This window comes from Wolbachia endosymbiont of Litomosoides brasiliensis, assembly GCF_013366805.1.
GTDB lineage: Bacteria > Pseudomonadota > Alphaproteobacteria > Rickettsiales > Anaplasmataceae > Wolbachia.
Map to the genome: position 1 here is coordinate 1 of NZ_WQMO01000010.1, position 40856 is coordinate 40856.

Consider the following 40856-nt stretch of genomic DNA (forward strand, 5'->3'; position numbering starts at 1 on the left):
TCTTTTACTGATTCCACGACTTTTTCATCTAATGATTTCGATTTCAACGCTATTTAAACTCGCTATTTTACTTACTTCAGCATGGCCCTTTCCATTGTTGTTTACCTGTTTCTTATACAATGGAAATTGGTATTAATTGCTCTTCGTTTCTTATGTTAGTTTTACTATAGATTAATTATTTGATTATAGTGTCATCTTAATTAAGCCTATGCCTGGAGTATTTATGAGAAGTGTTTCGTACTTTATACTATTATTTATTGTGTTTGGATCACTAAACCTATTTGCTGTGGAGCAAGTTGAAAGAAAAAAACTGATGCAGATGAGTCAGTTGGTTCTGTACATGAAAATGTATGTGTAAAGAAAGGTCTAAAACAAGATTTGCTAGCTAAAGAAAAAGAAGTTGATATAGATAAGTCAGTTGGTTCTGTGCATTAAGATGTTAGGTATAAGAGCGAATCTGAAGCGAGATTTACTAAAAAATACAATCCGGCAAGGAAACGAGCTAGAATCTTTCAAAAGTGATTCTACAAACGTAGATAAGTTGAATGCTAAAGGAACACAAGGTGCCAAGACCCAAGGAATGACCAATAAAAAAATTGCAACACGGTGGGAGCGAAATCCTTGTGGTTAAGGAAATTATGGTAGAAATGAAAAAATTGATAAAGGTTTACCAAGCCTTGGTAATAACCTGCCGGAAAGAGTACGGACGGATCTGCTCAATATTTACCGGATGTGGCCAGTGAGGAAGTGAAAGGAGATGTAAAAACAAAGTCTTTAAGTGTTAATTTCAGTAAAGATATAACTAACCAACAGAAGAATATACAGGTTAATAAAAAGGTTGATGTAGAGGAAAGTGAGCCTTCGGAAAGTAATGTAAGTCAATCGTTGAAGAAGAAAAAAGAAAATGGGGAAGGTCAGGTAATGAAGAGAAAAAGTAAAAAAGGTAACTGGGGACCACAATGGAAAAAATCGAGAAAGACCTATCACTAAGAAATACGGAGAAAGCAAACAAGAGGAAAAGGAGAGTTTACAAAAATGGATAAAGCTAGGTAAAGAACCAATAAAGGAATGGTATCATAGAAATGCACAAAGTAAGTCAATATATAGGCGACAATGTGATAACCTTAATGAGCATCTTCCGGCAACTATGTTTATTGATGACCATAGTAAACAGCTTTTTTTTGTGTTAAAAAGAATAACTTAGTTTGTTTAAGAGGAACAATAAATAAGTTGGAAAAGTTTGGGTTGGCAGTTCAAGAAATATTAAAATTTAGAGATAAACTTGGGGATACTCCTCTAATTTATGTAGTTAAACAAGGTGAGATAGATATAATGCGCTTTCTCTTATTACGGGGTGCTAATCCTAAAGTGGTTAATAATAATTTTCAATCTCCTATTGATATAGCAATTGAGAGAGGACAAGTTGATATAATAAATGCAATTGCTGAAATACTGCCATATCTTTTAGAACATAAGGAGAAGATAATGATGAAAGCCAAATGTATGATTAGGCCGTGAGGATAAAAAGATAATGAATTACAGTGCAATAAAGACTAAGCAAATGATTAGATTTTTGATATTAATTTTAGTTGGTTATTTGTGTTACGGAAATGAAGCAAATGATGCAAAAAATTCAGTTGGTGATTTTTTAGATACTTTACATAAGATAAAGTATGTGTCTTACAGTAAAAAAGACTTTGCTAAATTTCTAGTGCAGTGCCACAAGGAAGGTATTCAAGAGGATTTTAGAAAAGGTTTTGGCTCTAATTTAAATGGAGCGGATTTCAGTAAATTGTACCTCAATGGATCTATTTTTAATGGAGTAAGTCTAATTGGTGCTGATTTTTCCCATACTGATTTATCAGGTGTATCCTTTATTAATTCTGATTTGCGTGGGGCTAATTTTTCTAATGCTAATTTGCGAGGTATAAAAATAAAAGATACGAATTTAGGTTTTGCAAAATTTGTTTCTGCAAATTTGATAGATATTATATTTGATCAGTCTGATGTTAGTTGTGCTGAGTTTGTCAGCTCTGACCTCAAAAACGTGAGAATGCACAGTATGACCGGTTTGCATACTAATTTTTCAGATGTGAAAATGAGTTTTTCCAGCTTATTAGATTCAAATATGGGCTATGTAAATTTTAGTGATAGTGAAATAAACAATACTGTTGTGCAAAGAAGCAATCTTGATAATGCGAATTTTTTTGGAGTGGATTCATATAAACTGAAAATACAATTTTCCTCATTAGAAAATGCTAATGTATATGGCACTGAAATAAAAGAATCAGCCTTTACAGGCAGCAATCTTTCTAATGTTTGCCTTAATTCTTCTACTATAATTGATAGCAATTTTGATGGAACTAATTTAAGCAAAACTCAAATTTCTTATGTAAATAGTGATAATTCAAGTTTTGTTCAATCTATATTGAATGGTTCCAAAATAAAACATTCATATGCTTCTGAAGTCAGTTTTCAAGATGCTGATTTATCTAATATTGATTTTAGTTTTAGTGAGCTACATCAGGTTGATGTTTCTGATTCTGACGTTCGCCATGGAGAGTTTCGTGATGCTAGAGTTGCACATTCTAACATGAATGGTTCGTTTTTTGACCATTCATTATTTATCTCTGCGAAGATAGAAGGTACAGACCTTTCCTCAACTTCGATGTATAGGGTAAAAATAAGAGACTCTCAAGTTTATAATAGTAGACTTTTTTACAATAGCATCGATTCTAGTGAGATAGAAAACTCAACGTTTTTTAATTTAATAGCGAGTAATTCAAGCTGGTCTAATTTAAAAGTAACTAGTTCAAATTTTGTTGAAAATGACTTTGAATCTTCTTTATTTCGTGATAGTGCCTTTAAGAAAACCAGTTTTTTTCTTAGCAATTTCAGTAGTTCAACGATCAGTGGTACATCTTTTCATTCTTCCAGCATATACAAAGGCTCAGTTGTTGATGCTCATTTAGTAGATTGTAAGTTTGATCATTCGATTTTGATTGATAATGAAGGACAAGAGAAACTTGCTGGCTTGGAAGGTGCTATAACTTCAATTGAGAAGTTGCAAGAAAAGATATTGCAGGGTAAAAAGTTTAATGTAAATTATTCTTATTTTGAGTTTAAGGATATGAATCTAGGAAATGTGGATTTTTCTAATTCGATATTGAGTAGAGCGAAGTTTATAAATGTTAATTTAGATAAAGCGAACCTTGGAAAATCAGATTTACGTTATGCTATTTTTAATAATTCTTCTCTTATTGGTACCAATTTATCTGGTTCTAATTTAGATCATTCTAGCTTTTTAAAATCTGATTTAAAAAGTGCCATATTAGAAAATGTGAAGTCCTAATTAAATGAAGAACTTTGTAGTGTGCTTGTTAACTTGTACTTAGAAGAGGAAAATGACTATAGAGAATGAAGGTGTGTTATTGGTTTTGTCTTCTCCTTCTGGAGCTGGCAAAACTACCATATTAGAGAGATTACTTGGGCGATCGACTAACCTAGTTAGATCGGTTTCTATGACTACACGCAAACCTCGTTCCGGTGAAATAAATGGAAAAGATTATTTTTTTGTTGCTAAGAAAGAATTTCATGCATTATGCAAAGCTGGTCAAATGCTTGAATACGCCAGAGTTTTTGAAAATTTTTATGGCGTACCGAGAAGTTTTATAGAACAGAATCTGAGCAATGGAATGAGCGTTTTGCTAAGTATAGATTGGCAAGGAGCATTTCATTTGTTTGAGCTTATGAGGGAAAAAGTTGTAAGTATTTTTATACTTCCTCCTTCAATGGAGGAGCTTAGGTTGCGTTTGCGAAAACGTAATAGTGACAGTGCAAGTGAAATAGAACGTAGATTAGCTGAAGCTCAAAAAGAGGTGAGCAAGTGCGATAAATATGATTATGTAGTAATCAATGATGATATTGATAAGAGTGTAGAAGAGATAGGCTCTATATTAGATAAAGAAAGACTTAAAAGATCGGGAGTTTAGATAACTATATGCAGTTAGTCATCAGTGTTATATACGTTCTTTTCCTTTTCTAATCTCTCTTGCTCTTCAATGCAATATACAGCAAGCGGATTGGCTTTAAGTCTTGCGACTCCTATTTCTTCCCCTGTTCTATTACAGTAGCCATAGGTGCCTAGTTTTATTTTTTCTAACGCCTCCTTGATTTTTTCTTTTTTATCTTTTCTGCGCTTGATTAATTTTTCATTTCCACCGTCTTCGTCAGAATAGTATGCACTATCTTCTAGTTCCTGCTTTTCTAGCTCAGCAAGCATTGATTCTAACTTTAAGTTGAAGTATTCCAACTGTTTTATGCTCATGTATTCTTCATCTTCTGAAGGAGTGTAACTTTTTGGTAATTTTGTTTTTGATGACTCTTTCATAATTACATTATTAATTAATTAATAAATTATGTATAATTTGTGAGTAAAGAAATTATGCTATCTAAAATTAGACATTATAATTTATAATAAACATTTAAAAGACTAGTATGATTGGCTCAATAGGAAGACTAGCGGTAAATAGTAAGAATTTTGTCTATACGATATGTATTTTTATTATAATGTTAAGTCTATCTTCATTTGCACTTGAAAGCAACAGTAAGCAAGAAGTCATGTTAACGTTAATATGGATATGCGTTACGCTTATCTTGCAAGCCTCTACAAGTAATTTATTTATCTCTGATTATCATGACGGAATATTAGAGCAAATCTTTATACAGCCATTTTCTTCTAGGCTTATAATTGCTTATAAAATTTTTATCCACTGGTTATTGTTCGGGCTGCCAATCTCAGTGATTTCTTCCATATTTAGTCTTATAGTTCTAGGTGATAGCATTGAACGCTCAATAGCAGTAGGCTTATCTTTATTACTTAATGCACTGATAATAGTTAGTATCTCAGCTACTGGAAATGCATTAATGGTTGGTCGAAATGACTTAACATTAGGAATATCACAAATTCTTGTTTTGCCGACTATAATGCCAACATTTATATACTTCAAGTTACTAGTTCATTTTGAAAGTTTATTCTTAAGTATTCATATGTTATTTATTACTGCTTTAATCTTTGCCATTCTAATGGTTAATAGCACTATAGCTACTCATATGGCATTGAAATTTGCTGTAGAGCAGGATTAAAAAGTTTTGCCATTGCTCTTATATAGGGGATTGTTACTAATGAAATCTAAACCTACCAAATACATTTCTGTAGATTCAGATCTACTTGATTTTGGTTTAAAGTATTTTACTGTTTTGAACATTTTTTTTAATTCGTTATAAAAGTTTTTGTCAGATTCTCCTTGAAAGATTTTTATTACAAACTTACCACCATGATTTAGAAAATGTTTTGCAAAGTTCAATGCTGCTTCGCATAAAAGCATAATTCTAATATGGTCCAGAGATTTTAACCCGCAAGATTCTGGTGCCATATCAGATAAAATTACGTCAAATTTTTGATCTTTAAATCTTTCCCTTAAGGTTTCAAGTTCATTGATATCACATTGTATATGTTCCACTCCATTAATTGAGTTTACTGGCTTTATATCAATAGCAACTACTTTTGCACCTTTCTGAGATGCAACTTGTGACCATCCACCAGGAGAAACACCAAGGTCAATAATTTTTTGTCCTGCTTGGAGTAATTTGAATTTATCATCTATTTCTATCAACTTATATGCCGAGCGTGATCTATAACCATCTTTATTAGTTTTTTGTACATACTGGTCATTTAAATAACGGTGCAACCACCTTGTTGAGGATAGTTTTCTGCCTTTAGCTGTTTTTACTCTAGTTTTTATTGCTAACACCTTGTAAAAATCACTTATTATTGATGATATCTTTGAGCCCTTTTTCGACTACTTCTTTTACCAATGTATGGAGGTACTTATTTAGCCGCTCTGATAACTGAGATTTTAAAAGAGATGTAACTAATTCTTTAATAGTGAGGTTTGATTTTTTTTGTTGTTTATGCTGTAATTCGTTTTGCATTTTTTTAAGCAGCTCTTTAATCTCTGCCATGTTCTCTTTTAAAATTAGGTGATCACTATTTTGCGTTTGTAAATCACTGTTATTCACTTTGTTGTTACCTATTTGAGTATTGTTATACAAACGGACGTTCTTTTCTTCCTGTGGGCTATAGTTGTGGTTATTAAATTGAGTATTATTAGGAACTATTTTTTCGCTCTGCTGATCATTGTTGATATCTTGTTTTTCGTTATTCTGCTCCTTGCTATCTTCTCCTGAATCTTCTAAATACTCCTCCTCAGGGCATAGAATATCGTCCTCTTCCTTCTCATTTACTATTTCTACTGCATCTTCTGTTTTCATTGCATCGTCCCTTGGGCTTTTACCAGATATAGCTTTTTTTATATCTTCTAGGATATCTTTATATAGATTAATTGCTTTGTTCATTATTCATGATATTAATACCATTAAATTTAGAGATTTATACTATTTATTATAAAAAGTAAATTATAAACACTAATCACATAATTGCTTTGCGCTTTAACTAAGTCTGAACGCGCTTTAAATAACGTGTCTTCAGTATATAAAAGGTCAGTTGTACTCTTTAAGTTTAAACTTACTTCTTGTTCAACCCCTTCCAATGCTAGGGATGCTGCTTTTTCAGCCTCTTGACTTGCTTTAATGATAGCCTTTGCTGTTAACACATCATTCCAAGCGTTTACAACCATTTGCTCTATGTTTTTCACTGTCTCATAATAATCGTAAGTGGATTTTTTTGCATCCATTCTAGCTTTACTGATGCCAAAAGCATTTGTTCCTCTTTTAAAAATTGGAATATCGAGAGTGAGAGCAAGACTAGCACCTTCTAAGGGCTTTTTGATGTTGATATTTTTTATGTCAAGAATTTTATTTATGCTAAGGTGCAGAGAAGGTAGCCACTTAGAAGCTTCGGCAAATACTCCCATTCCTGCTGCTTTTTTTTGGTAAACTGCTGTTTTCAAAGATAGATTGTTGGTTCTTGCTAACTGTAAACATTCATTTAATTCTGGAACAGAAGGTAATTTATCACTAGCTTCAGAAAGCTCATCGGGGTCTTCCCCAATTAAGTGAAAGTAAGCAGTGTTTGCCGATTTTAATTTGCCTTCGGCATCTACTCTTTCTGACACTGAAGATGAAAATTTTGCTTTTGCCAGCGAAACTTCAGCGTTTGTCACTTCCCCAAGAGAAAAACGTTTTTTTGCATCTGACAAATTTTCCAAGGAGACACGTTCTTTGTGCTCTTTAAGCTGTAATATTGCTCTACTTCGTAGAACGTCAACGTATACCTTCACGGCATTAAGTGCAAGCTCTTGCTTTGACTTTTGAAATTGAATTTTTGCTGCTTTGAGAAGGTGGCTTGATTGACTGAATGTAGCAAAAGCACCGCCTCCATCTATTATTCTCTGACTTAATGCAAGGAGTTCTTGGGGGTTTTGTGTACTGTTGATAATATTAAAATTGCTAACAAAGTTGTATCGCAAATTAATATCTGGTAGAAACCCAGCTAATCCTAAAGATTTATAGTGTTTTTCAGCGCTTTTATATTGGTAAAATTGAGATTTGAGTCTTGAACTATTTTTAATGGCTTTATTTACAGCTTCTTCAAGGTCAATTGCATAGCAACTTACAGTACTAAAAATGGCTGCAAGTGCAATAATCAAACGAGACATTACTACTCCTATGTATATTGGCTGTGTAGCTAAGTTACTAGCATGAATTGCTTTAATAATCAATAACTAATGTTATTGACTGCTTAGAAATTAAGTGTATCATAGCTTGTATTGTTCAGTTGGAGTAATGAAGACTTTTTTCCTAAAAGAGAGACAAATTAATAAAAAATGGTTTGTTATAGATGCAGAGGGATTAGTGGTAGGAAGACTTGCGGCATTTGTAGCAACGCTATTGCGTGGAAAGCATAAACCTGAATATACGCCTCATATGGATTGTGGCGATAATGTAATTATCATCAACGCAGAGAAGGTGCATTTTACCGGGAAAAAATTTAAAGAGAAAGTTTACTACAAGCATACAGGTTACCCTGGTGGTTTAAAAAAAACCACCCCAGCTAATATTCTAAATGGTAAGTTTCCTGAGAGTGTAATAAAAATGGCGGTGAAAAGGATGCTTGATGATGGTCCTATGGCACGTAAACGCTTTGGGAATTTATATGTTTATTCTGGCCCAGAGCATAAGCATCAAGGACAACAGCCTGAAAAGATAGATTTTGCTTCTTTAAATCGTAAAAATAAAAAATAATGGAGTGAGAATGGAAAGTTCTGTAGTAAATCAATCAAAAAAGGTAGCTAAACCAGCAATTGATTTGTTTTGTCGTTTGTATGCTACAGGCCGAAGAAAAGAATCTACGGCAAGAGTATGGATAAAACCAGGAAGTGGAAAATTTAGTGTTAATCAGAAAGACAAGCTGCTCTCTTACTTTAAGAGAGAATCAGTGTGCCAAGTAGTGAAAATGCCACTTATTGTAACGTCTATGCTAGGTAGATGTGATGTGTTTGCAACTGTAAAAGGTGGAGGGCTATCTGGTCAAGCAGGTGCATTAGCTCATGGAATAAGCAGAGCTTTAAGTAAAATAAGCCAAGATTTATATTCTGTCTTGCGTAAGAGTGGTTACTTAACACGAAACTCGTGTGTTAAAGAGCGTAAGAAGTATGGCCAACGTGGAGCTCGGGCAAAATATCAATTTTCTAAGAGATAATTATTTTGTAGTGATATTTTTTTTGTGTATATTGTACGAATGTTAAAAAAAATGTATAGTATATTCTTTTCGTGATAAATTTAGTTGACTATCGGTATGAACATAATATGCTGTTTGTGTAATTTTTTTCAATATTAAGGTAATTTATGAGTAAAGAAGACATAATAAATAAGTTAAAGCTAGCTTGTTCTAGTCAAGATGTAGAAATAACAAAGTCTGATTTGAGCAAGGTTTTTGATGCGCTTATGAAAATAATAAAGGGTAAATTAGATGAGGAAGGTGAAATACGCCTGCATGGAATAGGCACATTTTCTACTGCTATAAGCCAGGAAAAACAATGTCGCAATCCTCAGAATGGTGAAATCATGACTGTTCCTCAAAAGACAAGAGTGAAGTTTAAGGCAAGCCAGACTCTTTTAAGTATTTTAAATAAGGAGAAAGAAGAAGTAGTTAGTTAGATATTATCATCTTCATTGTTTTTACTACGCTGTATAACCTGTCAAGTATAGCTTTGCTGATTAAAGAAGTGGCTTATGTTAAGAGCTGAAATGTGAGGTATTTTTTCGTCTTTTGAGCGTGTTTATAAGTTGTGCTGTATTTTGCATGGCATTCTATTCCTAGTTTATTCATATAGTCTGTAGCATTGGTAATTAATTTTAGTTTTTCTTCTAATGGATTATTGCAGTAATCTCCTGTGTAGATTTCTGCTATACCAGGCTTTGTTTCTAACTTTTTAAGATATTTTAGTTGATTAATATTTGGATTAACAAACAATGGAACCTTTATGCATAAAGCTATGCGTCTCTTCTACACTAGAAAGTTTGTTGTGCATGTTAATTATGTCCAGACTACCTTAGATTATTAATCCTTCTCTTTGTTTCTGGCGCTATGTTAATCGAATAGGTTTTATCTCTTTTGCTATTTCAAATATTTTTTCCATGGCTGCAATTTTAAGGCTTGGCTCAGTTAGTGCTTTTTTAGATTGAACATACCTTCGCCTCTGATATGCCTTCTATCTTCTCGTAAGTGTACGATGTAAAGTCTGCTCCTGCGTTAATGACTCTGCAGCTTTCAATGAAAGCTAGATAAGGAGTTCCATGTGCGTTGTGAGGGGTTACAACATGGTCGGTATTAACGCCTAGTTTTATGATTTACTACATAAGTTACTTAATAAATATACATGTTATGTCAACCCACTGTATAAGGAACTGATAGACAATAATGGAAAAGAAGCCATAGTGAAGTAAGTAAAATAGCTGGTTTAAATGGCATTTAAAGTCAAAATTGTTGATGAAAAAGTCGTAGAATCAGCAAAAGAAATGCTGAAAATAGTGCGAAATAGCGCATATGTTGCAAAAAAACTAAGGCTGTAATTGTAGCAAAAAAGCACGGTATGACGGCTATAGCAAAAATATATTGCATTTCAAGAACGGAACTAACTGCATGAATAAAGTACCTAAAATTTGGACAAAAAGAAAAATTGTTTGCTCCTTATCAACGTCGTAGAAAAACTAAATTGAATCAGAGTCAATTTGAACAAGTTGAAGTATAAGTACAAGAAAACCTTAATGTTACCATTAAAGAAATGAGAATAAGAATCCAGGAAAAATTTGGCTTGAGTGTTAGCAGGTCTACAGTACACGATAATATGCAAAAATGAAGTTTTTGTATACTGCGCCAAGACTAATTCGCAATGAGCAGGATAAAGGTAGATGGGAAGTAGTTTAAAAAACTTAATGAGGCTATTGGTAAGCATCCTGGACAAGAGTTATTTATCTTTGATGAATCGCAGTTTAGTATACATTTGAAAGTTAGACACAGGTGATTTAAAAAGGGCGTTAGAACGCAAATTAAAGTGAAATTAGGTAAAAAAAATTTTTATCTCTACAGTGCAGTTAATCCTAGAAAGAGAGGGAATTCTAGCTTGTTTGTACCTGATGTCAACACCGATTGTATGGATGTATTTCTTGAACAGATGTTACAATATTTAAGAACACAAAAAGCCTTTTTTGTCATGGATTGTACTAGTTAGTATAAGTCAAAAAGGTTAAAGGTGAAAAATATTGAGATTATATGTCTGCCACCAACTCACCTGACCTCTCCTATTGAGAGACTTTGGTTATATATAAAACAGAACATTTTGCGTAATAAAGTCTATAATACACAGTTGCTTTGCTTAAGAGCGCTTTGTGCAAATTTATTACCTCTCTTCTCACCACGCAATTAAACAATTCTGTAATGTCACTTATTTGACCTACTAACAATGAGAGTTAGTATAAGTATTTAAAACATAAAAAAATGCCTATGTTTTTAGATAGATATTAACCATGCTTCTTTTGCCTTTTTCCTGTTAAGTAAATTTCTTGATGCTTGTAAATTTGAGTCCACCGGGGATAGTAGCGCGTAACGCTAAGGTAACATCATAGGAGCGTTGCCGCATGAAGTTTGGATGATGAGAGAGGAGCAAAATTACCTCTTTACGAATATTTTATCAATAACACGCATATCAATTATACTCCAATCGCTAAAAGTAAAATTGGTTGTATTTTGTAAGTGATTTAAATAATCCCATGCGCTATGAGGATTATCTTCAGGCAGTTTTACTATGGAGACGTTATCAAGTATAATGTTCCATCTTCTATTTTTTACATAAACACAAGAAGAAATGTAATCACTTAACTGAGTTTTGCTTTCTAGTATATCTCTAATAAATTTTAAGTTTGATAGTGCATTTTGTCCTGTAATTACGATAAAGTTATCTGTAGGGTAATCGTCTACAATCACTTTACCTTCGGAATCAATTACTGAAGTTTTGTTGTTATCTTTCCATAGGGCAAACGGTTTATGTTCATCTACATTAATGTATAGAATATTAGGCAAAATTCTGTGAATTCTTACGTGTTTTATCCATTTGCTTGCGGATTGTATTCTATCAGCAAGTTTTGAAAGTGATATATATATAATTGGTTGAGTTTTGTTTACTAAATTTAAAATGTCCTTCTCATTTGTAAGTTTATTGCCAGTTATAACTACTTTATCGATTGACAATCCACTGCTGAATAGTAGACTAGATAAACAGTCATTACACCAAGTGAGATAATGCTTAAATCGACTTATGATTTTATCAAGTGAGCTATAGAATAGCAACGTAAGAAAGAGTGCTATTATGATAACTAAAGCACACTTACGCAAGAAACTCCTTTGGCTTCTAGTAACACTGTCCAACATTTACTTAATCTCTAATATTTTTGTGCTGTTGACTATCTTTAATGATAATCTTGACTAATTCATTAAAATTAATTCCTTTTGTTAATTTTGCAATTTCTGGCACTAACGATAATTCAGTAAAGCCAGGGTGTGTATTAATCTCAAGCATTTTCAGAGTATTATCTTTAGGACAATAACGAAAATCTGAGCGAGAGATAGTTTTACATCCTAGAAATCGATGAACTTTCAATGCATGTTCCAAGGTCATGTCATATATATTGTCAGGAACTTCAGCGGGGAATATGTGCTCTGCAAACCCGTTTGTGTATTTTGCTTCATAGTCATAAAATTTGTTTTTTGGTCTTATTTCCATAGTGCCAATTGCTTCATCTAGCAACACAGCAGTGTGTAACTCTATGCCTGGTATATATTCTTCTATGGTTATAGAATGTTTTGTTGTCCAAATTGGTTCTTCTTTCTGAATTCCAGTGTCATGCGCTGGAATAACATTAAGTATGTTTTTTAATTTTAAATAATCCTCATGCGAGAAAATTATATGAACTCCAATGCTTGAACCTTCATTAGTGGGTTTCAAAACATACGGATAATCAATTTTAATATTGTTTTTTAGTATGTCTCCTCGACTAATTATGTACCCTTTTGGGGTATCAATACCGAGAGATCGGAATATATGCTTAGACATTGCTTTATTCATAGCAATAGCCGAAGCCATAACCCCGGAGTGTGTATATTTTATACCTAAAATCTCCAATAAACCTTGGATGCAGCCATCTTCGCCATAAGGCCCATGTAGAGCAATAAAAGCAAGGTCAGGATTAATTTTTTTAAGCTTTTCAGCAGTGTTGCTGTCAACGTCTATTTCTATTGCATTATATGAAAGGCTATCAAGCGCTTTTTTTACTGCTTTCCCGCTCATCAGTGATATTTCTCTTTCATGAGAAAATCCACCACTTAAAATTGCTATAGTTGGGGCCATGAGCACTTTTAGAAGAACTTTATTAATTATAACTACATATACGAACTTTGTAAACAGAAGAGAAATTATCTTGAAGATTTATGGTTTAGTGCTATTGTCCTTGCAACTTTATCATGAAAAAACTGCTTGCGTCGGTTAAATATTGTGCATATAAAAGTTAGTATTATAATCGTAAAGATTAAGCCTGATGAGGAGTCAACCTAACTATTCAGAGGTGTACTCATACCAGACTCTCACTGTGCAAGGGACAGATAGACAGTAATGGAAAAGAAGCCACACTAAAGTAAGTAAAATGGCGAGGTTTAAACGGCATTAAGATTAAAATTATTGGATCAAAAAGTCGTAGAATCAGCAAGAGAAATGCTGAAGGAAGTGCGAAATAACGTATATGTTGCAAAAAAACTAAATGCTGTAGTTGCAGAAAAAAAGCATAGTATAACAGCCATAGCAAAAAATATGTTGCTTTCAAAAACAGCACTAACTGCATGGATAAAGCACTAAAACTTGGAAGAGAAGGAAAAATTGTTTACTCTCCCTTAACGTTATAGAAAAACTAGGTTGAATCAGGTTCAATTTGAACAAGTTGAAGTATGGATACAAGAAAACCCTAATATTGCCATTAAAGAAATGAGAATAAAAATCCAGGAAAAATTTGGCTTGAGTGTCAGCAAGTCTAAGTACATGTAATATGTAAAAAATAAGGTTTTCATATATTGCGCTAAGACAATTCACAATGAACAAGATAAAGATAGACAGGAAGAGTTTAAAAAATTTAATGGGACTATTGGTAAGTATCCTGAACAAGCATTATTCATCTTTGATGAACCGTGGTTTGGTGCACATTCAAGAATTGGACAAGGGTAGTTAAAAAGGTGTTAGAATACAGGTTAAAGTAAAATTAGGTAGACCGAATTCTTATCTCTACAGTGCATGTTAATTCTAGGACTGAAAAGAGTTCTAGCTTATTTGCACCGAATGCCAACACTGATTGTATGAGTATATTTCTTGAACAAAGGTTGCAATGTTTAAGAACACAAGAAGCCTTTCTTATCGTAAGTTGTGCTAGTTGGCATAAGTTAAAGAACTTAAAGGTACCCCAAAATATCTAGATTATATACCTGCCACCATACTCACCTGAGCTCAATCCTGTTGAGAGATTTTGGCTGTATATAAAACAGAATATTTTGCACGATAAAGTCTATAATATAATTGCTTTGCTTGAAAACGCTTTGTGCAAATTTATTACCTTTTTTCTTTCTCACTTTGCAATTAAACAGCCCTGTAATGTTGCTTATTTAATCCACTAACGATGAGAATTGGTATAAGGATCTTTTCCAAATTAGCTGCCTCTCTGCCTAAAATACACTTAAGCTAATAATAGGCGATCAGGTATATTGCCAACCACATTGATCTGACTTAATATCCTGTTAGTGGGGTAAAAATAGTTTTTTATAAATTCCCTATATATAGCTGTTAATTTGTGTATATCGCTTACTAATACACACTCGTTTGCCTGATGCGAGGTTTTATTAATCATCCCAAATTCAATCACTGGACAAACATCTTTAATAAATGCAGCGTCAGATGTGCCACCACTTGTGGTCAGCACAGCATCGATATTGGTAACTCTATTTATTGCATCAAGCATAATATCAGTATTTCTATCGGGAGTAGAAAGAAAAGCGCCCCTGCTGCTATGCATAGAGAGTTTATAATCGTTAGTCACACTGGAGCATATTTCATCAATCAACTTATATAAACTATCAGGTGTTTGCATATTATTGTATCGAATGTTGAAACTTGCAGTTATTGAATCAGGTATTACATTGTCAGCATTATTTCCAACATCGATAGTAGTAATTTCGCAATTTGAAGGCTGAAAATATTTATTACCACTGTCAAAGGTAGTATCTTTTACTCTATTCAATATTGATATCATCTTATATATTGGATTGTCCGCTAGATCCGGATAAGCAACGTGTCCTTGTTTCCCATGGCAAATTAACTCAAATGTTGCAGAACCTCTTCTGCCTATTTTTATAGTATCGCCTAACTTTTCACTACTGGTTGGTTCGGCGACTACACAATAATCTATCTTCTTGTGCTTACTCTCCATCCATTTCAAAACCGCCTTTGTTCCGTATTCTTCTGTGCTTTCTTCAGCACTGGTAATTAATGCACTTATCGAACCGTTGAACCGAAACTTTTCTGCAACTAAATCTACCATAGCAGTAATAAATGCAGCTACCCCGCTTTTCATGTCAGTTGCTCCTCTTCCATACAACACTCCATTCCTAACTTCTGGAATAAACGGATCGGATGTCCAACCTTTTAATTGACCTGGTGATACAACATCAACATGACCTGCAAAACACAAGTTTTGCACCCCGTTTACATACTTTGCATAAAGATTTCTAACTTTAGTTTTATTGTCACCAAACTCTAAAATCTCACAGTTAAAACCACTTTTCTTGAGGATTGCTGCTATATGCTCTATTGCTCCATCGTCTCTTGGTGTTATACTCTTAAGGGAGATTAATTCTTTAGTTAGCTCTACAGGGTCAATTTTCATGTCATCTTAAAATACTGATATTACTATGTTGTAAATATTTTATGTATTATTTGAAACAAATATTACATTAAACTAGACAAACCTCTATAGTAATAACAGATCATTGTCTTGCAGACAATATCTATAAAACATGCACATAATAAAGAAATGGTATTTTTCTAGTTGCAGATAAAAATACAACAGATCTTTTAAATAAAAACGTACTCAATAAAACTCCCAATTTAATCATTCCTTGCAACTCTACCGCCTTCTCTGATATCACAAATTCAGTCATAAATAAAGCAGAAGATAGTAGTCGCATTCGATAGTGGCACTGTTAATGATATCTGTAAGTGCGCAAGCCACCTAGAGGGTAAAGCCTATATATTTTTTTCAATAGCTACCTCTATGAATGGGTATCTTCTATAAGTATTTCAATATTAGTAGATGGATATAAAGAACTGTTTAAAGCACATCTTTTCAAGGCAGTGTACATCGACATCGATATAATCATCAATGTACCATCGCGTCTTACATTAAGTAAATTTGCAGATTTCATCTGTCGTTCCAACAGTGCAAACTAAGTGTTACTATTTCACCTGTTACTTGGCACATAATGAATTACCTTTTACATTCGTCCGTGATCTGGAGCAAAATTTTGCTAAGAGAGTATCTAGTGTTTGCTAAAAGAGGAAAAAAGTGGTCCTATTACTTATGGAAGACTTAGGGTTCAGGCCTTGAAATGGCAATGTCAAAAAGTAGCTATTCTGCGAGTCAAGGAGAGCATGTGATAGCTCACGTAATGGGGAAATTGGTAATGAAAGACTACTTCTCACTCCGTGGCAAAAATTGCCGTTGCAACGATTGCCATGGCTAATTTACAGGGGAAAATATTATCAATACAAAATCCCGTCAGTCAAGCCAACTACTCTAGATATAGAACGTATAGTTAAATGTTTTGGTAATACTGAATTTACAAAAATTCTAGAACAAAAAAAATTTTTGCAGCAGAAAATCAAAGAGAGCTATTATAAGGAGTTAGAGTAATGTTTCCAGTTTAATCAAACAAAATTTATTACTTGCAAAATGTCCGTAGAAAATATTTGAAGATCTGTAAATTACATATTTACCAGAGCACCTCAATTAGAACAAAGAAGCAATATTGCAAAGTAGTAGATCTTGCATTTGCAACAAGAGATAGATTTACCTTATCTTGACTTAGCTAACTACTTAAAAGAAAGTAAAGTGTTATAGCTAAAACAATTAAAAAAATCATTGATACTTTGTTCCCTATTGATCGCTTTATTTTGCTTTTTAACTCCAGCTCTAAGAGAGCGATTAGAGTCAAATTGGTGGATAGCCCACTTGTTAAGATGAGCTTATCTATATCGATGGGGACAGAGTTAATATTATTAACTATAACAGATCTTGTTTGTTGTAATTTTTCTTGTTTTTAGTTAATAGGACAATGTTCAATATTAAACAGGCTTTTTGCCAAGGAAGTAAATTAAACCTTGCCCTCTCTATTATGTCATCAGCGGATTCGATAAGTTTAGCACCGTCCTTAATTGGATAATTGCTACTACTAGACCACAAATCTAGAGGAAAACCATGAACCGTAAATACTTTCCTTTCCTGATCCAAAGCAAAATTTGCTGTTACTATAGAACCAGAACTTTTCAATACTTCAATTACCGTTACACTTAGTGATAGGCCAGATATAATCCAGTTCTTCTGTGAAAAAATTAAGGTTTTAGTCTAATAGCAAACGGAAGCTCAGTAATTACTAATCCGCCATTTTCAGTGATTTTCTTGTGTAGATTAAAAATTTTCTCTTGGATACAAGACTACATCAGTTCCGCTCGTTGTGACAGCAATGGTTGGGTGATTTTTGTATATTACGCTGTTCGCCGCAGTGTGTATTTCTCTTGCAACTCCAGATACAATAACAAAACTAGCTTCGCTTAAATCAAGTGCCGACTTACTAACGAAATTTCTTCCATTTACTAAGGAGTTACGTCCACCAATTATTGTAATCATCTCGCGGCTTAATAATGGCACGTCACCAAGCGCAGTTGTTACATGGGAACAACCTGGTATATTTCTTAAAATGTCAGGTAATTTGGATCACATGCAGGCATGATTTTGTAGCCCAATTTTTTCCGTACCATTTGATTTCTTTTTGCGTATCCTGGATGCTATATACCTTTTTATCATTGTGCGCCCATTAAAACATTTTAACGCTTCGTCCAATGACTTATGCATTTTTAGCATGCCAAAAACTTTGTCAGTTCCGAAGTTCTAGCTAGGCTTGGCCATATTTCCAACTCCTCATTATCCAATTTGCTTATCTTTAATGAAAGGATGCTCTTCCAATTACTTAAAAAATACCCAATACTTATCGGCATTTAAATTATAATATAACCAAAAGACTTGAATTTCTTATTAGTTTAGTATACCCAAGATTATAAATATGTAGTGCTTTATGACACATTTTGTTACAGATAAATGCATAAGATGCAAATATACGGATTGTGTGGAAGTGTGTCCTGTTGATTGTTTCTATGAAGGTAAAAACATGCTCGTAATCAATCCTGATGAATGTATTGATTGTGGAGTGTGCATACCTGAATGTCCAGTAGATGCAATCGTAGCCGACGATTCTATAAAAGATATTTTAGGACTAGATGAAGAGTTATTGAGCAACGAACAAAAAACCCTCAAATTATTTTACAACATAAATATAGAATATTCACAAAAATGGTCAAATATCACAGCTAAAAAGCAACCTTTCCATGCTGCAGAAGAGTATAAAGAAAAAAAAGACAAAATAGCCTACTTTGATGAAAATCTAGAATAATGTTACTGAAGGAGAAAAAACTTCTTGCACCTTAATGGTTTGGTTGCTGATGGTAATTATGTTATTTCTGCTCTTGACAGAATACAAATATTAACTTGAGAACAGGTTGAGTGATATAGAAATTTTACTGCTATTTAACTTGTTAATAAATATATTAGGAGATCATATGGGGGATAAAATGAATTGTTAAAGTACAAACTACGCAAAAGTCACTAAACGTGTTGCAACGCATATAGTTGACCACTTAATATTCCTAGTCTTTTGTTTATCATTTTTTTATTAGTTTCATTTATATTATCAGAAGAACCCCCTGCCACTTTTTTAATTATGTCTTTCTTGACACTGATACTGACCTTATATCAGAACAACATGAAATATTATAAAATTCTATACTAGTTCTCATTGTTAGCAGGTCTAGTAACATTGCAGAGTTGTTTAATTGTGGAGTGAGAAAGAGAGATAATAAATTTGCACAAAGCGTTTTTAAGCAAAGCAATTGTATTATTGCCTTTATTGCGCAAAATGTTCTATAATATACAACCGAAATCCCTCAATAGGATTGAGCTTAGGTAAATATGGGGGTAGGTATATAACCTCGGTATTTTTGGGTACCTCTAAATTTTTGACTTATGCTGACTAGCACAATCCACGATAAGAAAGGCTTTATTTCTAGAATTAACTGCACTATAGAGATAAAAATTTTTTACCTAATTTTACTTTAACCCGTGTTCTAACACCTTTTTTTAATCATCCATGTCTAACTTTCGAATGTGTGCCAAACCGTGATTTATTAAAGAAAAATGACTCTTGTCCGGGATACTTACCGATAGTTTCATTGAGTTTTTTTAAACTCTTCTTGTCTACCTTTGTCTTGTTTATTGTGAATTGGTCTTGGCGTAATATACGAAAACTTCATTTTTTGTCTATTATTAGACTTGCTGACGTTCAAGCCAAATTTTTCCTGGATTCTTGTTCTTATTTTTTTAATAGTAATATTATGGTTTTCTTGTATTTATGCTTCAACTTATTTAAATTGACTCTGATTCAATCTAGTTTTTCTATAACGTTGGGGAGAGTAAACAATTTTTCTTCTCTTTCAAGTTTTAGTGCTTTATCCATGCAGTTAGTGCTGTTTTTGAAAGCAACATATTTTTTGCTGTGGCTGTTATACTATGCTTTTTTTTCTGCAATTACAGCATTTAGTTCTTTTGCAACATATGCGTTATTTTGCACTTCCTTCAGAATTTCTTTTGCTGATTCTACGACTTTTTGATCCAATGATTTTGATCTTAATACCGTTTAAACCTCGCTATTTTACTTACTTTAGTGTGGCTTCTTTTCCATTACTGCCTATCCGTTCCTTATACAGTGGGAATCGGTATGAGTCGAGTTATTTGAGCTCGTTGATCCACCATTTCTCGTTTTAAGCCTCTCTCTAATTGTGAAATTCTGCTGGTTTTAATCACTCCTTCATGCAACAACCTCAGCTCTTGCTCTTTTTCTTTAGATTGAGCTTTTATGTTTTTAAGTTCATCTGCAAACTCTCACACAAAACTGTTCAAAACCTATCGTTATATCATTTGTACTTGCCAAATGTTACGCTGCACTTGTAGGAAATTCTGCACTAGAGAGTTTGTAGTAGATCCTATTGGATCATCAACATTACTCAATAAAGCGGTAACAATTGCATGGTTCATGAAACAATTACCTTCTACTAATTTTTTACATCATCTAAATTTTTTCTACTAATAGCATCGGTTAATCGTTCTGTAATAGCTCGTTCAATTATTTGCTTCAATTGTATATTACGCTATATTGCAGGTATTGACTTTATTTGACTAAAGTCTAGATCTTTATGCTTTATAGTTTTATCAATACTTCTTGCTTATCTTGTGTTATGCCCTCTAAACAAGATTTGATGACTGAACCAAGTGGTATTTCTATTTCTCCATTTGAGGCTTTTCTTCAGCAATTATGGTTAAGTTTTGCGTCCAATAGAGTTTTCACTAGATAAATGCTTCTGCTATATAGAGCATTCAATAATCGTTTCCTTCTTGGCTTTTTCAAATTTTAATCTTATTGTGTTCTTAAATCCTCTTGCAGTACGGCCTAGAGGGCCCTGTATTCATAATTTCTAATATCAGTTTTATATCTTGGTGCGTAAATAACATTTTTACTATGTCCTTAGCTCCAGGCTAGCAAGTAATATGCAAGGCTGTATTTTTTTCATATTAAAAGTTTTAATAGACTCCACTATACCATCGTATAAGTGACTTAAGTATACATGCTCACCTTGATCGTTCACACTATTTACAACTTGGTCATTATTACAGTATCTGTAATAACCTGGCCGTACCTCTGCTACTTCTTGATCACAAAATAAATATATCAGACACCCAAATTGGTCTCTCCTCTGTCTTTGCTTATAATAAAAATTGCTTACTTTGAGTGTTAATATCGATATTTCTGTTTTGTATAAGCAATTTAGTCATTTCTTTTAGTGTGGACTATTATTGCTAGCTATAGGGTGTTGGCAACAGACATCAAAGATGTCACACCTTCTTTATCAAATGCATTAACGCTAGCGCCTTCTGCTATAGCCCGTTTAAAATCTTCTAAATTTTCATTATCAATAGCCTGAAATAGCTTTTATAACCAGTAGTACCTGTCCTATTGCTGTGCATATCAAACCTACTGCAACAATCTACATATCACCATATAACAATAAAGAGAAAATAGCGATGAATCTCCCCTTCTTCTTTAAAAAGTGATCTTGTACATTTCCTATTTTTTAACTCTTTACTCACTTGCGCATTCTAGAAACTTCTCTGCATCAAGTGCAGCCATGCACCCTGTGCCTGCTGCAACCACTGCTTGGCGATATACCTTATCTTGAACATCACCTGCAGCAAATACCCCTGCTCTACTAGTTAAAGTTGTTCCAGGTTTTGTAATTATATAGCCTTGCTCATCCATTTCAACAAAACCTTTGAAAACACCTGTATTTGGTGTGTACCCAATTGCAATGAATACCCCATCCACTTTCAATTCTTGGATTTTATCAGTTTCCGTTGATCTAATTATAACATCAGTAACTTTCTTTGGATTCTCTTCTCCAAGAATTTGTTCTATGGCATGATTCCATATGACTTTTATTTTTTTATTCGCAAAGATCCTGTCTTGCATTATCTTTTCCGCTCTCAATTTATTGCGCCTGTGTATTAATGTAACTTCTTTAGCAAATCTAGTTAAGAATATTGCCTCTTCAACGGCGGTGTTTCCGCCGCCAACCACAGCTACAATCTTGTTCCTAAAAAATGCACCATCACAAGTTGCACATGCTGAAATTCCGTAACCTTGAAATTTCTTTTCACTCTCCAAATCAAGCCACTTTGCTTGTGCACCAACTGCAATTATAACTGCATTGGAATAGTAGTTATTGATATTACCAGAAGACCTAAATCTATACTCATTATTTTCAAGCTGCTCAACACTCTTCATTTCGTCGTCTACTATTTTTGCTCCCATCTTTTCTGCATGCAACCTCATTTGTTCCATTAATTCTGGACCTTGTATTGAAACAAAACCAGGATAATTCTCAACATCCGTAGTAATCGCAAGCTGACCACCAGGCTGCATCCCTGTTACTAGAATTGGTTCTAAATTTGCACGTGCTGCATATATAGCAGCAGCGTAACCAGCTGCTCCAGACCCAATAATAAGAACTTTTGTACCAAACTTATAATTCTTCACTGTATGAGTTTAGATAATCAGCCACTCCTTCATCACTTGCCTGCATTGCTGGTTTGCCTTTCTTCCACCCAGCTGGACACACTTCACCATACTCTTCGTTATGTTTAATTGCATCAACAATTCTAATAAATTCATCTATATTACGCCCTAAAGGCAAATCGTTTGTTGATTGATGACGCACAATAAACTTATCATCAATAACAAAAGTTGCCCTCAGTGCAACTGAGTCATCATATAATACTCCATAGTTTCTTGATATAGATTTTTTGATATCAGACACTAAAGTATAGCTAATTTCTCCGATACCGCCATCACTAACTGAAGTTTTTCGCCATTGGTAATGTGAGAATTTTGAATCTACACTTATTCCCATTACTTCAATATCACGCTTTGCAAACTCACTTATTCTATTATTTAATGATATCAATTCAGTTGGACAAACAAAAGTAAAATCAAGTGGGTAGAAAAGAAGGACAGCATATTTACCTTTTATGTGCTCACTCAGACAGAAGTTATCAACTATTTCTCCGTCAGGAAGAACAGCTGGAGCAGTAAAATCGATAGCAGATTTTGTTACAAGATTCATAATTAACCTAGTTCATTTTAAAATATCTTTAATTTTACTCTTTGAGAAGTTTGCATGCAAGTTTTCTTTAGCTTTGCCCGTCTAATACCAATTCCCACTGTATTAAGGAGCGAATAGATAATAATGGAAAAGGTTGAAATGACGCTGAAATCAAAATTGTTGGATGAAAAGGCTGTGTAGTCAGCAAAAGAAATATTGAAGGAGTGCAAAATAACGCATATGTTGCAAAAAAACTAAATGCTGTAATTGCAGTAAAAAAGCACAGTATAATAGGACGTAGTAAAAATATGTTGCATTTTAATAACAGTGCTAACTGCATGAATAAAGCACTTAAAATTTGGAAGAGAAGAAAATGTTTACTCCCTCTCAAGGTTGTAGAGAAACTAGATTAAATCAGAGTTAATTTGAACAAGTTGAAATATGGATACAAGAAAACCTTAATATTACCATTAAAGAAATGATATCAATTCTCATTATTAATAGGTCGAATAAGTGACATTGCAGAGTTGTTTAATTGTGGAGTGAGAAAGAGAGGTAATAAATTTGCACAAAGTGCTCTTAAGCAAGGCAATTATATTATAGACTTTATTATGTAAAATATTCTGTCTTGTATACAACCAAAGTCTCTCAATAGGATTGAGCTCGGGTGAGTATGGTGGTAGGTATATGATCTCGATATTTTTAGGTAATTTAAAATTTTTTTACTTATGCTAATTAGCGCATACATGATAGGAAGGGCTTCTTGTGTTCTTAAATATTGCGGCATTTGTTCAAGAGATATATTCATACAATCAGTGTTGACATTCGGTGCAAACAAGCTGGGCTTTCCATTTCTAGGGTTAACTTTACCGCAGGGGTAAAAGTTTTGTCTACATAATTTTACTTTCAACCTGTATTCTAACGCCCTTTTTAAACCGCCTGCGTCCAACTTTCGAATGTGTGCCAATCTGTGATTCATCGAATAAAAATAATTCCTGTTCAGGATGCTTATCAATAGTCTCAATTAAGTTTTTTAAAAAACTCTTTCTGTCTACCTTTGTCTTATTTATTGCGAGTTGGTCTTGACGTAATATACGAAAATTTCATTTTTGCATATTACGATATACTGTGAATTTGATGACATTCAAGCCAAGTTTTTCCTGAATTCTTATCTCATTTCTTAATAGTAATATTGGGGTTTTCTTGTATCTATACTTCAACTTGTTCAAATTAACTCTGATTTAATCTAGTTTTCCCACAACATTGAGAGGGAGCAAACGTTTTTTTCTCTTCCAAATTTTAAGTACTTTATTCATACAGTTAGTGCTGTTATTAAAATGCAACATATTTTTACTACGTCCTGTTATACTGTACTTTTTTGCTGCAATTACAGCATTTAGTTTTTTTGCAACGTATGCGTTATTTTGTACTTTCTTCAGTACTTCCTTTGCTGATTCCACAACTTTTTCATGTAATGATTTTGATTTCAATGTCATTGTCATTTAAACCTCGCTATTTTGCTTGCTTCAATATGGCTTCTTTTTCATTGTTGTCTATACGTTACTTGTACAGTAGGAATTGATTGAACAGCTCTACAATGTCACTTATTTGACTTGCCAACAGTAAGAATTGGTATAAATTGCAGCATTTAGCGCTTAAAAAAGTTCCAATACAGAAAATAAATATTAAACGGAGATCTTTTGCCCTTTCCTTGCTTTAATAAATTTCTTGAGTATTTATGGCTAACATGAAGCCAATTTGTTAAACACAACAAATGGTGTCAGTTACTCGTATGACATTCTGGCGATTTGGAAATCTTTATTTCCGCAAAGAATGCAACTGATTTCTTGCACAAAAAAACCTACATTTTTAACATGCAATGAGAACATTTTCGTTGTGATTAAGATTTCTGATGTGTATATTAATAAATCTTATTTTCAATAAGCAGTGAAAGTAATTATTGTTATGGTAGTGTTATTGTGTAGCAGCTACACAATGGCAAGTGAACGAATCAGTCTAGTGGATAAAAGATTATCCCAAGGGTATGTAGCCCCAGTGCTCACAGAGAATAGTGTTATTCTGGCAGATAAGCATGGTACCTTGTATTCCTTTGATATTGACAACTCAAGGGTTATGAACTGGAAATTACACCTTCCATACAGAAAAAAGATTGGTAACATGAGCCTATCGCGTTATGGAAGAAATATTTTCTTTGTAGTAGATAACGTTCTGCACGCAATAGATGCAAAAACTGGTGAGATCCAATGGGAAAAAGAGCTGAGAGCTCCTGCGAGGGGAAAAGTAGTAGTAATAGATAATAAATTGATAACTTTGACTATTGATAACTATCTGCATGCATTTGATGTAAAAGATGGCAGTGCTACTTGGATTTACCAAAATGGTATTAATGAGATTCGAGGTTTATACTCCATATCGCCAGCAATTTCCAATAATAAAATAATAGCGCCGTTTTCAAACGGTGAACTAATAGCCTTTAATGAAGATGGTAAAAAATTGTGGAGCCAAAAATTGTCTACGAACCTTTTGGATACACCATTCACAGATATAACTACCACACCAAGAGTGTGTGAAAATGTTTTAATAGCTACAAATAACTCTTATATTTATGGTATTGATGTAGAATCAGGAAATATTTTATGGTCCAAGCCACTAGAGGTGAAAAGTATATCAGACATTGAGTCATGTTATAGTCCGCTTGTCCCTGTAAAGGAACAAAAAGCCGGTGGTAGAATTTTTGTAGTGACTAAAGACAACAAAATAATCTGTATTGATATACAGAGTGGAGAAGTAATCTGGACGTCTGATTTAATAGAGAATACGCAATTATTTGCTCCAACTATGTATGCTCATACGCTATGGGTTACAAGTAATAAAGGGTCAGTGTTTGCTTTTCTTAAATCTGGAAGTATAGAAGAAACTATTAAAATACCGGGCAATGTGTTTCATACTCCAGTGTTTGCCCATGGTAAGGTATACGTAACAACTGAAGGAAATGGCGTTTATTCTTTAGAAAATAGGTTTGTTTTTTATGATTGATTATGATTTGATTGTTATAGGTGGTGGTCCAAGTGGCTATAAGTGTGCTATTACTGCTGCAAAACTTGGATTAAAAGTTGCTTGCATAGATAGAAATAGTATTTTTGGTGGCACGTGTTTGCGAGTTGGATGTATACCCTCTAAAGCATTACTTTATTCCTCCTATCAGTATGTTCGTACGAAAAATAGCCTACTGGAGCTTGGCATAAAAACCAAAGATGTAAGTTTTAACCTAAAAGAAATGCTAGAATACAAGGATGCCAGAGTTCAAGAGCTTGGAAAAGGTATAGATTACCTGTTTAATCTTCATAAAATCGCTAAAATAAACGGTCTTGGAAAAATTACTTCTTTTGATCGAAATAACCTTGAAGTTTCAGTTGAGGACAAGGTATTGAAGACAAAAAACATAGTGATTGCAACCGGTTCAGACGTCAGTTCTTTACCAGAAATTAACATAGATGAGAAAAATATTATTTCGTCTACTGGTATATTATTCTTAACTAAAGTGCCAAAAAGGCTTGTTGTAATTGGAGCTGGGGCAATAGGGCTTGAAATGTCTTCCGTATGGAGCAGGCTAGGGTCTGAAGTTACTGTAGTGGAATTTCTTGATAGGATTGCTGCAACAATGGATAGAGAATTAAGTAAGTCTTTGCTTTCTAGTCTACAAAAACAAGGAATAAAATTTTTGCTTAGCACTAAAGTTGAGGAAGTAAAGCAAAATAGTAATTCTTTGAGTGTGAAAGTTTGCTCTGTTAAAGATGATCAAACAAGCACTATAGAGACTGATAAGGTGCTCATTGCAGTAGGACGTAAGCCATACACTGAAGGTCTTGGTATCGACGAAAAAATAGAGAAAGATAACTATGGTTTTATTCAAGTCAACAATAGATATGAAACTAACATGGAAGGGATATTTGCTGTTGGTGATGTGATTAATGGAACAATGCTTGCTCATAAAGCAGAAGAAGAAGGAGTGGCAATTGCAGAGATAATAGCTGGGCAATCCCCTTGCGTTAATTATGAAATCATACCTTTGGTCATTTATACTTACCCTGCAGTTTCTTCAATTGGCAAGACCGAAGAGGAACTGAAAAGTGCTGGTCGAAAGTATAAAGTTGGTAAATGTCAATTTGCTGCAAACGGCAGAGCAAAAATTACTGGTGATGCTGAAGGATTCGTAAAAGTGCTAGCTTGCAACACAACAGATACAATATTAGGAGTGCATGTCATAGGTACATATGCCGATATGCTAATTAATGAAGCAGCGGTGGCAATGGCATATGGTGCAGCAGCAGAGGATATATATAGAATTTGTCACTCTCATCCTGATATAAATGAAGCTTTCCGTGATGCGTGCATAGATGCTTTCTTTAAAAAGTAACTGTGGACTTAGGTCCAATCATTGAAAGTTGGCATGAGTAGCTAAGATGTTGTAGGTCTTATTCACCAACACTTTAGGATTATACATGAGAGATTTGAAAGATTTGATCAATTTCCTTGGTACTCACGTTGGTGAAGAAGTAAATTTTGGTTCTTTGGAAAAATTGGGTATTGCCTAAGCTCGGAAGTTGGTTTTTGCTATGCAAGAGGTGTGGACGCAAAATCTAATGCTAATTTTCACTGTATAAGGAACGGATAGACAAAAGTGGAAAAGGGACCATGCTGAAGTAGGTAAAATAGTAAGGTTTAAATGACGTTGAAATCAAAATTGTTGAATGAAGAAGTCGTGGAATCAGTAGAAGAAATACTGAAGGCAGTGTGAAATAGTGCATATGTTGCAAAAAGACTAAATGCTGTAATTGCAGTGAAAAAGCACAGTATAACAGGACGTAGTAAAAATATGTTGCATTTTAATAACAGCACTAACTGTATGAATAAAGCACTTAAAATTTGGAAGAGAAAAAACGTTTGCTCCCTCTCAATGTTGTGGGAAAACTAGATTAAATCAGAGTTAATTTGAACAAGTTGAAGTATAGATACAAGAAAACCCCAATATTACTATTAAGAAATGAGATAAGAATTCAGGAAAAACTTGGCTTGAATGTCATCAAATTCACAGTATATCGTAATATGCAAAAATGAAATTTTCGTATATTACGTCAAGACCAACTCACAATAAATAAGACAAAGGTAGGCAGAAAGAGTTTTAAAAAACTTAATGAGGCTGTTGATAAGTGTCCTGAACAAAGAGTTATTCATCTTTGATGAATTGCGGTTTAGCACACATTCGAAAGTTGAATGCGGTGGTTTTAAGGGGGTGTTCAGGTTAAAGTGAAATTTTAAGTAGATAAAATTTTTATCTCTACAGTACAGTTAATTCTAGAAATGGAGAGAATTCTAGCTTGTGTGCACCGAATGTAAACACTGATTGTATGAGTGTCTTTCTTGAACAAGTGTTGCAATATTTAAGAACACGGGAAGCCTTTCTTATCATGGATTGTGCTAATTGACATAAGTCAAAAAATTTGAAAGTGCCTAAGAATATCGAGGTTATATACCTACCGCTATGCTTATCTAGGCTCAATCCTGTTGGGAGACTTTGGTTGTATATAAAACAGAACATTTTGCGTAATAAAGTCTACAATATAATTACTTTACTTGAGAGCACTTTGTGCAAATTTATTATCTCTCTTTCTCACGACGCAATTAAACAATTTTGCAATGTCGCTTATTTGACTCACTAACAATGAGATTGGTATAGGCTATAATATTTAAGAAATTTGCTGAATAGAGAAAAAGGAAAGAAAATCCACGTAGTAGCTAGTTACTAGCTCTTTATTTTAAAAATTTGACGTTAAGTGATGTCTTGAACGCTTTATGAAGCGCGTTTCAGTTTGCATAAGTGAAAACCTAAAATTTTATAAAGACATGCGGTGCACGTAATGTAGAAAATTGAACAATAGTACACCAAGTACAAGATCTTCTTTTCATTTTTATTTGCATAGAGATAGGGAAGTTAAATAAAATAGCCTAATTCTAGGGCAAGGAAAACGGCAAAGCTTGTCAAGTAGTTTTTTAGTCCTATTTCTGTGGCTAAAAAGATCTAAAAGATCTAGATGTTAGTTTTAGCTATTTGGGTGCAAGAAATAAGGCCATTGATTGCATGGGTTCCATCTGTTATATATAGCCTTTTGAATACAAGGAAACTGATGAGTGAGTATGATATTGTAGTTGTAGGTAGCGGTCCTGGTGGTTTTATAGCAGCAATTAGGGCAGCGCAGCTTGGGTTTAAAGCTGCGATTATTGAAAAGGAAGAAAATTTAGGTGGTGTATGTTTAAATTGGGGGTGTATACCAACAAAATCTCTACTGAGAGCGTCTGAGATCTATAGACTTATAAAGAGATCAGAGGAATTTGGTATAAAAGTAAAGGATGTGAGCTTTGATATACAATCGATAGTAAGATGCTCAAGGAACATTGTTGGTAAATTGTCAAGTGGCGTTGCATATTTGATGAAAAAAAATGGTATCAGAGTCTACCAAGGTTTTAGTAAGCTTGCAGGTAACCTTACTATAAAAGTTTCTAGTGATAAGGAGGAACAAGAAGTTTCTTCTAAACATATTATTTTAGCAACAGGTGTGAGAGCGCGGAATCTGCCTGGAATAGAAGCAGATGGAGATTTGGTATGGAATGCACAACATGCTATGACCCAGGATAGATTGCCAAAATCGCTGCTAATCATAGGATCTGGTGCAATAGGAATAGAATTTGCGAGTTTTTATAGTACTTTGGGGGTTGATGTAACGGTTATAGAGGTAAAAAAAGCTATTTTGCCGCTGGAGGATAAAGATATTTCAAATTTAGCACAAGAGATATTTACAAGACAGGGAATAAAAATATATACGAACAATAGTGTAAAAGCCTTTACTAAAGGTAAGGACTCTATTAAAGTACAACTGAGCAGTGGTGAGAGAAGAGAGTTTGACAGGGTAATTATTGCAGTTGGTGTTCAAGCAAGCACTGAAAATATAGGTTTAGAAAATACAAAAATTAAATTAAGCGCTTCTGGTTTTATTGAAACAAATGAATGGTATGAAACTGATGAATCTAACGTGTATGCAGTAGGTGATGTAGCTGGTCCGCCGTGTTTAGCGCATAAAGCAAGCCACGAGGCCATGATCTGCATTGAAAAAATTGCTGGTAAAAATGTTCATGCGTTAAAAAAAGAATGCATACCAAGTTGCACTTACTCTCATCCGCAAATAGCAAGTGTTGGCCTTACTGAAGAACAGGCAATAAAGGATGGGTATGATATAAAGATAGGAAAGTTTCATTCCAACTTTAATGGTAAATCTATTACGCTCGGTGAAACCGAAGGGTTGGTAAAGGTAATTATGGATAAAAGAACAGGTGAGCTTCTTGGAGCTCACATGATAGGAGCAGAAGTAACAGAGTTAATTAGCAATTTTGTTCTTGCAAAGCAGCTGGAAGGAACAGACTGTGACATCAAGTCTGCAATCTTTCCTCATCCAACTATTTCAGAGATGATACACGAATCAGTACTTGCTGCAGATGATGAGTCGTTAAATAGTTGAATTAACATTTCGTTGTTTTAGACTATCAATATCTTGAATAGTGGCTTGATTTGACGCTTTAATTCCAACAGATTGATGCCAGATCAGATTTTTTATACCTTCTTTCAACCTTGCAGCTGCTTCTTTCACTTCATGTTTTTTCTCTGGTTTAAGGTCTTCTAATTTTTTTTGCTATCTAATACTAATTCTCATTGTTAAATGGATCAAATAAGTGACATTGCAGGGTTGCTTGGTCGCAAAGTGAGGAAGAGAGGTAATGAATTTGCATAAAGCGCTCTCAAGCAAAGCACTGTATTATAGACTTTATTACGCAAAGTTTTCTGTTTTATATATAACTAAAGTCTCTCAATGAGATTGAACTTGGGTGAGCATGGTAGTAAGTATATAATCTCGATATTTTTGGTACCTTTAAATTTTTAACTTATGCTAGCTGGCACAATTCATGATAAAAAAGGCTTATCGTGTTCTTAGATATTACGACTCTTGTTTAAGAAATATATTCATATAATCAGTGTTGACATTCTGTGCAAATAAGCTAGGGTTATCTTCATTTCTAAGGTTAACACACTGTAGAGCTAGAAATTTTATCTATCTAATTTTACTTTAACCCGTGTTCTAACACTTTTTTTAAATCATCCATGTCTAGCTTTTGAATGTATGCCAAACCGTGATTTATTAAAGAAAAATGACTCTTGTTTAGGATGCTTGCCAATAGTTTTATTGAGTTTTTTTAAACTCTTCTTGTCTACCTTTGTCTTGTTCATTGCGAATTGGTCTTGGCATAATATACGAAAACTTCATTTTTTGCATATTATTGTGGACTTACTGACATTCAAGCCAAGTTTTTCCTGGATTCTTGTTCTTATTTTTTAAATAGCAATGTTATGTTTTTCTTGTATTTATACTTCAACTTATTTAAGTTGACTCTGATTCAATCTAATTTTTCTGCGACATTGATGAGGTAAACAATTTTTCTTCTCTTCAAATTCTAGGTGCTTTATCTGTGCAGTTGGTGCTGTTCTTGGAATGCAGCATGTTTTTGCTATGTGTGTTTTATACTGTGTTTTTTGCTGCAATTACAGCATTTAGTTTTTTTGCAACATATGCGTTATTTCGCACTTCCTTCAGCGTTTCTTTTGTTGATTTCACAATTTTTTATCCAATAGTTTTGATTTCAATATCATTTAAACCTTGCTATTTTACTTACTTCAATATGGCTTCTTTTCTATTTTTGTCTATCCTTTGCTTGTGCAGTGGGAATTTGTATCAATAAGATTCTGTGTGCAAATTATTAAATAATAGTTGATAATCTAACATCATTTTGTTATTCACAGATGGATATTATTATTCTAGCAACAGGTGGTACAGGAGGGCACATTTTTCCAGCTATAACCTTAGCGAAAGCAGTAAAAAGGCGAGGGTACGATAGCATATTATTTACTGATAGAAAAACAGATAAAAATGTTGACGTGAAGAGCTATACCCTGCCACTAAGCAAACCGAGCGGCAATAAGTTTAGTTTTTTTTTCTTGTTGATGTATAGCTGTGTGTTAGCATTGTATCAAATAAGAAAGTTAAAACCAAAACTGGTCATTGGTTTTGGTAGCTATGCTTCTTTTCCAACTCTTTTTGCAGCAAGGGTTCTTTCTATACCTATAATTTTACATGAACAAAATACAGTTTTAGGGAGAGTAAATAAATTCTTTTTCAATAGTGCAGAATTAATTGCAACTAGCTTCTCAGAAACTAAGTGTGCAAAGGGCAATAAGTGTGTTTTTATAGGAAATTTTATTGATATAAAAGCAAAGAGTCACTCTGGCACTGAGGGAGTTCTAACCTTATTAATCATAGCAGGTAGCCAAGGTGCAAATTTTTTTGACGATGTAGTAAGTAGCGTAATTTGTAACTTACCTATTGAAATGAAAAAGAAGATTAGAGTAGTGCAGCAATGCACGAAGAAAAATATGAATAAGATATGGGACTTATACAAAAGAGGAAAGGTTAGTTGTGAGTTGAGTGAATTTTTTGATGATATGAGAAGTAGATTAACTGATGCTCATTTGGTAATTAGCAGGGCAGGTGCAACTTCAATAGCAGAGATTACTCTTGCTAGGCGCCCTGCTATATATATTCCTTATCCTTGCTCAAAGGATGATCATCAATTTTATAACGCGAAATGCATTAAAGATTCGGGGGCAGCTGTAGTAGTTGAGCAGAATAGTGAGGCGAAAGAGAATCTAGCGAAGTTGTTGGTTAATCTATTAAGTGATTCTCAAAAACTACGTGATATGGCTAATAATACTAAGAAAGTAAGGATAAAGAATGGGGTTGCTGACTTTATTAAAATAGTAATTCATAAACTTGGTTGACGAATATGGTTGCTGGCTTTTTCTTCAAATACATCCCATAGGTCTTTTTCTAGTGATATATTATATAATTTATTAATGTAAACTACCCCTGTGGGTGAAGTTGTGTTAATTTCGAGAAGAAAGTCATCTACAATATCAATACCAACAAATATTAGCCCTCTTTTCTTTAGTTCGGGACCAATTTTGTTACATATTTCGTTGTCTCTACCGCTCATTTCAGCTGGTTCAAAGCTTGCTCCAAGTCGCAAGTTTGTTCTGATTTCTCCACTAATTCTTGGAACTCGTTTCATTGCTCCAATTAGTTGACCATCCATCAACAATATTCTTTTATCTTTATCTAAGTTTTTACAAAATGCTTGTGCAATTACGGGGCATTCATATTTTGCGATCATGAGTTCCACTACTACTTGAATGCTGTTCGCATTTTGTATTCTTATTACATCGGTTCCTCCATAGCTGTACAATGGCTTCAGAATAACATCTCTGTAATTATGGTAAAAATCTCTGATCATTGATATATTTTCAGTAATCAAAGTTGGAGGAATTAGTTCCGGAAATAATGAAGTTATCAATTTTTCAGGACAATTTCTCATTTCTGTTGGATTGTTAATTACCAATGCTCTAGTTTTTTCTAAAATATAGGTGGTTGTAATGTAACGCATATTAAAAGGCGGGTCCTGTCTGATAAATATGATATCCATTTCATTCAAGTTAATTGCCACATTTTCTTTAGAGGTAAAACTGCAATCGTCAACATTGACTTTCTGAGCAAGGGCAATTGGCTGATTTAACTTTAGTGCTAAATTGCTGGGGGAATAGGTGAAAACTTTGTGCTTTCTTCTTTGCGCTTCTTTTATTAATGCAAATGTAGTATCAGTTTCAAAGTTTATATTTTCATCCATTTGAAAAGCTACTCTCATTTGTATATTACTTTTAACATAAAAAATACTATCAGAGACTAAGTTTTGAAGAAGTCCGTTAATGACGTAACTTGCTATGTCTGTATCGCACATAGCTTACAACTTGTTTTACTCCCTTTACCTTTCTTGCAATTGCTGTTACGGCTTTTAATTCTGTTTTATTTTGGGCTATACCCATCAAGTAAACAACTCCGTCAGCCGTATTGATGCTATAGTTAATTGATTTGATGTTTCTTTTTCCAAGGAGTCTTGTTCTTATTTCTGCCGTTATCATGCTATCCATAGTGGTATCAAGCATGGAAGTGGCTTGAATTGGTGTTACTCTTATCTCATTTATCACTTCTTTAACTTCTTTTTGCTGCCAAGCTATTTTTTCTGCTGTGAGTTGTTTCTCAGGAGTGTCAACGTTTCCAATAAGCAATATTCTTCCTTCGCTTACTTTAACCTTGATAGATGAAAATAGCCCATGTTTTAAGAGTTCCTTATTGATTCTAATAGCCATGGTTGTGTCATCAACGATGTTTCCCAGAGATTTATCTTGCATTGTTATTGCTGTTGCTGTGGCTACTACACCACCTATTATAAGGGTTGTACAGCCACTCTGTGTGATCAGAAAAATTGCAAGTGATAAACTTATTATTAATCTCATTATTCGTTTTTAGAATTTAGAGCCCTCATTAAGAAATGTTAATAACCTTTTCTGATTGTGTAAATACCATAAATTTAAGTAAGGCTTTAAATCTTGAGTATTTTATAATGTACACTATAATAGGATGCTGAAGATTTTTTGCGGATATGGCGGAATTGGTAGACGTGCCAGGTTTAGGTCCTGGTGAGCTTGCTCGTGGGGGTTCAAGTCCCTCTATCCGCACTTAAAATCATTTAACTTGGGTTTTAAGAGAAACTCCTAATCACTAGATGTACTTATAGTTGTGTGAAAAAACCTGTTCTTAAAGATTGTATTTAACTTAAATTCTGATAGAATAACTCTGTTAGATATAAATTAAAATGTTGATAAATGAATTGTAATGTCTAGTAATGTGCCTCAAAATGCAGTCGAAGTAGATATATCAAGTAGTATATATACTTATAAGGAACTTAGTATAGATAAACTAAAGCATGAGTATGAAATCACGATTGGTGGCGATTGTATAGAACGAAAGGTAAACTCTAGACTACAAGAAATAGCGAGAAATGCAAAGTTACCTGGATTTAGGTCTGGAAAGATGCCCTACGGTCTTGTTGTTACAAATTATAAGAATGAAGCCTTGGAATATGTAGTGAGTAGTACGATTGACTATTGCTCAAGTGATTTAATGAAAAAAATTGAAGTCAAGTCTCACATTTGTCCTAAGGTTAATATTGTATCATTACCAAATCTAAACGGAAAGGGGAAAAAGAGCAATTTTGTGTATAAACTGTCTTTTGAATCGATGCCGGAAGTACCGGTAATAGATCTTGATAAGATAAATTTGAAGAAAGTTGAAGCAAGAATTGAAGAGGGAGATATAAAAGAATTTGTTGATTCTGTAAAAACAAGATTTCCTAGCTTTGTTTCTGTTGATGATGCTTCTTACCAGGCAAAAAATGGAGATAAATTGGTAATTGATTTTGAAGGGCGAATTAGGAATAAGATTTTTCAGGGTGGGAGTAATAAAAACTTTAAAGTTACTTTGGGATCTAGCACATTTATTGATGGTTTTGAAGATCAATTGACTGGCATGAAAAAAGGAGAAACAAAAAGTTTTAAGTTGAAATTTTCTGAGGATTATCAAGTTATTTCCCTTGCTGGACAAGAGGCTAATTTTTCTGTTCGAGTTAATGATATTCAAGTTGCTGAAGATTTTGAAGATGGTGATGAAATGGCTAAGAAAATTGGGTTTGAAGATTATTCTTCACTAAAAAATCATGCAAAGGAAGTAATTAGTGATCAGTGCAAAAAAATGAGAGATCTCTTAATTAGGAAGGAGCTATTTGACTATTTAGGTGCTAATTATAGCTTTGATTTACCCACAGATGTAGTAAGACAGGAGCAACAGAGGGTGGGAAGGGAGTTGGGCTTTAATGATGACTCTTGTAAGGAAGCTGAAAGGCGTGTAAAACTTGCGATGTTATTTATGAAGTTTAGTGCAGAACATAAGATATCGTTAACTCAAAATGATATTTTAAATGTTATTATAAATCAGTATATTAGTAAAGATGTACCATTTGATAGAGTATTTAAGCATTTTAAGTCAGATAGACAGTTTCAAGAATTGGTTAGAGGGCAAGCTCTGGAGCATAAGGTTACGAATTACATAATAGAAAAAGTGAGTAAAGAAGAGCAAGTTGTTTCTGTGAAAGAGTTAAAAGAATTATTTGGTAATAATATTTAGTAGGGAAAGGTATGACTCTTATACCAATTGTAATTGAACAAACCAGTCGTGGTGAGCGTGCTTATGACATATATTCTAGGCTAGTAAAAGAGAGGATAATTTTTGTAACTGGTCCTGTTGAAGACAACATGGCCAGTGTAATAGTAGCACAGCTTTTGTTTTTAGAATCTGAGAACCCTGATAAAGACATTTATATGTACATTAATTCGCCAGGTGGTGTTGTAACTGCTGGTTTGTCAATCTATGATACAATGCAGTATATAAAGCCGGATGTTTCAACTTTGTGTATAGGTCAAGCTGCATCTATGGGTTCTTTGTTACTTGCAGCTGGCACAGAAGGCAAGCGTTACTCTCTACCTCATTCAAGGATTATGATACATCAACCATCTGGTGGTTATCAGGGTCAAGCAACTGATATAGAAATACATGCTAATGAAATTTTGCGAGTTAAGAGAAAACTGAATCAGATTTATGAAAAACATACTGGAAATTCACTAAAAAAAATTGAAGTAATGATGGAAAGAGACAAGTTCATGGATCCTGAAGAAGCGAGAAAAATTGGCTTGATTGATAGGGTAATAGCTGAGCGTAAGGATATTAAAGTCGAGAATATTAAAATTGAACAAAAGGTGAGTTAATGGATAACAACAATGGTGATTTACACTACTGTTCTTTTTGTAACAAGGCACAAAACGAAGTAGATAAGTTGATTACTAATTCTTCAGATGGTTTAAAAGTGTTTATTTGTAATGAGTGTATAGAATTATCCCATAAAGCAATAAGTCAAAAGAAAGGTGGGTCTTTTCATTCAGATTATATGTCTGATGTGAAGTTGTTACTAAAAAAGCCTGAAGATATAAAAAATTTTCTTAGCAAGCACGTTGTGGGTCAAGAGCACGCACAATATGTTTTGTCTGTGGCTATGTATAACCATTGTCAATCTATGGCGCAATTTAATGCTATTAGTGATATTGAAATTGAAAAATCGAATGTGATGCTTATCGGTCCGACTGGTTCTGGTAAAACTTTGCTAGCTAAAACACTTGCTAAAGTTTCAGATGTACCATTCGCTATGGCTGATGCGACAACTTTGACTGAAGCAGGTTATGTGGGTGATGATGTGGAAAGCGTGTTATCACGTCTATTGCAAGCTGCAAATTATGATGTTGCAAAGGCACAGCGTGGTATAGTGTTTATAGATGAGATAGATAAAATTACAAGAAAGTCTGAAAGCACTTCAATAACACGTGATGTTTCAGGTGAGGGAGTTCAGCAAGCTTTGCTTAAGATCATGGAAGGTACAGTTGCTTATGTTCCACCACAAGGTGGGCGAAAGCACCCACAACAAGAGTTTATACAAGTAGATACTAATAACATATTATTTATTTGTGGGGGAGCTTTTGAAGGTCTAGATAAAATTATTGAAGCAAGAAAAAAGGGAACGTCAGTTGGCTTTGGAGCAGATATAAGTCAATCTAAAGAGCAAAAGAAAAAGAATGCTTTGCATGATGTTCAACCTGAAGATTTGATCAAATTTGGTTTAATACCGGAATTTGTAGGGCGGGTTCCAATAACTGCTGTTTTAGATGAGCTAGATCATGAAGATTTAGTACATGTATTGGTAGAGCCAAGAAATGCACTAATAAAGCAATATAAAGCGTTACTTGCTTTTAGCAAGGTAAATCTTGAATTTTCAGATGAAGCAATATCGGCTATTGCTGAAAAAGCTATGAGTTATAAAACAGGTGCAAGGATGTTACGTGCTATTTTAGAATCACTTTTGCTTGATGTTATGTATACAGCTGGAAATGGGAGTTTTGAGAGCAGTACAATAATAATCACTAAGGAAATGGTAGAATTAGGAAAAGCGGTGATTAATCATAATAACAAGGGCAATGTTATAACAGTTAATGATTAACTTGGACATGTATTATGAACGTTGAATGTACTGTAGATTCTGGTTTTGCTACATTGCCAGTATTGCCTTTAAGAGATGTAGTAATTTTTCCAAATATAATGGTACCTTTATTTATAGGTAGGGAAAAATCTATTAATGCACTAGAGTATGCAATTAATGATCGTAATCGTCAAAATGAGATTTTTCTTGTAGCACAGCAAGATAGTTCTATTGATAACCCGGAGCCAAAAGATCTGTATGGAGTAGGTGTGTTGGCACATATTGTGCACCCGTTGATAAAATTACCTGACAATGCAGTAAAAGTTGTGATCCAAGGAGTAAGCAGGGGGAGAGTTGTAGAGTATATTAACTCTCATGCTTTGCTACAGGCTAGGGTAAAGTTAGATAGTTATCATGAGTGTGAGGAAAGTGAGGATAGTATTAATCTGGAAGCTTTAAGGCGAGCTGTTGTAAATGCGTTTGATAGTTGGTGTAAGCTAAACAAAAAAAATCATCCTGAAATTGTTGTTAATCCTGTTGAGCAGATCAAAGAAATTGATCAACTTGTGGATACGGTAATTTCGTATTTAAATATAAAGGCGTCAGATAAACAAAGTATACTTGAAACTTATGGTCTGGAAGAGCGTTTAGAAAAAGCCTTTGCTTTTATTGAAAGAGAAATAAGTATTTTAAACGCACAGAACCGTTTATGTAAAACAATTAAGTCGCAAGTTGAAAGCACTCAGAAAGTTTACTACCTTAATGAGCAGTTGAAAGCCATACAGAAAGAACTTGGCGAATTTGAGAATGGAGAGGAGGGAAATATAATAAATGAGTTTGAAAAGAAGATAAATGAAATAAAGCTTTCTCAGGAAGCAAAGGAAAAAGCTATGACTGAATTAAAGAGATATAAAAAGATGAATCCTATTTCTCCTGAAGCTACGGTTATATCTAATTATCTGTATTGGTTGCTTGATCTGCCATGGGGAAGGTGCAAAGATGCGAAGATTAATTTAAATGCAGCTAAAAAGATCTTAGATGAAAATCATTATGGCATAGAAAAAGTAAAAGATAGGATAATAGAATTTTTAGCGGTATTAAAGAGAGTAAAAGAGATAAGAGGTCCTATACTTTGCTTAGTTGGACCACCTGGTGTTGGTAAAACTTCTTTAGCCAAATCTATGGCAAGAGCGGTAGGAAGGGATTTTGTTCGCATAGCTCTTGGTGGTGTGCGTGACGAATCTGAGATACGTGGCCATAGGAAAACTTATATTGGTTCAATGCCTGGCAAAATTATTCAGCATATGAAGAAAGCTAATTCGTGTAACCCACTTTTTTTGCTTGATGAAATAGATAAGATGGGTTCTGATTCGCGTGGTGATCCTGCATCTGCATTGCTTGAAGTTTTGGATACTGAACATAATAAGCACTTTACGGATCATTATTTAGAAGTTGAGTTTGATCTTTCAAGTGTAATGTTTGTAGCTACGGCAAACAGCTTAAATTTGCCACACCCTTTGCGTGATAGGATGGAGGTCATACAATTATCTGGTTATACTGAGGATGAAAAAATTAGTATTGCTAAATATCATCTAATTCCCAAATTAAAAAAAGAGCATGGTTTGCGTCAGAGAGAATGGAGCATAGCTAATGATGCACTATATGAGTTAATACGCTTATATACACGTGAAAGTGGTGTCCGTAGTATGGAAAGGGAGCTTGCAAAGCTTATGAGGAAAGCAGTTAAAGAAATACTGGCAGGTCAAAATAAGAAAATATCTGTAAGGATTGACAACTTACAAGACTATTTGGGAGTGCGTAAATACACCTTTGGTATTGCAGAAAAAGATAGCTTGGTGGGAGTAGTGACGGGGCTTGCCTATACTGAAACAGGTGGTGATATTTTAATGATAGAATCAGTCCTGATTCCTGGCAAGGGAGAAATAAAATACACAGGAAAGCTTGGAGAAGTTATGCAAGAATCTATAAAGGCTGCATATAGTTATATTCGATCAAATTGTCTGTTTTTTGGTATAAAACCTGAAAAATTTCAAAATAATGATATACATTTACATCTACCTGAGGGTGCTGTACCAAAGGATGGCCCTTCTGCTGGTAGTGCAGTATGTACATCTATTGTTTCTCTTATGACAGACATACCGGTTAACAAAAATGTTGCTATGACAGGTGAGGTGACATTGCGTGGTAGAGTTTTAGCTATTGGAGGATTAAGAGAAAAGTTACTTGCAGCGCTCAGAGGATCGATCAAGACTGTGATTATACCTAGCGAAAATGAAAAGGATATACAGGAAATTCCAGCAAATATTAAAGAAAAGATCAACGTAGTTTTTGTTAAGAACATTGATGAAGTTGTAAAAATTGCTTTGATACGGCCTACTATTCCAATTAAAAGTGATAGTGGAAGTAGTGCACCTTCTTCCTCTATAAAAAATAGAGAAGATGATTTTCCTGGATTAGAAACGCTTAAGCATTGAATTACAGAGTTATTTAATTGCGGAGTGATACCATTTTACTGTACAAGGAACGGGTAAATGACAATGGAAAAGAAGCCATACTGAAGTAAGTAAAATAACGAGGTTTAATGGCATTAAAATTAATAATTATTGGATAAAAAAAAGTCGTGAAATCAGTAAAAAAATGCTGAAGAAAGTACGAAATAGCGCATATGTGCAAAAAAACTTAAATGCTGTAATCGCAGCAAGAAAGCATAGTACAACAGCCATCAAAAACATTACGCAAAATGTTCTGTTTTATATATAACCAAAGTCTCTCAATAGGGTTGAGCTCAAGTGAGTATGGTGGTTATATGATCTCAATATTTTTAGGTAACTTTAAATTTTTTGACTTATACTAACTAGCACAATCCATGCCAAGAAAGACTTCTCGTGTTCTAAAATATTGCAACATTTGTTCAAGAAACATATTCATACAATCAGTGTTGACATTCGGTGCAAATAAACAACTAGAACTCTCTCCATATTCTTAGGATTAACTGTACTGTAGAGATAAAAAATTTTTCTACCCAAT

At 33.9% G+C, this 40856-nt stretch carries 34 protein-coding genes, 1 tRNA gene and 9 pseudogenes; 25 read left to right on the plus strand and 19 right to left on the minus strand.

Features of this window, described 5'->3' with window-relative positions:
* Window positions 1-732: 732 nt before the first annotated feature.
* The 4 genes from GO684_RS02950 to gmk all read left to right on the plus strand — a co-directional run bounded on the left by GO684_RS02950 (window position 733) and on the right by gmk (window position 3992).
* The gene (locus tag GO684_RS02950; protein WP_175938782.1) at window positions 733-990 is read left to right on the plus strand and encodes a hypothetical protein; all 258 of its coding nucleotides are present in this window, start codon (window positions 733-735) and stop codon (window positions 988-990) included.
* A 240-nt stretch (window positions 991-1230) separates the two neighbouring features.
* Complete coding sequence (locus GO684_RS02955) at window positions 1231-1518, plus strand: ankyrin repeat domain-containing protein (RefSeq protein WP_246228210.1); 288 nt, start codon at window positions 1231-1233, stop codon at window positions 1516-1518.
* 43 nt (window positions 1519-1561) lie between these two features.
* A complete protein-coding gene (locus GO684_RS02960) occupies window positions 1562-3352 on the plus strand; it encodes a pentapeptide repeat-containing protein (RefSeq protein WP_175938831.1) in 1791 nt (596 codons plus the stop codon).
* Between the two features lie 52 nt (window positions 3353-3404).
* Window positions 3405-3992 (plus strand): guanylate kinase, encoded by a 588-nt coding sequence (gene gmk / locus GO684_RS02965; RefSeq protein WP_175938784.1) that lies wholly within the window; start codon window positions 3405-3407, stop codon window positions 3990-3992.
* A 14-nt stretch (window positions 3993-4006) separates the two neighbouring features.
* Here gmk and GO684_RS02970 read toward each other — a convergent pair whose 3' ends face one another.
* Window positions 4007-4390, minus strand: coding sequence for a TraR/DksA family transcriptional regulator (locus GO684_RS02970; RefSeq protein WP_175938786.1), 384 nt, complete (start codon window positions 4388-4390; stop codon window positions 4007-4009).
* A 107-nt stretch (window positions 4391-4497) separates the two neighbouring features.
* Here GO684_RS02970 and GO684_RS02975 point away from each other — a divergent pair, with 107 nt between their 5' ends.
* Window positions 4498-5145 carry a heme exporter protein CcmB gene (locus GO684_RS02975; RefSeq protein ID WP_175938788.1) on the plus strand — a complete coding sequence of 216 codons (648 nt, stop codon included), beginning with the start codon at window positions 4498-4500 and terminating at the stop codon, window positions 5143-5145.
* On the opposite strand, the gene GO684_RS02980 is transcribed toward GO684_RS02975, so the two are convergent.
* The 3 genes from GO684_RS02980 to GO684_RS02990 form a co-directional block, all read right to left on the minus strand.
* Window positions 5142-5750, minus strand: coding sequence for an RlmE family RNA methyltransferase (locus GO684_RS02980; protein ID WP_175938833.1), 609 nt, complete (start codon window positions 5748-5750; stop codon window positions 5142-5144). The two genes, GO684_RS02975 and GO684_RS02980, sit on opposite strands and share 4 nt — an antisense overlap.
* 73 nt (window positions 5751-5823) lie before the next feature.
* Entirely contained in the window at window positions 5824-6417 is a 594-nt protein-coding gene (locus GO684_RS02985; protein WP_175938790.1) for a DUF2497 domain-containing protein, read from the minus strand.
* Window positions 6418-6443: 26 nt separating this feature from the next.
* Window positions 6444-7679 carry a TolC family protein gene (locus GO684_RS02990; RefSeq protein WP_175938792.1) on the minus strand — a complete coding sequence of 412 codons (1236 nt, stop codon included), beginning with the start codon at window positions 7677-7679 and terminating at the stop codon, window positions 6444-6446.
* Between the two features lie 127 nt (window positions 7680-7806).
* On the opposite strand from GO684_RS02990, the gene rplM reads away from it, so the two are divergent.
* The 3 genes from rplM to GO684_RS03005 all read left to right on the plus strand — a co-directional run bounded on the left by rplM (window position 7807) and on the right by GO684_RS03005 (window position 9180).
* On the plus strand, window positions 7807-8265 hold the full coding sequence (rplM, locus tag GO684_RS02995) for a 50S ribosomal protein L13 (protein ID WP_175938794.1): 459 nt from the start codon (window positions 7807-7809) through the stop codon (window positions 8263-8265).
* A gap of 10 nt (window positions 8266-8275) precedes the next feature.
* Window positions 8276-8722: a 30S ribosomal protein S9 gene (rpsI, locus tag GO684_RS03000; RefSeq protein WP_175938796.1), complete on the plus strand. Its 447-nt coding sequence runs from the start codon at window positions 8276-8278 to the stop codon at window positions 8720-8722.
* A gap of 146 nt (window positions 8723-8868) precedes the next feature.
* On the plus strand, window positions 8869-9180 hold the full coding sequence (locus tag GO684_RS03005) for an HU family DNA-binding protein (RefSeq protein ID WP_175938798.1): 312 nt from the start codon (window positions 8869-8871) through the stop codon (window positions 9178-9180).
* Here the strand turns inward: GO684_RS03005 and GO684_RS03010 are convergent.
* A pseudogene (locus tag GO684_RS03010) lies at window positions 9173-9870 on the minus strand (pyridoxine 5'-phosphate synthase). The gene GO684_RS03005 and the pseudogene GO684_RS03010 overlap by 8 nt on opposite strands.
* A 117-nt stretch (window positions 9871-9987) precedes the next feature.
* Between GO684_RS03010 and GO684_RS03015 the strand changes: the two are divergent.
* Window positions 9988-10983: pseudogene (locus tag GO684_RS03015) on the plus strand (IS630 family transposase).
* 208 nt (window positions 10984-11191) lie between these two features.
* On the opposite strand, the gene GO684_RS03020 reads toward GO684_RS03015, so the two are convergent.
* Window positions 11192-11950: a cell division protein FtsQ/DivIB gene (locus GO684_RS03020; RefSeq protein ID WP_175938800.1), complete on the minus strand. Its 759-nt coding sequence runs from the start codon at window positions 11948-11950 to the stop codon at window positions 11192-11194.
* Between the two features lie 4 nt (window positions 11951-11954).
* Complete coding sequence (locus tag GO684_RS03025; RefSeq protein ID WP_175938802.1) at window positions 11955-12932, minus strand: D-alanine--D-alanine ligase; 978 nt, start codon at window positions 12930-12932, stop codon at window positions 11955-11957.
* Window positions 12933-13286: 354 nt separating this feature from the next.
* Here GO684_RS03025 and GO684_RS03030 point away from each other — a divergent pair.
* Window positions 13287-14233, plus strand: a pseudogene (locus GO684_RS03030) (IS630 family transposase).
* Between the two features lie 59 nt (window positions 14234-14292).
* Here the strand turns inward: GO684_RS03030 and dapE are convergent.
* Entirely contained in the window at window positions 14293-15498 is a 1206-nt protein-coding gene (gene dapE, locus GO684_RS03035; RefSeq protein WP_175938804.1) for a succinyl-diaminopimelate desuccinylase, read from the minus strand.
* Window positions 15499-15822: 324 nt separating this feature from the next.
* Here dapE and GO684_RS06135 point away from each other — a divergent pair, with 324 nt between their 5' ends.
* Window positions 15823-15906: a hypothetical protein gene (locus GO684_RS06135; RefSeq protein ID WP_369408523.1), complete on the plus strand. Its 84-nt coding sequence runs from the start codon at window positions 15823-15825 to the stop codon at window positions 15904-15906.
* Window positions 15907-16225: 319 nt separating this feature from the next.
* Complete coding sequence (locus tag GO684_RS05580) at window positions 16226-16354, plus strand: hypothetical protein (RefSeq protein WP_255419653.1); 129 nt, start codon at window positions 16226-16228, stop codon at window positions 16352-16354.
* Window positions 16355-16699: 345 nt separating this feature from the next.
* Here GO684_RS05580 and GO684_RS05245 read toward each other — a convergent pair whose 3' ends face one another.
* The 3 genes and pseudogenes from GO684_RS05245 to GO684_RS03050 form a co-directional block, all read right to left on the minus strand.
* Complete coding sequence (locus tag GO684_RS05245; protein WP_369408524.1) at window positions 16700-16897, minus strand: DprA-like winged helix domain-containing protein; 198 nt, start codon at window positions 16895-16897, stop codon at window positions 16700-16702.
* A pseudogene (locus GO684_RS05250) lies at window positions 16894-17538 on the minus strand (DNA-processing protein DprA). The gene GO684_RS05245 and the pseudogene GO684_RS05250 overlap by 4 nt, the downstream one beginning before the upstream one ends.
* A gap of 206 nt (window positions 17539-17744) precedes the next feature.
* Complete coding sequence (locus GO684_RS03050; RefSeq protein WP_175938805.1) at window positions 17745-17885, minus strand: hypothetical protein; 141 nt, start codon at window positions 17883-17885, stop codon at window positions 17745-17747.
* Window positions 17886-17962: 77 nt separating this feature from the next.
* Here GO684_RS03050 and GO684_RS03055 point away from each other — a divergent pair, with 77 nt between their 5' ends.
* Window positions 17963-18337, plus strand: coding sequence for a ferredoxin family protein (locus tag GO684_RS03055; protein WP_175938807.1), 375 nt, complete (start codon window positions 17963-17965; stop codon window positions 18335-18337).
* Between the two features lie 392 nt (window positions 18338-18729).
* Here the strand turns inward: GO684_RS03055 and GO684_RS03060 are convergent.
* The 3 genes and pseudogenes from GO684_RS03060 to GO684_RS03070 form a co-directional block, all read right to left on the minus strand.
* Window positions 18730-19615 (minus strand): annotated as a pseudogene (locus tag GO684_RS03060) (transposase).
* Between the two features lie 1521 nt (window positions 19616-21136).
* Entirely contained in the window at window positions 21137-22090 is a 954-nt protein-coding gene (gene trxB / locus GO684_RS03065) for a thioredoxin-disulfide reductase (RefSeq protein WP_175938809.1), read from the minus strand.
* A complete protein-coding gene (locus GO684_RS03070) occupies window positions 22077-22676 on the minus strand; it encodes a peroxiredoxin (RefSeq protein ID WP_175938811.1) in 600 nt (199 codons plus the stop codon). Before GO684_RS03070 ends, trxB begins: the two co-directional genes overlap by 14 nt.
* 203 nt (window positions 22677-22879) lie before the next feature.
* Here GO684_RS03070 and GO684_RS03075 point away from each other — a divergent pair, with 203 nt between their 5' ends.
* Window positions 22880-23068, plus strand: coding sequence for a hypothetical protein (locus GO684_RS03075; protein WP_175938813.1), 189 nt, complete (start codon window positions 22880-22882; stop codon window positions 23066-23068).
* A gap of 84 nt (window positions 23069-23152) precedes the next feature.
* Here the strand turns inward: GO684_RS03075 and GO684_RS06025 are convergent.
* A pseudogene (locus GO684_RS06025) lies at window positions 23153-24151 on the minus strand (IS630 family transposase).
* 499 nt (window positions 24152-24650) lie between these two features.
* On the opposite strand from GO684_RS06025, the gene GO684_RS03085 reads away from it, so the two are divergent.
* From GO684_RS03085 to lpdA (GO684_RS03105), 4 genes and pseudogenes are all read left to right on the plus strand, one after another.
* Entirely contained in the window at window positions 24651-25712 is a 1062-nt protein-coding gene (locus GO684_RS03085; RefSeq protein ID WP_175938815.1) for an outer membrane protein assembly factor BamB family protein, read from the plus strand.
* A complete protein-coding gene (gene lpdA / locus GO684_RS03090; protein ID WP_175938817.1) occupies window positions 25705-27093 on the plus strand; it encodes a dihydrolipoyl dehydrogenase in 1389 nt (462 codons plus the stop codon). Before GO684_RS03085 ends, lpdA (GO684_RS03090) begins: the two co-directional genes overlap by 8 nt.
* Window positions 27094-27402: 309 nt before the next feature.
* A pseudogene (locus GO684_RS03100) lies at window positions 27403-28396 on the plus strand (IS630 family transposase).
* A gap of 465 nt (window positions 28397-28861) precedes the next feature.
* On the plus strand, window positions 28862-30247 hold the full coding sequence (gene lpdA, locus GO684_RS03105; RefSeq protein ID WP_175938835.1) for a dihydrolipoyl dehydrogenase: 1386 nt from the start codon (window positions 28862-28864) through the stop codon (window positions 30245-30247).
* A gap of 171 nt (window positions 30248-30418) precedes the next feature.
* On the opposite strand, the pseudogene GO684_RS03110 reads toward lpdA (GO684_RS03105), so the two are convergent.
* Window positions 30419-31431: pseudogene (locus GO684_RS03110) on the minus strand (transposase).
* 150 nt (window positions 31432-31581) lie between these two features.
* Here GO684_RS03110 and GO684_RS03115 point away from each other — a divergent pair.
* A complete protein-coding gene (locus GO684_RS03115) occupies window positions 31582-32616 on the plus strand; it encodes a UDP-N-acetylglucosamine--N-acetylmuramyl-(pentapeptide) pyrophosphoryl-undecaprenol N-acetylglucosamine transferase (RefSeq protein ID WP_175938819.1) in 1035 nt (344 codons plus the stop codon).
* On the opposite strand, the gene gshB is transcribed toward GO684_RS03115, so the two are convergent.
* Together gshB and GO684_RS03125 are read right to left on the minus strand one after the other, a co-directional pair.
* On the minus strand, window positions 32601-33536 hold the full coding sequence (gshB, locus tag GO684_RS03120) for a glutathione synthase (RefSeq protein ID WP_175938837.1): 936 nt from the start codon (window positions 33534-33536) through the stop codon (window positions 32601-32603). The two genes, GO684_RS03115 and gshB, sit on opposite strands and share 16 nt — an antisense overlap.
* A 58-nt stretch (window positions 33537-33594) precedes the next feature.
* Entirely contained in the window at window positions 33595-34185 is a 591-nt protein-coding gene (locus GO684_RS03125) for a BON domain-containing protein (RefSeq protein WP_175938821.1), read from the minus strand.
* 140 nt (window positions 34186-34325) lie between these two features.
* On the opposite strand from GO684_RS03125, the gene GO684_RS03130 reads away from it, so the two are divergent.
* The 6 genes from GO684_RS03130 (at window position 34326) to GO684_RS05590 (ending at window position 40589) form a co-directional block, all read left to right on the plus strand.
* Window positions 34326-34407 (plus strand) — tRNA-Leu (locus tag GO684_RS03130).
* A gap of 157 nt (window positions 34408-34564) precedes the next feature.
* The gene (tig, locus tag GO684_RS03135; protein ID WP_175938823.1) at window positions 34565-35911 is read left to right on the plus strand and encodes a trigger factor; all 1347 of its coding nucleotides are present in this window, start codon (window positions 34565-34567) and stop codon (window positions 35909-35911) included.
* An 11-nt stretch (window positions 35912-35922) separates the two neighbouring features.
* Window positions 35923-36549: an ATP-dependent Clp endopeptidase proteolytic subunit ClpP gene (gene clpP, locus GO684_RS03140; protein ID WP_175938825.1), complete on the plus strand. Its 627-nt coding sequence runs from the start codon at window positions 35923-35925 to the stop codon at window positions 36547-36549.
* Entirely contained in the window at window positions 36549-37829 is a 1281-nt protein-coding gene (gene clpX, locus GO684_RS03145; protein WP_175938827.1) for an ATP-dependent Clp protease ATP-binding subunit ClpX, read from the plus strand. Before clpP ends, clpX begins: the two co-directional genes overlap by 1 nt.
* Before the next feature lie 14 nt (window positions 37830-37843).
* A complete protein-coding gene (gene lon, locus GO684_RS03150) occupies window positions 37844-40303 on the plus strand; it encodes an endopeptidase La (RefSeq protein WP_175938829.1) in 2460 nt (819 codons plus the stop codon).
* A gap of 163 nt (window positions 40304-40466) precedes the next feature.
* Complete coding sequence (locus GO684_RS05590; RefSeq protein WP_255419655.1) at window positions 40467-40589, plus strand: hypothetical protein; 123 nt, start codon at window positions 40467-40469, stop codon at window positions 40587-40589.
* Here the strand turns inward: GO684_RS05590 and GO684_RS05265 are convergent.
* A pseudogene (locus GO684_RS05265) lies at window positions 40551-40856 on the minus strand (transposase); the annotation flags it as partial. The gene GO684_RS05590 and the pseudogene GO684_RS05265 sit on opposite strands and share 39 nt — an antisense overlap.

Excerpts from the sequence above, each read along its gene's own strand:
- GO684_RS02990 (WP_175938792.1), bottom strand. The coding sequence starts at position 7,679 with ATGTCTCGTTTGATTATTGCACTTGCAGCCATTTTTAGTACTGTAAGT.
- GO684_RS02960 (WP_175938831.1), top strand. The coding sequence starts at position 1,562 with ATGATTAGATTTTTGATATTAATTTTAGTTGGTTATTTGTGTTACGGA.
- GO684_RS03115 (WP_175938819.1), top strand. The coding sequence starts at position 31,582 with ATGGATATTATTATTCTAGCAACAGGTGGTACAGGAGGGCACATTTTT.
- lon (WP_175938829.1), top strand. The coding sequence starts at position 37,844 with ATGAACGTTGAATGTACTGTAGATTCTGGTTTTGCTACATTGCCAGTA.
- GO684_RS03125 (WP_175938821.1), bottom strand. The coding sequence starts at position 34,185 with ATGAGATTAATAATAAGTTTATCACTTGCAATTTTTCTGATCACACAG.
- gshB (WP_175938837.1), bottom strand. The coding sequence starts at position 33,536 with ATGAGAGTAGCTTTTCAAATGGATGAAAATATAAACTTTGAAACTGAT.
- lpdA (WP_175938835.1), top strand. The coding sequence starts at position 28,862 with ATGAGTGAGTATGATATTGTAGTTGTAGGTAGCGGTCCTGGTGGTTTT.
- clpX (WP_175938827.1), top strand. The coding sequence starts at position 36,549 with ATGGATAACAACAATGGTGATTTACACTACTGTTCTTTTTGTAACAAG.
- GO684_RS03085 (WP_175938815.1), top strand. The coding sequence starts at position 24,651 with ATGGCAAGTGAACGAATCAGTCTAGTGGATAAAAGATTATCCCAAGGG.
- gmk (WP_175938784.1), top strand. The coding sequence starts at position 3,405 with ATGACTATAGAGAATGAAGGTGTGTTATTGGTTTTGTCTTCTCCTTCT.
- dapE (WP_175938804.1), bottom strand. The coding sequence starts at position 15,498 with ATGAAAATTGACCCTGTAGAGCTAACTAAAGAATTAATCTCCCTTAAG.
- lpdA (WP_175938817.1), top strand. The coding sequence starts at position 25,705 with ATGATTGATTATGATTTGATTGTTATAGGTGGTGGTCCAAGTGGCTAT.
- GO684_RS05590 (WP_255419655.1), top strand. The coding sequence starts at position 40,467 with ATGCTGAAGAAAGTACGAAATAGCGCATATGTGCAAAAAAACTTAAAT.
- GO684_RS03070 (WP_175938811.1), bottom strand. The coding sequence starts at position 22,676 with ATGAATCTTGTAACAAAATCTGCTATCGATTTTACTGCTCCAGCTGTT.
- rpsI (WP_175938796.1), top strand. The coding sequence starts at position 8,276 with ATGGAAAGTTCTGTAGTAAATCAATCAAAAAAGGTAGCTAAACCAGCA.
- tig (WP_175938823.1), top strand. The coding sequence starts at position 34,565 with ATGTCTAGTAATGTGCCTCAAAATGCAGTCGAAGTAGATATATCAAGT.
- clpP (WP_175938825.1), top strand. The coding sequence starts at position 35,923 with ATGACTCTTATACCAATTGTAATTGAACAAACCAGTCGTGGTGAGCGT.
- GO684_RS03020 (WP_175938800.1), bottom strand. The coding sequence starts at position 11,950 with ATGTTGGACAGTGTTACTAGAAGCCAAAGGAGTTTCTTGCGTAAGTGT.
- rplM (WP_175938794.1), top strand. The coding sequence starts at position 7,807 with ATGAAGACTTTTTTCCTAAAAGAGAGACAAATTAATAAAAAATGGTTT.
- GO684_RS05580 (WP_255419653.1), top strand. The coding sequence starts at position 16,226 with ATGTCAAAAAGTAGCTATTCTGCGAGTCAAGGAGAGCATGTGATAGCT.
- GO684_RS02975 (WP_175938788.1), top strand. The coding sequence starts at position 4,498 with ATGATTGGCTCAATAGGAAGACTAGCGGTAAATAGTAAGAATTTTGTC.
- GO684_RS03050 (WP_175938805.1), bottom strand. The coding sequence starts at position 17,885 with ATGCCGATAAGTATTGGGTATTTTTTAAGTAATTGGAAGAGCATCCTT.
- GO684_RS02985 (WP_175938790.1), bottom strand. The coding sequence starts at position 6,417 with ATGAACAAAGCAATTAATCTATATAAAGATATCCTAGAAGATATAAAA.
- GO684_RS03005 (WP_175938798.1), top strand. The coding sequence starts at position 8,869 with ATGAGTAAAGAAGACATAATAAATAAGTTAAAGCTAGCTTGTTCTAGT.
- GO684_RS02970 (WP_175938786.1), bottom strand. The coding sequence starts at position 4,390 with ATGAAAGAGTCATCAAAAACAAAATTACCAAAAAGTTACACTCCTTCA.
- GO684_RS03055 (WP_175938807.1), top strand. The coding sequence starts at position 17,963 with ATGACACATTTTGTTACAGATAAATGCATAAGATGCAAATATACGGAT.